This is a genomic window from bacterium (genome assembly GCA_016716565.1).
Lineage (GTDB): Bacteria > Bacteroidota > Ignavibacteria > Ignavibacteriales > Ignavibacteriaceae > IGN2.
On the sequence record JADJWC010000002.1, the window covers coordinates 1 to 57,671 of the forward strand.

Annotated in this window: 54 protein-coding genes, 1 tRNA gene and 3 pseudogenes (1 of these 58 running past the window's edge); 16 read left to right on the top strand and 42 right to left on the bottom strand. The window is 35.6% G+C overall.

Annotated elements, in window-relative coordinates:
* The 12 genes from IPM14_06655 to IPM14_06710 form a co-directional block, all read right to left on the bottom strand.
* Positions 1-365, bottom strand: a 365-nt coding sequence (locus tag IPM14_06655) for a hypothetical protein (protein MBK9097802.1), incomplete at its 3' end; no start/stop codon positions are given.
* Positions 358-540, bottom strand: coding sequence for a hypothetical protein (locus tag IPM14_06660; GenBank protein MBK9097803.1), 183 nt, complete (start codon positions 538-540; stop codon positions 358-360). The genes IPM14_06655 and IPM14_06660, both read right to left, overlap by 8 nt.
* Complete coding sequence (locus IPM14_06665) at positions 524-841, bottom strand: hypothetical protein (protein ID MBK9097804.1); 318 nt, start codon at positions 839-841, stop codon at positions 524-526. The genes IPM14_06660 and IPM14_06665 overlap by 17 nt, the downstream gene beginning before the upstream one ends.
* A 371-nt stretch (positions 842-1,212) precedes the next feature.
* The gene (locus IPM14_06670) at positions 1,213-3,918 is read right to left on the bottom strand and encodes a toprim domain-containing protein (GenBank protein ID MBK9097805.1); all 2,706 of its coding nucleotides are present in this window, start codon (positions 3,916-3,918) and stop codon (positions 1,213-1,215) included.
* A complete protein-coding gene (locus IPM14_06675; GenBank protein MBK9097806.1) occupies positions 3,884-4,174 on the bottom strand; it encodes a hypothetical protein in 291 nt (96 codons plus the stop codon). The genes IPM14_06670 and IPM14_06675 overlap by 35 nt, the downstream gene beginning before the upstream one ends.
* 165 nt (positions 4,175-4,339) lie before the next feature.
* On the bottom strand, positions 4,340-4,687 hold the full coding sequence (locus IPM14_06680) for a hypothetical protein (protein MBK9097807.1): 348 nt from the start codon (positions 4,685-4,687) through the stop codon (positions 4,340-4,342).
* A gap of 546 nt (positions 4,688-5,233) precedes the next feature.
* Positions 5,234-5,629 (bottom strand): hypothetical protein, encoded by a 396-nt coding sequence (locus IPM14_06685; GenBank protein ID MBK9097808.1) that lies wholly within the window; start codon positions 5,627-5,629, stop codon positions 5,234-5,236.
* Positions 5,630-5,655: 26 nt separating this feature from the next.
* Positions 5,656-6,660: a hypothetical protein gene (locus IPM14_06690; GenBank protein ID MBK9097809.1), complete on the bottom strand. Its 1,005-nt coding sequence runs from the start codon at positions 6,658-6,660 to the stop codon at positions 5,656-5,658.
* Between the two features lie 122 nt (positions 6,661-6,782).
* A complete protein-coding gene (locus IPM14_06695; GenBank protein ID MBK9097810.1) occupies positions 6,783-7,184 on the bottom strand; it encodes a hypothetical protein in 402 nt (133 codons plus the stop codon).
* A gap of 276 nt (positions 7,185-7,460) precedes the next feature.
* The gene (locus tag IPM14_06700) at positions 7,461-7,745 is read right to left on the bottom strand and encodes a hypothetical protein (GenBank protein MBK9097811.1); all 285 of its coding nucleotides are present in this window, start codon (positions 7,743-7,745) and stop codon (positions 7,461-7,463) included.
* Positions 7,746-7,799: 54 nt separating this feature from the next.
* The gene (locus tag IPM14_06705) at positions 7,800-8,141 is read right to left on the bottom strand and encodes a hypothetical protein (protein ID MBK9097812.1); all 342 of its coding nucleotides are present in this window, start codon (positions 8,139-8,141) and stop codon (positions 7,800-7,802) included.
* A 71-nt stretch (positions 8,142-8,212) separates the two neighbouring features.
* Entirely contained in the window at positions 8,213-9,661 is a 1,449-nt protein-coding gene (locus IPM14_06710) for a hypothetical protein (protein MBK9097813.1), read from the bottom strand.
* 1,236 nt (positions 9,662-10,897) lie between these two features.
* On the opposite strand from IPM14_06710, the gene IPM14_06715 reads away from it, so the two are divergent.
* Complete coding sequence (locus IPM14_06715) at positions 10,898-11,200, top strand: helix-turn-helix domain-containing protein (protein ID MBK9097814.1); 303 nt, start codon at positions 10,898-10,900, stop codon at positions 11,198-11,200.
* Positions 11,193-12,233, top strand: a complete 1,041-nt coding sequence (locus tag IPM14_06720) for a site-specific integrase (GenBank protein ID MBK9097815.1) — start codon at positions 11,193-11,195, stop codon at positions 12,231-12,233. The genes IPM14_06715 and IPM14_06720 overlap by 8 nt, the downstream gene beginning before the upstream one ends.
* A gap of 86 nt (positions 12,234-12,319) precedes the next feature.
* Here IPM14_06720 and IPM14_06725 read toward each other — a convergent pair.
* The 3 genes from IPM14_06725 to rnhC all read right to left on the bottom strand — a co-directional run bounded on the left by IPM14_06725 (position 12,320) and on the right by rnhC (position 14,543).
* Positions 12,320-12,397: transfer RNA gene (locus IPM14_06725), tRNA-Asp, on the bottom strand.
* 119 nt (positions 12,398-12,516) lie between these two features.
* Positions 12,517-13,617, bottom strand: a complete 1,101-nt coding sequence (locus tag IPM14_06730; GenBank protein MBK9097816.1) for an ATP-dependent 6-phosphofructokinase — start codon at positions 13,615-13,617, stop codon at positions 12,517-12,519.
* A gap of 8 nt (positions 13,618-13,625) precedes the next feature.
* Positions 13,626-14,543 (bottom strand): ribonuclease HIII, encoded by a 918-nt coding sequence (rnhC, locus tag IPM14_06735; GenBank protein ID MBK9097817.1) that lies wholly within the window; start codon positions 14,541-14,543, stop codon positions 13,626-13,628.
* A 173-nt stretch (positions 14,544-14,716) separates the two neighbouring features.
* Between rnhC and IPM14_06740 the strand changes: the two genes are divergently transcribed.
* Positions 14,717-15,076 (top strand): hypothetical protein, encoded by a 360-nt coding sequence (locus tag IPM14_06740; GenBank protein ID MBK9097818.1) that lies wholly within the window; start codon positions 14,717-14,719, stop codon positions 15,074-15,076.
* 213 nt (positions 15,077-15,289) lie between these two features.
* Here IPM14_06740 and IPM14_06745 read toward each other — a convergent pair whose 3' ends face one another.
* The 13 genes and pseudogenes from IPM14_06745 to IPM14_06805 all read right to left on the bottom strand — a co-directional run bounded on the left by IPM14_06745 (position 15,290) and on the right by IPM14_06805 (position 27,944).
* Complete coding sequence (locus tag IPM14_06745; protein ID MBK9097819.1) at positions 15,290-15,982, bottom strand: 16S rRNA (uracil(1498)-N(3))-methyltransferase; 693 nt, start codon at positions 15,980-15,982, stop codon at positions 15,290-15,292.
* Positions 15,966-17,375: a BamA/TamA family outer membrane protein gene (locus tag IPM14_06750; GenBank protein MBK9097820.1), complete on the bottom strand. Its 1,410-nt coding sequence runs from the start codon at positions 17,373-17,375 to the stop codon at positions 15,966-15,968. Before IPM14_06750 ends, IPM14_06745 begins: the two co-directional genes overlap by 17 nt.
* A 41-nt stretch (positions 17,376-17,416) precedes the next feature.
* Positions 17,417-20,317, bottom strand: a complete 2,901-nt coding sequence (gene gcvP, locus IPM14_06755) for an aminomethyl-transferring glycine dehydrogenase (protein MBK9097821.1) — start codon at positions 20,315-20,317, stop codon at positions 17,417-17,419.
* A 122-nt stretch (positions 20,318-20,439) separates the two neighbouring features.
* Positions 20,440-21,207: a ribonuclease III gene (gene rnc, locus IPM14_06760; protein MBK9097822.1), complete on the bottom strand. Its 768-nt coding sequence runs from the start codon at positions 21,205-21,207 to the stop codon at positions 20,440-20,442.
* A gap of 2 nt (positions 21,208-21,209) precedes the next feature.
* Entirely contained in the window at positions 21,210-22,460 is a 1,251-nt protein-coding gene (gene fabF / locus IPM14_06765) for a beta-ketoacyl-ACP synthase II (protein ID MBK9097823.1), read from the bottom strand.
* A gap of 75 nt (positions 22,461-22,535) precedes the next feature.
* Entirely contained in the window at positions 22,536-22,769 is a 234-nt protein-coding gene (locus IPM14_06770) for an acyl carrier protein (protein MBK9097824.1), read from the bottom strand.
* Positions 22,770-22,884: 115 nt separating this feature from the next.
* Positions 22,885-23,643: a 3-oxoacyl-[acyl-carrier-protein] reductase gene (fabG, locus tag IPM14_06775; GenBank protein ID MBK9097825.1), complete on the bottom strand. Its 759-nt coding sequence runs from the start codon at positions 23,641-23,643 to the stop codon at positions 22,885-22,887.
* Positions 23,630-24,250, bottom strand: a complete 621-nt coding sequence (locus tag IPM14_06780) for a DUF3109 family protein (GenBank protein MBK9097826.1) — start codon at positions 24,248-24,250, stop codon at positions 23,630-23,632. Before IPM14_06780 ends, fabG begins: the two co-directional genes overlap by 14 nt.
* Positions 24,250-25,164, bottom strand: coding sequence for an ACP S-malonyltransferase (fabD, locus tag IPM14_06785; protein MBK9097827.1), 915 nt, complete (start codon positions 25,162-25,164; stop codon positions 24,250-24,252). The genes IPM14_06780 and fabD overlap by 1 nt, the downstream gene beginning before the upstream one ends.
* Positions 25,164-26,168 carry a ketoacyl-ACP synthase III gene (locus IPM14_06790; protein ID MBK9097828.1) on the bottom strand — a complete coding sequence of 335 codons (1,005 nt, stop codon included), beginning with the start codon at positions 26,166-26,168 and terminating at the stop codon, positions 25,164-25,166. The genes fabD and IPM14_06790 overlap by 1 nt, the downstream gene beginning before the upstream one ends.
* A 12-nt stretch (positions 26,169-26,180) precedes the next feature.
* A pseudogene (gene plsX / locus IPM14_06795) lies at positions 26,181-27,214 on the bottom strand (phosphate acyltransferase PlsX).
* Between the two features lie 20 nt (positions 27,215-27,234).
* The gene (gene rpmF, locus IPM14_06800; protein MBK9097829.1) at positions 27,235-27,414 is read right to left on the bottom strand and encodes a 50S ribosomal protein L32; all 180 of its coding nucleotides are present in this window, start codon (positions 27,412-27,414) and stop codon (positions 27,235-27,237) included.
* Positions 27,415-27,434: 20 nt separating this feature from the next.
* Positions 27,435-27,944: a DUF177 domain-containing protein gene (locus tag IPM14_06805; protein ID MBK9097830.1), complete on the bottom strand. Its 510-nt coding sequence runs from the start codon at positions 27,942-27,944 to the stop codon at positions 27,435-27,437.
* A gap of 251 nt (positions 27,945-28,195) precedes the next feature.
* Here IPM14_06805 and IPM14_06810 point away from each other — a divergent pair, with 251 nt between their 5' ends.
* From IPM14_06810 to IPM14_06860, 11 genes and pseudogenes are all read left to right on the top strand, one after another.
* On the top strand, positions 28,196-29,092 hold the full coding sequence (locus IPM14_06810; protein ID MBK9097831.1) for an ATP-binding cassette domain-containing protein: 897 nt from the start codon (positions 28,196-28,198) through the stop codon (positions 29,090-29,092).
* A complete protein-coding gene (locus tag IPM14_06815; GenBank protein MBK9097832.1) occupies positions 29,092-30,336 on the top strand; it encodes an ABC transporter permease in 1,245 nt (414 codons plus the stop codon). Before IPM14_06810 ends, IPM14_06815 begins: the two co-directional genes overlap by 1 nt.
* 27 nt (positions 30,337-30,363) lie before the next feature.
* Positions 30,364-31,065: a hypothetical protein gene (locus tag IPM14_06820; protein ID MBK9097833.1), complete on the top strand. Its 702-nt coding sequence runs from the start codon at positions 30,364-30,366 to the stop codon at positions 31,063-31,065.
* Positions 31,058-31,636 carry a nicotinate-nucleotide adenylyltransferase gene (locus IPM14_06825; protein MBK9097834.1) on the top strand — a complete coding sequence of 193 codons (579 nt, stop codon included), beginning with the start codon at positions 31,058-31,060 and terminating at the stop codon, positions 31,634-31,636. Before IPM14_06820 ends, IPM14_06825 begins: the two co-directional genes overlap by 8 nt.
* A pseudogene (locus IPM14_06830) lies at positions 31,637-32,556 on the top strand (NAD-dependent epimerase/dehydratase family protein).
* An 8-nt stretch (positions 32,557-32,564) separates the two neighbouring features.
* Complete coding sequence (meaB, locus tag IPM14_06835; GenBank protein ID MBK9097835.1) at positions 32,565-33,527, top strand: methylmalonyl Co-A mutase-associated GTPase MeaB; 963 nt, start codon at positions 32,565-32,567, stop codon at positions 33,525-33,527.
* A gap of 36 nt (positions 33,528-33,563) precedes the next feature.
* Positions 33,564-34,724 (top strand): acyl-CoA dehydrogenase family protein, encoded by a 1,161-nt coding sequence (locus tag IPM14_06840; GenBank protein MBK9097836.1) that lies wholly within the window; start codon positions 33,564-33,566, stop codon positions 34,722-34,724.
* Positions 34,721-36,388: an acyl-CoA carboxylase subunit beta gene (locus IPM14_06845; GenBank protein ID MBK9097837.1), complete on the top strand. Its 1,668-nt coding sequence runs from the start codon at positions 34,721-34,723 to the stop codon at positions 36,386-36,388. The genes IPM14_06840 and IPM14_06845 overlap by 4 nt, the downstream gene beginning before the upstream one ends.
* The gene (locus IPM14_06850) at positions 36,389-37,048 is read left to right on the top strand and encodes a hypothetical protein (GenBank protein MBK9097838.1); all 660 of its coding nucleotides are present in this window, start codon (positions 36,389-36,391) and stop codon (positions 37,046-37,048) included.
* Positions 37,045-38,400 (top strand): annotated as a pseudogene (locus tag IPM14_06855) (sigma-54-dependent Fis family transcriptional regulator). The gene IPM14_06850 and the pseudogene IPM14_06855 overlap by 4 nt, the downstream one beginning before the upstream one ends.
* Position 38,401: 1 nt before the next feature.
* Positions 38,402-38,746 carry a histidine triad nucleotide-binding protein gene (locus IPM14_06860; GenBank protein ID MBK9097839.1) on the top strand — a complete coding sequence of 115 codons (345 nt, stop codon included), beginning with the start codon at positions 38,402-38,404 and terminating at the stop codon, positions 38,744-38,746.
* A gap of 35 nt (positions 38,747-38,781) precedes the next feature.
* Here the strand turns inward: IPM14_06860 and dinB are convergent, their stop codons facing one another.
* The 10 genes from dinB to IPM14_06910 form a co-directional block, all read right to left on the bottom strand.
* Positions 38,782-39,975 (bottom strand): DNA polymerase IV, encoded by a 1,194-nt coding sequence (gene dinB, locus IPM14_06865; GenBank protein MBK9097840.1) that lies wholly within the window; start codon positions 39,973-39,975, stop codon positions 38,782-38,784.
* A gap of 63 nt (positions 39,976-40,038) precedes the next feature.
* A complete protein-coding gene (locus IPM14_06870; GenBank protein MBK9097841.1) occupies positions 40,039-40,923 on the bottom strand; it encodes a DUF72 domain-containing protein in 885 nt (294 codons plus the stop codon).
* A 57-nt stretch (positions 40,924-40,980) separates the two neighbouring features.
* Complete coding sequence (locus tag IPM14_06875) at positions 40,981-41,838, bottom strand: hypothetical protein (protein ID MBK9097842.1); 858 nt, start codon at positions 41,836-41,838, stop codon at positions 40,981-40,983.
* 77 nt (positions 41,839-41,915) lie between these two features.
* Positions 41,916-42,542, bottom strand: coding sequence for a transcriptional repressor LexA (gene lexA / locus IPM14_06880; protein MBK9097843.1), 627 nt, complete (start codon positions 42,540-42,542; stop codon positions 41,916-41,918).
* Between the two features lie 210 nt (positions 42,543-42,752).
* A complete protein-coding gene (locus tag IPM14_06885; protein ID MBK9097844.1) occupies positions 42,753-44,987 on the bottom strand; it encodes a PAS domain S-box protein in 2,235 nt (744 codons plus the stop codon).
* A 452-nt stretch (positions 44,988-45,439) separates the two neighbouring features.
* Positions 45,440-45,880 carry a response regulator gene (locus IPM14_06890; GenBank protein ID MBK9097845.1) on the bottom strand — a complete coding sequence of 147 codons (441 nt, stop codon included), beginning with the start codon at positions 45,878-45,880 and terminating at the stop codon, positions 45,440-45,442.
* Positions 45,840-46,466, bottom strand: a complete 627-nt coding sequence (locus IPM14_06895) for a sterol desaturase family protein (GenBank protein MBK9097846.1) — start codon at positions 46,464-46,466, stop codon at positions 45,840-45,842. Before IPM14_06895 ends, IPM14_06890 begins: the two co-directional genes overlap by 41 nt.
* A gap of 84 nt (positions 46,467-46,550) precedes the next feature.
* Positions 46,551-47,567 (bottom strand): dipeptide epimerase, encoded by a 1,017-nt coding sequence (locus tag IPM14_06900; protein ID MBK9097847.1) that lies wholly within the window; start codon positions 47,565-47,567, stop codon positions 46,551-46,553.
* A gap of 179 nt (positions 47,568-47,746) precedes the next feature.
* Positions 47,747-49,111 (bottom strand): 6-phosphofructokinase, encoded by a 1,365-nt coding sequence (locus IPM14_06905; protein ID MBK9097848.1) that lies wholly within the window; start codon positions 49,109-49,111, stop codon positions 47,747-47,749.
* 47 nt (positions 49,112-49,158) lie between these two features.
* Positions 49,159-51,342: a UvrD-helicase domain-containing protein gene (locus IPM14_06910; GenBank protein ID MBK9097849.1), complete on the bottom strand. Its 2,184-nt coding sequence runs from the start codon at positions 51,340-51,342 to the stop codon at positions 49,159-49,161.
* Between the two features lie 464 nt (positions 51,343-51,806).
* On the opposite strand from IPM14_06910, the gene IPM14_06915 reads away from it, so the two are divergent.
* The gene (locus IPM14_06915; GenBank protein MBK9097850.1) at positions 51,807-52,208 is read left to right on the top strand and encodes a GPI anchored serine-threonine rich family protein; all 402 of its coding nucleotides are present in this window, start codon (positions 51,807-51,809) and stop codon (positions 52,206-52,208) included.
* Between the two features lie 20 nt (positions 52,209-52,228).
* Positions 52,229-52,519 carry a hypothetical protein gene (locus IPM14_06920; GenBank protein ID MBK9097851.1) on the top strand — a complete coding sequence of 97 codons (291 nt, stop codon included), beginning with the start codon at positions 52,229-52,231 and terminating at the stop codon, positions 52,517-52,519.
* Between the two features lie 17 nt (positions 52,520-52,536).
* On the opposite strand, the gene IPM14_06925 is transcribed toward IPM14_06920, so the two are convergent.
* The 4 genes in view from IPM14_06925 to IPM14_06940 are tightly spaced (at most 49 nt apart) and all read right to left on the bottom strand, a layout consistent with a single transcriptional unit that may run on beyond the window.
* On the bottom strand, positions 52,537-55,791 hold the full coding sequence (locus IPM14_06925; protein ID MBK9097852.1) for a choice-of-anchor D domain-containing protein: 3,255 nt from the start codon (positions 55,789-55,791) through the stop codon (positions 52,537-52,539).
* A 45-nt stretch (positions 55,792-55,836) separates the two neighbouring features.
* A complete protein-coding gene (locus IPM14_06930; protein ID MBK9097853.1) occupies positions 55,837-56,247 on the bottom strand; it encodes a cobalamin B12-binding domain-containing protein in 411 nt (136 codons plus the stop codon).
* Positions 56,240-56,671 (bottom strand): HIT family protein, encoded by a 432-nt coding sequence (locus tag IPM14_06935; GenBank protein MBK9097854.1) that lies wholly within the window; start codon positions 56,669-56,671, stop codon positions 56,240-56,242. Before IPM14_06935 ends, IPM14_06930 begins: the two co-directional genes overlap by 8 nt.
* 49 nt (positions 56,672-56,720) lie before the next feature.
* On the bottom strand, positions 56,721-57,671 hold the 3' portion of the coding sequence (locus tag IPM14_06940) for a pyridoxal-phosphate dependent enzyme (protein MBK9097855.1). 15 nt of this gene lie beyond the right edge of the window; the window shows 951 of its 966 coding nt (coding positions 16-966); its start codon lies beyond the right edge, outside the window; it ends in the stop codon at positions 56,721-56,723.

The window sequence follows — 57,671 nt, forward strand, 5'->3', positions numbered from 1 at the left end:
TTGATCTCTTCCTTTTCACAAACTGAATCTGCATCAGTTTTAGTTTCCAATTCGATATATCTTTTCGTCAGCTTCATCGAAGTGAATTTAATATCGAAGAATTCAGGATATGATTCTTTGGAGATTACTGGAAGTTGAGATAGTTCATAAGCAAACTGCTCAAGAGTCAAATTCGTTTTATCATAAAGCTCATCTGGAATTTCAATCCCATATATCAATTCAAGCTCTGATAGTGATTTTATAAAATCTATCTCATCCAGGTTCTCGTCAAAAAGATCAGCTATTACAGTATCTGGGCTGTAGTGTTTTTGAATTGTTGATTTTGAATTCAGCAATGTGACTAATGTATAAAAATATTTAAGCATAATCTGGTCCTGGCTTGATTTCTTTTGTTGGATAAGTCTGTGATCTTACTTCGTCAAATGGATTAGCTTTTACTTTGTGCTTTGCTAACAATTTGTAGAATACTATCTCAGACTTTGCTCGATTCTTATGATCTAATTTTTCAGAAAATGGTTTATCATTATTTAATTGTTTCATTGGTTATTCCCTCCGGAAATATTAAATGTGGAAATTTTTCCGCTGATATTGTTCCTCTTTTTACTCCCACATAGATGGCTGATTTGGGATTCACAGGCCGAGTCCATCCGCAAACCTGGCTGAGGTAACGAATTGTTGAAAAACTTATATATTGATCCAGCATCTTGCTCAGCTCATCGGCTGCCTTGTAGCATCCATACTCAATCCAAAGCTTCTTGACTTCCTCGAGTCCTATCTTATTGGTTAAAGTATTAGTCATTGTGTTGTTTCTTTTTCCTACTTGACTGTTATCCCTAGTCATAATTGCCTCCTAAATTGTTGTCCCTACTGCCGTTTAATTTTTATTTTCTGGATTCTTTGCAGTAGACCTCATTATTTATTGCCACACTTCATTTACGATTGCCACACTTTGCGTCACACTTTATTTCCTAAGTACGGCAAATATTCATTTGATTTTAGCCTGAATTCGTACATTGCCACACTTGCCATAGATTGCCACACTTTTTTCAACAAGGTAGGTAGGGTATTACATTTTAAAAATATTTTTTGACCTGACCTGAGTTTAAAAAGTATGGCAAAGTATGACATCTATGGCAACCCCCTTATTTTAAAGAACTTACAGACTTCGCCTTCTCAAAAAAGTATGGCAGGAAGTGTGGCAATTGCCACACTTTAATCCCAGACATAATACCAATTATCATCCCCTGCCTTCCTTGATCTTTCGGATCGAATGTCATACAGCTTCAGGCTTCTGCCAAGCTGCATATTATTTACCTGTTGATTCGTGTAAATATGGTTGAATGCGAGGAGTGCCAGATCTTTCCTGATTCTGCCTTCCAGGTCACTTGCTGTCAATTTAATCCGATTAGCTTTACCTAAGAACTCCTGATCCTGCTCCCAACTGCTGTGTATAATATTCTCCTCGAACCATTCCACATCCTTGCCCTTTAACCTATTGGCAAACTCCTCAAACTTATTCAGAGCCACGGATACCATTGCACTCTTCTCTTCATTTTCAATGCAGGTCTTTGCTGCAATCGGATCATATTTCCAGTTCATCAGGAACTGAGCAAATTTAGGAACCTCTGGCTTCAGTGAATTAATAAATCCTTCAGGATCCTTCTTGAACCATTCGAATGAAGTCAGGTTGGGTCCTGTAGTAACTACATTCAATCTGCGATCTTTATTCTCTATGAACAAAGGCACCTTTTCATTACTGAAGAATAGACAATTCACATAGTTTGTGATAGAATAGTTACGGATATTCTTTTCATTTATCATAACATCTGGATCAGTAATGATCGCTTTAATCCTTGACTTGATATTATTTCTTGTGCTGTTATCGTGAGCCACTTCATTGAATGCAACAATAATAGTATTCTTAAGCCAGGGATTGAAATCACTCTGAAGATCAGAGTCTTCCACTTTGACTGTCTGCTTTCTTCCAAATAATTCCTTCAAGACCTTATCTAGAAAGATACCCTTCCCTGCTCCCTGCTCTCCCTTGAGGACCCACGCAGTAAGTTGTTTTTGTCTGGTCTGCAAAATACCTGCAAGCCAGTTCAAGAATCTTTTTCTTTCACTATACTTTGGAATAATATTCATTAACAACTTATAGATATGTGGAAAATCTATCTTCGGATAAAAAGTCTCCGCTGTATTTTTCAATAACATATATTGTGTTGGTATAAACAGATTAATTTTTTCCTGATCATAATTAATCCGATCATTAAAATTCACATCAAAATCTGCCTTCAGTATAGAAAACAAATCAGGCATTGGTTCTCCGCCTGATATCAGAATATTCTCAAGTATTTCTTTTGGAACCCCCATATATATCTCATCATCTTTTGTATCAAGGTAAGCATATGCGTTTGTGCTTCGCTCAATGAATGGGAAATATCTTTTCTTTCCATCAAGCCTTTCACTCTTAATTTTCTTATACCTTTCTATCCTCTCTTTTACTTTTCGCTCTTTAATTAATTCATTGACCAATGATTTATCCAGCTCAAGTTTATCTACCATCATATTCTTTATCTCAGCAATATCCTGAGCATCAGAGGTTAGGGTAGTTAGGTAGAGTAGTTCATCTCTGGCATTCTGCCGAGATAAGAAATCATCCTTTTCAAACCCATCCAACTCTCTTTCAGCCAACCAGATAATACCCTTCTTGACTTTCTTGTAAAGATCCTGCGTTGCTTTAAGTCCATTAGCCCGATAATATTCATCAGGATCTTTGTGAGGATCAAGCAATTTAGGATCAAGAACAAAAGGAGTAATATCAGATTCTTTCAGGATCAATTCTACTGCATCAATGGTATTCTCTAATCCTGATAATACTTCCTCTTTATCCTCATCTACTTTATCAGTTTGCTTCTTTTCCTTTGGTTTATCATTATCAAATGAAATAATAACATTTTTTGCTTTAGTTGCTCTCAAACCATCCAGATGTTTAGTACTCAACCTGCCCTGCCCAACAGCTGTAGCGTTTTTCATTCCTGCAGCAAAAAAGTATGTGGCATCAGGATAGCCTTCAAAGAGAATAATAGTTCCCTGATCTTTACACTTGCATAAATTAAAAACGTCATCCTTTTTCAATCCTGCTGATGAATCATATCTCTCCTCCACTGGATTTCCATCCTTATCAGCCTTGTATTTTACTGCACCTGGAGTGGCTCTTTTAATAAAGCCTGTTATTTTCCCTTTCAGATTTCTATACGGCAATGCTAACCTGTAAATATCTCTGGTTGAGCCAAACAAAGGAAGATTATTTATATCATCTTTCATATCAGGATGTTTCTCAAGCAAATATTTTTTTATTTCACTTGCCGGAGGGAAAAAACAGAACTCAGATTTTTTCAAAACTTCAGGATCATAACTTCTTGAATTAACGAGGTAATCAAGCACATTCTTTGCTTTGTCTGTAAATAATAATTGGTGCATCCACGTGTTCAAAGTCTCAAACAACTCTGCGTTTGAATTGAACTGTCTGATTCTTTCCTTCTCTTCATCTGTAATCTCTTTATCGAATGGATTATTGAAATCAACAGAATGATTGATCCCGAACTCTTTTGCCGCCCATTTCAGGGCATCGATGAATTCACACTTTAGAACAATCTTTATCAGTTCAATATTATCGCCGCCTCTACCGCAAGTCTTGTGAAAACAATTCCAATACTTTTCTTCAGTTTTAATTGAAAAACATTTACCACCTTCTGATGGATGTCCCGTAGGGCATTCACCCTGATAACTGTTTCCGTTTTTTGTAAGATTCAATCCAAGTCTTTCTGCAACTTTTTCTGTTTGCAATTCGTTTATCTGATTTTTCAGTTTTACATAACTTTTATCTCCTTCCTTCTTTGTGTAATTGGTATTCATTTCTGTTACCTCGGTTTGATGTAGATGTAGAATAAGAGTGGATAATACTCTTTAGACTGCGAATTGAGTTTCCATATTTCATTGGTTCTACTTTAGCATTCATTGAATAATATTCATTGACAGCATTTTCAATGTTATCTGTTGATTCAAATACAAATGTTGTAAGTCCTCTTGTTCTGGTGTGCTCAATTAGTCTGAAATTCTGGGTAAGCAAATATGCGGAGAGGTAAAAATCCTCGTTTGAATAAGTTCGCATTTGATCACTCCTGTTTTTTTCTGTTCAGGGTGGAATGCCCTCTCTACTGAAAGAGCATTCCTATATAGTTTAAATTGTCTGGGTTTTAGTTTACAGGTAGTAAGTTTCGAAGGGTTTTCAGTTGCCTACAATTAAATATACTGTCCGCTTGCATCCTTGTCAAGCTCAAAGTTTCTTTGATTTCAGCATTACTGCTTCTGGTTCACCACAGCATTTGCAATATCCAACACCTTTTACTTTTATCTGCTTCATAGGGTAAAAAATGTATACAAATGGTGCCGAATGATCAGGATGACGACCTATAAATTCAACTCTTCCAGTAAACACTGTGTGTAATTTACTCTCTTCAAAATCCTTATAAAATATATATGCACAAAGCTCACCATCTTCAAATTCTCTAATTGTATTATAAATTAATTCCTCACCATCGTTCATATCTTTTGCTAACTGCTCGTAGCATTTGCATTCCGATATATCAGACCAACCTAAAACAGGAATGGTATTACTTTTCAATTCAATTTTCATATTCATAAATTGATTTTAATTTTAGTAAGTCTGAGAGACTTTAATGATTAAATTAGTTTCTGGTTGTGAAGTTTTTAGGTTGGCAAATTCAAATTTTCAGTCTTAAACAGGGCAAATCAGAGCTACTGCCCTATCTTTAATATAGTACTTTTCCACTTTAAGTACAAGTCCACCTGCGACTTTTTTTACTGTTATGCAAAAACATGATATTTAAGCTAAAAACGCATGCCTGATTTACTCGAAAAGTAAAGGATCCCTAACCAGACATTCATTTAATTGGAAAGATGCAGATCACTTGGATAACTTGAATAGAAGCCCATAGCCATGAATTTTAATTTTAGATATATCAACCATAGGTTCAAGTAAAAAAGTGGTCTAAAACACGAGTATGGAGCTCTGAGCATGTGATTTTGGGGTGTGCTTAAATAATTTTACAATAACTATTCTATACCTCTCTCCTGTTAAATAGATGGGAACTTTTAATATCTACTCCACTTTAAATCCAACCCGCCAACAGCATTCCGCAGGTCATAATTAAAGTTTTTTATGCTTAAAGACAATTACACCATCTTTATTAAATTCTGTTTTATCCTTATCAACCAAGCCAATAATCTCATAAGTATTTGGACCATCATACATAAAACGACAATGAACTAACTTATCAACGATAAAATCCTTCCCTTTCGATTTACCCACAATTGCAATGGTTTCGGTTGCCTGCATTGGAAAAGTATTTGAAGCAATAAATTTAACACTGTGTTTTCCAACATTTACATCAATAAATGAATCGTCAAAATCTGCCCATTCACGCTCAGAGTCTGAAACATCTGGATTGTTGTAATGCTTCTTAATCCATTTGTAGTCAGGATGATTGGTATCGATAAATAAATTTTCTTTGTTTGTTTCGAAAGATTTTATTTTATGTTTCATTTTTATCTTCTCTTACTTTTAGTCGATTAAACAATATATCCCCAGTCTATCTTATTTAATTGACTGTAACCACAATTTATTTTTTCCAGCCTAGTTAATGTCAACCTTTCTTCAAGCATACTGATTGCAGTCCAGGCTTTATGATTCGGCATAAGAATATTAACCGTGTCGGTCTTACCATTATTTAGATATGGTTCACCGCTAAGAATATTTAGGGAACTGTCAATTGGCGTATCTTTTCTGTTTCCTGATTGCAGAAGTTTTCCATCAAGCAGATCCTGCCCTGTCAGATTCATTACATCCTGCCAATTGTAATAGTTTAAACCTTTATTTTTCAAAGCCTTTGCTCCACGATTAAAGGTCTCTTGTTTGAGCTGAAGTAAATCATTCTTATCTCCGAAAAATGGCATTGCCATAACTCTAACAAATATTTCTTCATTGGATAATTTTTCAATTGTATCCAAGCGTTTTTTTATGGAAGGAGTATATAGTTCTAAGTTACGCAATTGATTTTCATATGGAGTGGAGAAGCTAATTTCAACTTGAACCATCTCTTTCATTTCTTTCAGCTTGTCCAGGTGATTTAATATCAAATGACTTTTGGTAAGAATGTGAAGCATCCATTTATTTCCATTGTTCCAATGCTTTTGAAAAATATTTAATATCTCCAGTAAGGTATCAGTTTGATTTTGTTTTCTGATTTCTGTGAACAACTGAGGGAGATAATAATCGCTATGTTCGTTGATCTGCACTCTCTTTAAGTGCTGAGGTAGTATTGAATATTTTGTTAACTCTTTGTCTAGTTGTTCTGGAACACCCAAGCGAACCGTAACCTCCTCAAAAAAACTATCACGTTTATATTTAATTAATTTGCAAAGGCAAATTGGAGAGTAGCAAAACTTGCAGCAGAAAAAACATCCCATAGTAGGATTAAGAGTAAAAGGAAATCCATAAGGATAGATTCCACTGCCTTGAGCACTAAGTGCTGAACTTGCACCGGGTTTGAAAGTAACTTTTATATTTCTTGTCATTTTTAATCTCCTAATTAAATTAAGGCGGGTTTTCCCCGCCCCTGATTTAAACTTGAATGTAATAATTAAAATAAATATTGTGTGGAACCACTAATAATATTAACTCAATCCTTCTCATCTACCTAGATTATTTTTTTCCAACCACTTAAATGAATAGCCGGAAAAGTTTCTTCATCTACAACTTGAAGTCCATTATAGAATTCAATCCAAACACTGTCATCCTTAACTTTATCTAAATCAGCTTTTCCTAGTAATTTTAATTTATGAACATATGGTTCAAAAGGATCAGAACTAATTGCTTTTTTATCATATTCGGTTCTCACTATTAAATAGTGCTTTGGAATTTGAAGTAATGAATTAGGTTTTCTTGAATATGCTTCAAATGCAATAATATCATAATCAATTTTTAGATCGTATTGTAGCGTACTCTCCTTATTGATCATTAACTGCCTGTATAATTTTGTCCTTGTGCTTATTTCATTCCAAACTGGAATGATTATGGGGGGTATAACTGAAATTTTCACCTGAGTGTCCTTATTATAATTGATTGTATTTATTAAATGTGTAATACAGATAATGTTCATCTGCAAAATCATCTTGGGTCTCGACTCCAAAGTCATTTACACTATATCGTGGAATAAAACGTTATCACCTTCTTGAACTCGAAGGGGTCCAGAGTATACTGGAATTGTAAGAAGAAGTTTATAAACCATCTTCTTATAATTTCGTGTAATTGTTGAAAGTGTAGTACAAATATTCTTCATCTGTCATCATATCTGCGATTTCAATAAAAAAAGATTTTACCTCAAATCTTGGTGTAAAGCGAAAATAATTTGTGGTAAAATTTCCATTAGACACAGATTTCCAAAGTTGCCATTGCCCAATAATTTTTTTATAGCCTGTTTATCATTCCAGATAATCACAGCACCTTCAGGGGTATCAGTGCCTGCAATGAAATGTTGAATGGATGTAATAGATTTTCCATTCATAATTCTATCTGCAAGCTTTTTTTCGTCAGGTTGAGTAATATCCAACTCCATTACCAATTGGGCTTTGTGTAATCCTGTCCCAAAAACAATTTTCATTTGTTATTCCTATTAAGTTTGGGTCAATCGTCAATCCCGGTTATTATACTTCTATTAGTTATCTTGATCATTTTCACGATCTATTTTCTCTCCTGTATGCAAATCATAAAAAAGTTCCCAAACACAAAAGTCTTCATCCATTCCTGGAATTCTAACCTTTTCACCTTGCAATAGCTGCTTACATATTCCTAGCTTTGCGTTTTCATCAAGCATATTAATAACGCACTCTTCTGCAGCCCGAGCTGCATAAAATGGAGATCCATCACCATCCGCATACAATCCTGTAATACCTGCCATAACTGCTACTGCGACATTTTCTTCTTCGTCTGAAATTTTCCAATCGAACAACGCATTGTTAAGGTCAATTACCTCTTGTCTTAATTCCTGATCTATCATTGTATTATTCCTTAAATAGTTAATTTTAATGCAGCCCTACCTGAGCAGAGCTGCTATGAATTAATTTGCCCTTATAATTTTGAGCTGTTGTTTTTCTTTTGATCGTCACCATACTGATACACAACACCAGAGTGTATATCGGTTTTGTCCAAGCCTAAATCATCCCATAGTTCTGGATTCTCTGAACCTAATCCCAGTTTAACAGAAGGAACAGACTTTAACTCATCTTGAATAACCTGGTATATTTTTAAGCGTTCGTCCTTGCTGTAACGCCATCTCTTATCCCCGGGTTGTGGTGCAACTAGTTGTTGGTTGCGGGAAATTAAACCAGATTTTGGATGAACGTTTTTGATGTAGTTCTTCAATCTAGTTTTATAGCGAACTGTGCCGACTTTGATTTTACCTATTGCTGATAAATTGACTTCCTTCTTTAACCTCATTATCAATACACGGTAATCATCCTCGTAACCATCGTATTTAATGATGGGCTCTATAGCAATGAGTATCTGGTATCCACCCTTCTGAATGAGAGCGTTTATAGCTGCAATCATTTGACCCAGTGGTGACGAATCTAATTCATATTTCTGAGTAACATAATCTGTGTTGAGACTGAAAGTCACTTGCACCTGATTCCTCCCATCATATTTCAGAAGGTTGTGAATGTTTGCAGTCTTTGTTCTGAACTTGAAATTAAATTGAGGATCTCTTTGAACTATCTGCATCAATTCATCAATCTGATTAGTGATCGGATCTAATCCCAGCACATCAGAATATTCGCTGATATTAATCCATAAAGGATTCTTTGAATTCTCAGCATAGTAACTCGGGATTTCTTTTTTCAATTGCACAGACAGTTTTTGAGTTATAGGAATTCCCATCTTCAGGAAGAACTCTCTCAAATGCTTCTTCAAGAATTTTATTGCATCTTTATCTGTGGTTACTGCTGAATGCTTTTTAAGTACTTCCCTTCTGATAGTATTATCACAGATATCTTTAAACTTTTCCGGGACCTTATCCAGCGGAGTTTTCAGATAAAAAGAAATTGCACTCCATAGGGTAAGTGTCATCCTGTATACTAATCGCTCAGAAACAGCCTGAGCATAAAAGTTTTCTGTGTCCACATATACTCTGGTCCACGGAGTTCCTCTGCCTGAAACATCAAGATAGCAGAACAAGCATCGCAACGGACAGTGTGAAAGTATTTTACCCATTACCCCAAGATTTTCTGATATCCGTCCTGGAGAAGCAAAAACCTCCATAAATGGAGCTGAACGGGTACAGATAACTATGGTTTCTTTGAGGTAATTCTGCAGTGCTTTACCCTTTAAATTAGGACGCGGTGGTGTGTTGGTTGGGATGAAACTGATGATAACCTTGCGATAAAGTTTTTTAATACGGTTGATCATCTGTTGAGTACGCGGATATGGGAGAGCAGATTTGGAAACATATACTCTCTTGGGGGTGTATGTTTTAATGCGCATACCTAAAAAGCGCGCTATATAATTAATAATCTTTTTCATTTTATATCATATTTTTGTTTTAAATAATAATTTGAAAGAAATTTGAAGGGCAAAGGTGGTGATCTGCAATTTTGTGGTGAAACCATGCATAAATCTTGTCTACCGCATTCGATTGTCTTTATGCCATTGATTAACAATTTTCCAGTAAGACATTTTTCACTATCGACGAGTTGAAATCCCAGATTAGTTTGGGTTACTGAAAATAATTGATGTATATATTTAGAGTAATCAGAAAATGATTTTGTGGAAAGTAAAAAGGTGAGTTTAAAATAGAAAACACTTATACAGCTCAGATTTAATCCGCTGTTGTAAGTGTTGTAAATTATCTTACCGATCAACTTCAATATTTTATTCAAGATATGCATCGCACGCCTTCAACTTGTTCTGAACCCTACTCCTATTTTGTGGGTTCAGGAAGGATTAGCATTTAGCCTGAATAAATCAGAAATGATTTATCGGTAAAAATTAGAATGAACTAAGTATTGTGCTATTTTTCCAGCAAAAAATATACCGATAGAATTATTTTAATTTTAGCCAAGAAGGGAATGATCGAAAATGTAAAAAATGCGACAAGTAATAATTATTTGTCATTTTGACACAAACTATAATAAGATATGCCTTAGAGCGGTACAATTTGACTGTTAATTTAATCCAGTCCCTCGGCAGTATTTCTCTAGTCATCACTTCTCAAGTGTGCAAAGATCTTCATAGTTTTGATATCAGCGTGATCGAGCAGTTTACTCACTTCATAGATTGAAACTCCTTTCTGCACAAGCCAGGAAGCGAAAGTAAATCAAAGCGAAAACATTATTAACTATGATCTGATAAAATTGTTAAATTTAAAATGATAATTATACTTCATAGTTTACTATATGCCTTATAAACTCAATAAAATAATCCTCCAGCGTGATTGGGACTGGGGGTATGAGTCATATACTTATGATCTCAACACTGAAATCGATTTCCCCCTATTTGCATTTAGCCTACAAGCAAATTAAGGTTTTTGCTAATTACAAGAAATTTAATCTTTTCTAAATATTTCTGTTCATCCCTCTTGACTTCATGCCACTTGGCATCTATATTAAATAAAGGGGACAACCTTTCAAAATTGCCCTTTAATTTAAAATCGGTATAAGAAATATGGGTAGTGGTTTAGTTTTAAATGCTTTATGCCTACTAAAATGAAACTAGGTTCTCTATTCGTATAAGCTCAATTCAATAATCAATTATTAATAAATGGAAAGACAGTCTAACTATGATGACGTAGCACTTTTGAGTCTTACTAAAGCTGCTCAGATTATGCGCATTGGAAAGTCTCGTATTTATGATTTAATAAACACAAATAAAATAAAAATTGTCGACTTAAATGGAGTAATCCGAATACCTTACTTTGAAATAAGAAGGTGCCTGGAAGATCTAAGTGGATATACATATTATTCACAAAAATCTGTTGATCAAACTGCAACAAGTAAAAAAATTATTACTAATCCAAAGGATATAATGAATAAGATAAAGAAATCAGGGAATGGAAATGAATAATAAAAAAACAAAACATTTATATAAAAAGAATGGATTTTGGTTTGTTAGGTATAAACATCCAGCAGATAAAAGTTGGAAAGGAATAACGACAGGATTGCGAGATCTTGAAAAGAACTATGAGAAAGCTAAAATCTACAGAGATGAGTTTTTAGAAAATCTGAAGAAAATCGAAACACTTGAATTTAAAGAGGGAACTATTGAACAAGCTTTTGACAGGTTTAAAGAACTCAATTCCAATAAATCAAAATCAACACAAGCGACCTATGAGTATTTTTTCGATTATCTCAAAGAATACATTGATGTTTCCCAACCTTGCCTGGTAATTACTAAGCTGAAAAGTGAAGGATTTATATCATGGTTATTCAAAAAAGATGCTCTTGAACAGAATACTAAATATGGAATTCAAAAGAATTTCGTAAAGTTTCTGAACTTTTTATTTGAGTATGAGTACATACCTAAATTCTTCAAGCTTAATAAGGACGTTAGAATAAAACCGGCTGTCAAGGAACCAATCATATTTTCTAACAAGGATAGGAAGAAAATAATTTCAGAATTAGTCCCGCAAGAAAAAAATGAAAATTTCCAGTTAATGATTTACCTGCTAATGTATTCAGGTTTAAGACCGAGTGACATTATCAACCTTAAGGTTGACCAGATAGATTTGGAAAAAATGGAGATGCGATTTTATTCCTCGAAGACAGGTAATTGGTTTGTAAGGCCGATTCACAACAACATAAAAGAAATACTCTCTAAGAGCATAGAAGGTAAAAAATCAGAACGACTTTTTGACTATGCCGAAGTTAAAAATATGGGTAAAGCATTCCAGCGTTATTTATCTGATATTGGCCTCTCAGGTAAGGATTATGATTTAAGGACATTCAGAAAGGATTTTATTTCCAGAAGCCAGGAAGCAGGAGTTCCTATTAATGTTACAGCATCTTTAGTGGGCCATAGCAATATAAAAACCACAATGACTTACTATACAAAACTCTCATCAAATCACCTTAAAAAAGAACTAAAAAAACTAAAGTAGCAGACATTTTTGCTACCATTTTTGCTACCTACAAAATTCTTTAAAAAGTAAAAACCCTGTAAGTGTTTTACTTACAGGGCTTTATCTGGCGGGGCCGACGAGACTCGAACTCGCGACCTCCTGCGTGACAGGCAGGCGTTCTAACCAAGCTGAACTACGACCCCGTGGATAAAATCTCAAATAACAAAAGAAAAATTTCAAACCATATTGTTTGAAAAAAGCAGCCCAAATATATAGGCTGTTATCTCTAAAATCAATAAGAAATTTTTATTGAATCACTCAATTATTCATCACCGAAACTGATCCCGATTGCTCGCGCTGCAAGCACTGCCTGGTTATCGGGCTTGACTAATTTTTGCCTCGAAATTGCAGCTGCAATCTCGACTTCAACTATCTCATTTCCTCTTAGTGCAGCCATCTTTCCGTACTTTTTCTTTGCAGCAAGACCAATTGCGAATGCACCAAATTTTGTTGATAGAATTCTGTCAAATGGTGTTGGACTACCTCCTCGCTGCAAATGACCTAAAACAGTCACGCGAGTTTCCCTGCCGGTATTTTTCTCAATATTGTCAGCGACTACTTTTCCAATTCCGCCAAGCTGAATCGGATCTGTCCTTTTTACATCAGTTCCTTTTGTAACAAGCTGACCGCCAATTGGCTTTGCACCTTCAGCTACGCAGACGAGACTAAACCTTTTTCCCTGCAATTCTCTTTTATGAATTTTATCATAAACACTTTCCCATGAAAATGGGAATTCAGGAATAAGGATTAAATCAGCTCCTCCTGCTAATCCACCATGAAGAGCGATCCATCCGGCATATCTTCCCATTACTTCGACAACGATAACCCGATGATGTGATGATGCAGTTGTGTGTAAACGGTCCAATGCCTCGGAGACAACAAACACCGCAGAATCATGACCGAATGTCATATCGGTAGCATCCAGATCATTATCTATTGTCTTAGGAACTCCAACAATGTTAATTCCCATATCCATTAATTTTTTACAGATGTGCATCGTACCATCACCGCCAATCGCAATTACTGCATCCAGATCAAGTGCTTTGTAATTTCTCAATACGTTCTGTGATTTATCAAGAATCTCAATCTTTCCTTCCTTTTCAACGGGCCAATGAAACGGATCACCTTTATTTGAGGAACCGAGAATTGTTCCGCCACGTGACAATATTCCTGACACATCTTCATTTCTAAGCTCAATAGTTTTTCCTTCGACAAACCCTTCGAAACCATCGAGTATTCCATATACCGTCATACCATGATCCTGAGCTGGCTTTGTAACGCCGCGAATGACTGCATTTAAACCCGGACAATCACCGCCGCCGGTCAAAATTCCAATCTTCCTGACCTCTAAATTTTTACCCATTTTTTTCCTTATTGATTAAACACTTTGCGGGAAGTTTTGAAGTGCAACTTAACTAGTTTCTTTACGACTTCATCCCCATATTTTTCAACTAGCTTTCTGGATGCCAATTCAACATCAACAGAAGCTCCTTTAGGTATTTCAAATTTAAGCTTTTTGCTTTGATTCTTAAACCATTTAATTATTACCTCACGAGCCAGGATTGAAGCAGCTGCAACTGCCATAAATCTTTCACCTTTTGTAACCTGATTAAGATTTATTGACCTGCCTTTTTGCTGTAATGAATCTATAATGATTTTCTCATTCCCGAATTTATCGCTGATTACGTATTCAGCATTACATTTATGCAATAGATTTTCTATAACTTTTGCATGTGCCCAACCCATCATCAGATTCAGATTTCCCATTTTCTCATAAAGCTCGTTGTACTTTTCAGGATTAATGATAATCAAATCATAAATTAGGTCAGGAAGCTTTACTAATTCAGAGGCAAGCTGACTTGTTTGGGTATCACTAAGTTCTTTGCTGTCTTTTATTCCAATTTGCTTTAGGTAAGCAGAGAGATTTGGATTAATATAAACTCCCGCGATTACAAGCGGACCAAAAAAATCACCTTTGCCGGATTCATCTGTACCTATGTATGGATATGATGGTTCGCATTCAGTTTTCTCTTCTACTATTAATCGTTCGCCAAAAATCAAATCACTCACTTTCTTATAAATTTTCAAGTCTTTGTTGCCCTGAAGAACAATTTTGTTCCCTTTCTTTCCAAAGAAAACATGCAATGAAATTTTTTCATTACCGGTGCTTATAAATACCTGGTATGAATATTCATTCTTTATTGGCTCAGTAACTGTAAATTTTTCTTTTATGAGATGACGACTATAACGTGATATTATATTCAGTGCGGTATTTTCTTGTGAGTTCACTTCGAGTTAGTTTATTAACGATTACTTGATAATAATAAATTATTGTGTGCGAATATCCACAAATTAGTTTTCTTTTCAAATTTAAGTGACTGATGCATTGACAAATGGCTTTGCATATTGTAGCTTAAGCCAGTAAGAATTTTTGATTATTAATCAACAAACTCTGAAAGAAAATGAAATCGATAACAATAATTAGTATAATATGTTTTATAGGCGTTGCAATGTTCGCACAGACAAATTTGAATTCAAATTTGACAGATGAAGAAATAAATGAGCTTACATCAAAACTCGCTATGAAACTTTTACTTAACGATTCGCAAAAATCTGCGATTTCGGGATTGCTAAAAACTTATGGAACTGAACTTCAAAAAATAACTGCAGGTTCCGGGGAAATCAGATTCAAGGATAAGCAAGATCTTATTTCTTCAATTAATTCTCAGGTTGAATCTCTTCTTGATTCGAAGCAAAAAATGAAATTCGACGTCCTGGAAAAAGATTGGTGGAGTTCTGTAAATGCAGAGGAAAGCGATTAAAAATTAATTGGGGGGAAATATTATCTATTAGTCTTTAATAAATATTTACATTACTATTGACAGGGGTCTGCATTCCAGGTATTTAATCCCTTAAACTTAACTTTTGGCCCTTTCAAAGGGTTCTCCCCTGCCCTTTGAAGCAAAAGGGTCGCGCCCAGTGTTTCCCCAACACTGGGTCGTTTTTTTTAAAATGGTTTATTGATAAAATTCAGATTAGAATTTAAGCAGTGAAGCACATTTAATTATTGCGGTTTCACTTCTTAGCCGGTTTGAAGATAATGAGAAATGGTTTTCGAGATTTACTTTTTCCATTTCGAGTTTATCGAAGCCGCCTTCAGGACCAAATAAAAAGTATACTGCTTCATTCGGATCCACATCACCTTCAAAAATTTTTGTTGATTTCTGATCGAACAAAATTTTCCGTCCTTCGTAACTAACAATGTCATTAAATGTAGCTGTGATTAGTTTTGGAAAAAATGCTCTTAACGATTGCTTCATTGCTGCAAGCGTAGTCTTTTGAAGTTTTTCCGGATTAACCTTTTTTGAAATTGTATATCTCGAAGTGAATAGTATAAAATTAGTAATCCCAAGTTCGACACATTTTTCAATTGCAAACTTAAGACGATCAACATTTTTTAATGAAGGGATACAAAACCAGATATTTTTATAATGATTATTAAACTGCTGGATATCTATAATTTTTGCAGATAATTCTGATTTAGTGATTCGGATTATTTCTGATCTGAATACGGTCCCTTCTCCATTCGTGACATACAAAGAATCATCCACAGAATGACGCATTACATTTACCGCGTGATGAAATTCTTCACCGGAAAGAGTTAATTCTCCAGTTTGAATTAATTCAGGTGGAGTAAAATATAATTCTATATCAGAAAGAAGCTCCAAGATCAAATATCCATTCAGTTTGTCCGTTATCGTTTATCGCAAACTCAAGTCTGCATATGAAATAAGGAAGAAGCAAAAATGAAAGACCAGTTCCATATCCAGTATTAAAATCCTTAATCTTCAAAGGATCACCGGAATTTCTTGTTATACCTGTATCACCAAACAATCCGGCAATAATCGCCACACGATATGATAAAAGAGAATTTGGAAGCAACGGAATCCAATAAAGATTTATTCTTGTTTCTTCAATGATTGGATAGTTAATCTCAACTGAGCCTAAAAATCTATCGTTGCCTTCGCTCTCACCATTTTGAAAATATCCGCGAACCCGGTCAGAATATCCAAGATAAGAATAATCGTAATAAGGTACGTTCTCACCGGCAGTATGCCTTAAAGAAATACGCCACTTTGCTGTAAACTTTTCAATAATTTTTCTGTACTCTCTGAAATCAAGATCAGCGACCCGATAATTAATTCCGTTTATTCCTAAACCTTTAAACTCTAAACCAATGAGAGTGTAAATTCCATTAGAGGCATACAAAGTCAGATCACGTGTGTCATATACATAGCTCGCACCAAGCACAACAGTTCTATCAATATTGCTTTCTGAAGCATTGACTCCTTCAAGATAAAATGGAGTTTCAACATAATCAAATCCTGATCTCAAATAAGTCCAATGATAATTTCCAAACCGCTTGCCAAGCTGAACTCGTGAAGTAAAAATTTTTTGTTCGAATTGAGCACCATAGAGTTGTTCAGCCTGACTGCTTTTATTTGTGGCTGTACTATATCCTAAGCGTATTTGAAAATTCAGATTCTGATCGTAAGATATGTTCGGATTGAAATATGAAAATCCAAAAGAGGGATCATACCCGAGTGAAAAAAAACCACTCAATGTTTCATTCCTTCCTCTGAAATTAAGAAGCGAAACGGATAGTCCATAAGATACTTTTTCCCAGTCCTTATCTTTTAATGTAACAAAAGGCAGCGGATAAATGTACCAGCTTTCTTCGATTAGAATTTCAAGTACGTTTATATCATTCAACCTAAATGGAATAAGTTTAACTTCGTTGAATATTCTTAAACTGTAAATTCGTTCGCGGTTATAAGTCGCTAAATGATGATCAAGAGTATCGCCGACTCCGAAGGTCAATTCTCTTAGGATAATAAAATCTTCAGTAATATCATTGCCAGTAATGAATATTGAATCGACGACAATGTCATATTCACCTTCATAGAAAAGAGTATCTGATTGGGCTTGTAAAAAGAATGGGAACAAAGTAAGGAAGATGATTCCCTTTATTGAGGATGATTTCATCTTCCTGTAAAGAAAATATTTCAGAATATTTTTAATCGACGGTTTCAGCTTAAACTTTTTTAATTTTGAGTGCACAAGTTAATCATCAAGCTGAAACAATCAAGTAAAATAATATTCTACTGACTTACTGTTTCCTGAACGTATTCTTCAATTGGGAGACAGCTGCAAACAAGGTTTCTGTCGCCGTATGCATTATCTACTCTTCTAACAGTCGGCCAGAATTTGCCGTCACGAGTGAAAGGAAGTGGATAAGCAGCTTTTTCTCTGCTGTAAGAATATTTCCATCCATCAGATATAACAGATCCCATTGTATGAGGAGAATTCTTCAGCACATTTTCTTCCTTACTGAATTTTCCTTGTTCAATCTCTCTTATCTCTTCTCTGATAGATATCAGTGCTTCACAGTATCTGTCAAGTTCGGCTTTTGATTCACTTTCTGTCGGTTCAACCATTAAAGTTCCGTGGACTGGAAATGAAACTGTTGGTGCGTGGAATCCATAATCCATTAATCGTTTTGAAATATCTTCAACTTCAATATTGCAGGAATGTTTAAACTCGTGCATATCAAAAATTAATTCGTGACCTACCCTGCCGTTCAATCCGGTGTAAAGAACTTTGTAAGTCTCTTTCAATCTTGCCATCATATAATTTGCATTGAGAATTGCAGCTTTGGAAGCTAAAGTTAATCCTTCTCCTCCCATCATTTTGATGTAAGCATAGGATATAATAGAAATAAGCGCACTTCCCCAAGGTCCGGATGAAACTGCAGTGATTGATTTATTCCGATTGATATTAACAACAGAATGTCCTGGTAAAAATTGGACTAAATGTTTTGCAACAGCGATTGGGCCAGCTCCCGGACCACCGCCGCCGTGAGGAATACAGAATGTTTTGTGCAGATTAAGATGACAAACATCCGCACCGATAATTCCCGGATTTGTTAATCCGAGCTGAGCATTCAGGTTTGCACCATCCATATAAACCTGACCGCCATTGTCGTGAATTATTTTACAAATCTCTGTCACACTTTCCTCAAAAACTCCGTGAGTTGAAGGGTACGTAATCATCAATGCTGAAAGATTTTGCTTGTGCTCTTCAGCTCTTGCTTTCAAATCTGCAACATCGATATTTCCGTGAACATCACACTTAACGACAACTACTTTCATTCCTGCCATAACTGCGCTTGCAGGATTTGTTCCGTGAGCAGATGAAGGAATGAGAACAACATTTCTGTTTGATTGGCCTTTATCTTTCTGATATGCTCTGATTACCATTAAGCCTGTGTATTCACCTTGTGCACCTGAATTCGGCTGAAGTGAAACAGCTTCGAATCCGGTGATCTCAGCAAGATCTTTTTCTAGTTCACTAAATATTTCAAGGTAACCTTCTGCCTGATCTTTAGGGACAAAAGGATGGATATGTGCAAACTCGTCCCATGTAAGTGCGATCATTTCTGTTGTTGCGTTCAATTTCATTGTGCAGGACCCGAGCGGGATCATTGAATGCGCAAGAGATAAATCTTTATTCTCTAATCTTTTCATATACCGAAGCATTTCAGTTTCAGTTCTGTACATACTGAAAACAGGATGTGTCAAATACGATGATGCTCTTGGCAACAGAATATCAAAATTCTTATCAGCTTTGGATGAAAGTTCTCTGATCATTTTATCGTCGACTGATTTACCAGTAACTGCTGCAAATATTTCAAGCAGCTTTCTGATATCTCTTTCCTCAACAGTCTCAGCAAAAGCAATTCCGATGTGAGTATCATCAATGTATCTGAAATTTACCCATCGCTTCAAAGCTTCTGTTCTAATTTTTTCAAGAGTTGCTTTGTCTGTTTCAACTAGAAGAGTATCGAAGTAATGCTTGTTCAATTGTTTAAATCCGAATTGAGCTAAAGCAAGATCGAGCATTTTCGCAAACTTATTTATTCTCAGAGCGATTGATTTCAATCCTTCTGCGCCATGATAAACGGCATAGAAACCAGCCATAACAGCAAGAAGAACTTGTGCAGTACAAATATTGCTTGTCGCTCTTTCACGTTTAATGTGCTGTTCTCGTGTCTGCAGAGCCATTCTTAAAGCTCTGTTGCCATCAGCATCGACGGAAACACCGATAATTCTTCCAGGAAGACTGCGTTTGTATTCTTCTTTTGTCGCAAAGTATGCTGCGTGCGGACCACCAAGTCCCATAGGAATTCCAAATCTTTGCGAACTTCCGACAACACAATCAGCACCAAATTCTCCCGGTGGTTTTAACAAAGTTAAACTCAACAAATCAGCAGCTACAACTTTGAATATTTTCTTATCACTTGCTTGTTTAAAGAGTGAAGTATAATCTCTTACTTCGCCATAACCGGCAGGATACTGGACTAAAATTCCAAAAATATCATCTGTCAATTGTGCATCCCTTGCCCGACCAATTCGTATCTCAATACCTAGTGGATTTGATCTGGTTTTAAGTACATCCAGCGTTTGAGGATAAACTTCTTCCGAGACAAAAAATACATTCGCATTCTTTTTTTCCTTTGGACGGAGAGAATAAAACATACTCATTGCTTCTGCTGCGGCTGTTCCTTCATCAAGCAAGGAAGCGTTTGCAATTTCCATTGCAGTTAAATCTGAAATTACCGTCTGGAAATTCAATAATGCTTCGAGTCTGCCTTGCGCGATTTCTGCCTGGTATGGAGTGTACTGCGTGTACCATCCGGGATTTTCAAGAATATTTCTTTGAATTACTGTAGGAAGGATTGATGGATAATATCCCATTCCTATATATGATTTATAGACTTTATTCTTGAGTGAAATATTTTTCAAGTCCTCGAGGAAGATATGTTCATTTACAGGAGGAGTTAATGCTAAAGGTTCTTTAAGTCTGATATTTTTAGGTACCGTTTGATCAATTAAGTCATCTACTGAATTGGCACCGCAGGCTTTTGCCATTTCGTTTCTTTCATCTTGATTTGGACCGATATGCCTGTTAACAAATTTATCGGGGTGATCGAATTCTTTCATTGGTTGCTCTCTTTGAATAATATATGAGTGTTAAGAACAGAAAAATTTTGTATAACAAATTTAAGTAAATAAGGGAAATTATTTCAGGGAGAAATTGTTGGATTTAGAATAAGAAATTTGATTCAAACCTTTTTTAATGCAACCTGTGCAGCATTCTGCTCAGCTTCTTTTTTGCTTTTACCTTTACCTTCGCCAAGAACTTTTTCACCGATTATAACTTCGGCGGTGAATGTTTTATCGTGATGAGGTCCATCTTCACTTATAATCTGGTAAATAGGTATTGCAAGCTTGTTTGCCTGTGCATATTCAAGAAGCTGGCTTTTATAATTTTCATCAACCAGATGCTCGCCGTTCTTTAATGCGGGCTCGAGAATTTTCTTTTGAATAAATTGCTTGCAAGTCTCAATTCCTTTGTCAAGATAGATTGCACCAATTAATGCTTCAAGCGCGTCTGAGAGCATTGACTTGGAATTATGGGTAATTGATTTCGGAAGGTTGCTTCCTAAAATTAGAAATTCTGCAAGGTTCATTTCTTCAGCAACAAGACTTAACGCATTTCTGTTAACAAGTTTTGCTCTTACTTTAGTAAGAAAGCCTTCTTCTTCTTTCGGGAATTTGTTGAAAAGATATTCACCAATTACCAGATTCAAAACAGAATCACCCAAAAACTCAAGCCGTTCATTTGAAAAAGAGAATTGTTCATTCTCTTCAAGGAAAGATCTATGAATTAATGCTTCAACGTAAATATTTTTATCACCAATAGTTGCGCCGATTATTTTTTCGAGCTGTGTGAATTTTTCCGGGGGAAATGAGGATTGAATTTCCTTAGATATGAAATCCTTTTTTTGCGGCTTAAAAAAATCTAGGAGCCGCGAGAAGCCAGAAGCCAAATTTAGTTCTCAAACTTTTTGAACAACAGAGAAGCATTATGCCCTCCGAATCCAAATGTGTTGCTTATTGCGTACTTAATTTCTTTTTTAGTTGCTTTTAACGGACTATAATTTAAATCGCATTCAGGATCAGGATTAGTAAGATTTATTGTCGGCGGAACCAGACTATTTTCAATCGCCATTACTGTTGCGATTGCTTCAATTCCTCCGGCAGCGCCAAGTAAATGTCCCGTCATCGACTTGGTTGAATCAACAATCAACTTATAAGCATGATCACCAAATAAATTCTTTATCGCTTTGGTTTCATTCATATCGTTCAGTTCGGTCGAAGTTCCGTGAGCATTTATGAAATCAATATCTTCTTTTGAAATATCAGCATCCCTGATTGCTTCTCTCATCGATCTGAAAGCACCTTCACCTTCAGGAGCCGGTGCAGTTATATGGTGTGCATCTCCTGTCAATCCAACACCAACGATTTCACCGTGAATTTTTGCACCTCTTTTTACAGCGTGTTCATAGTCTTCCAATACAAGTGTACCTGCTCCTTCACCCATTACAAAACCGTTTCTATCTTTATCGAAAGGACGGGATGCTTCTTTGTAACGATCATTCCATTCCGACAATGCTTTCATAGAATTGAAGCCGCCAATTGAAATTTCGGTGATCGCAGCTTCTGAACCGCCGCACATCATTAAATCAACACTGCCCCGTTGAATCAGAAAGAAAGCATCTGCAATTGCATGTGATGCAGTAGCACAAGCTGAAGTCGTTGCATAGTTAGGACCTTTTAATCCAAACCGAATGGATATCTGTCCAGCAGCAATATCAGAAATCATCATCGGGACAAAAAATGGACTTATCTTGTGAGGATCAAGTCCATTAAAATAATTGAAATGCTGTTCCTGAAGAGTTCTCATTCCACCAATACCGCTTCCGTAAATCACACCAAAACGGTCTTTATCAATTTGCTCAAGATCAAGTCCGGAATCCTTCATTGCCATATCTGAAGTAGCAACTGCAAACTGGCAGAAACGGTCCATTCTTCTAGCTGATTTCTTATCAAAATAATCTTCAGGATTAAAGTTTTTTACCTCTGCAGCAAATTTTGTATCGAACTTCGTTGTATCGAAGTGTGTGATGAGATCAATTCCATTTCTTCCTTCAATTAATCCTTGCCAGTATTCCTGCAAACCAATTCCAATAGGTGAAACGACACCCATTCCGGTAATTAAAACCCGTCTTTTTTTATACATATAATTCTCCCGGGAAATGAATAGAGTTCATCTTAAATTGAAAGAAATGATAAATAAGTAAAATATTACTTTAGATTAGCTAAGTTTTTCAGTTAAATATTTAACAGCATCGCCAACGGTTCCAATCTTCTCAGCGTCCTCATCCGGAATGGAAATAGAAAAAGCACTCTCAAAGCCCATAACGAGCTCAACGATATCCAATGAATCAGCACCTAAATCATTAATGAATGAAGCTGTTGGTGTGATCTGAGATTCCTCAACACCTAATTTGTCCATAATTATTTCGTGTACTTTAGCTTCGACGTCCATTTTAACTCTCCTAAATTAGTTTGTGATTAGAGTTTATTTTATCTAATAATTGTTAATTATTGTTCAAATTTAAGCAAAACAGCCTTTATTTAACAAACGACCACCTGAATTAAAGTTACATCGTCATTCCGCCATCAACGGCGATAACCTGTCCTGTGATATAATCTGCTTCAGGACTGCAAAGAAACCCAACAACTTTTGCGATATCTTCTGGCTTACCCATCCTTCCCATAGGAATCATATCAGTCAATTTTTTTCTTTGCTCTTCTGCTAGCTTTGCTGTCATATCTGTTTCAATGTATCCGGGAGCTACAGCATTCACAGTAATATTTCTTGATGCAAGCTCTCGCGCCATCGACTTGGTAAAGCCAATTACTCCAGCTTTTGACGCAGCGTAATTTGCCTGGCCGGGATTACCTATTATTCCAACGACAGAAGAAATATTTACTATTCTTCCATACTTCTGCTTAATCATATGTCTGATTACAGCTTTGGTATAATTGAAAACACTTTTCAGATTTGCATTAATTACATCATCGAAATCTTTTTCAGTCATTCTCAGCAGAAGGTTGTCACGGGTTATTCCAGCATTGTTGATCAGGATATCAACACCACCCAGTTTATCAACTGCTTCCTGAACAGTTGCTTCAGCTTGCTCAAGCGAAGTTGCATCGGCTTTAAACGCTAAAATTTTTGTTGCAGGATTATGGATTTCAGCCTGCAGTTCTTCCGCACATTCATCGCAGCTATTGTAAATGAAAGCTACATCTGAAAAAAGAACTCCGCAACAGCTTTTTGATGCAAGCTCCTTTACGATTGCTCTTCCAATTCCTCGGGTACCTCCTGTAACGATAGCTCTCTTATTTGGCAACATTTTCTTTTTCTCCGATATTAATTTCGTTCAGATATTCTTCACGATAATTTTTTAGTTCTTCAAATCCTTCCTCACCGAGAAAATGCCTTAATTCTTGCTGACATGCTTCAAACATCGTCAAATTGTTATTTGAATTGACATTACAATATGGTAGTCTTTCAATATGCTCGGTATCGATTGTCAATGCACCTTCAAAAGTAGTAAGCGGAAACAGGACGCAGTAAACAGGCTTATACTTCCATTTGTATTCACCTTCCTGCATAGCAATTTTTTGAAGCGTACACAGACCGTTTTTATCAAGAAATGTACATTTACCATTTATTACTTCTGTTCCAACCGCAATACCTGATTCGAAATCCTCATCCTTTTCAGGAGGTTCGAACCAAGTGTTTATATCTTTTGATTGAGTCTCATCCATATTCTCAATTATTTTATCTTTCATTGAAAGAATAGTTTCGTATTCTTTATAATCGGAATAAACACCGTAATAGCAGCATTCTCCGGGGCAATTACACGTGAATTTATATGTAAAAATCTGTGGATCAATGAACCAGCCATTAATTTTTTTTGTGAAACCTGAATTGGAATTAGCTTGAATCTCGCTCATTAAATATACTTCTCCACATCTTCAAATTTATCTATGCCAAATCTTTTGACATCCGGATTTATTCTCTTTACCAAACCTTGAAGAACATTCCCCGGACCGATTTCATAAAATTCTTCAATTCCATCATCTATCATATTTCTGATTGTTTCTTCCCACCGAACAGGTGCGGTTATTTGTTCATACAATTTGTTTTTTATTTCAGTGACTCCTTTAACAGCTTTTGCTGTAACATTTGTATACACGGGGAATTTTGAATTGTAAAAATTAGTTATACTGAGAGCTGTGTTTAATTTCTCCTTAGCAGATAACATAAGCGGTGAATGAAATGCTGCACTAACGACAAGTTCTTTCACCATTTTTGCACCGGCAGATTTACAAAGTTCCATCGCTTTCTGCACACCGGCAACTGAGCCTGAAATCACAATCTGTCCTGGAGAATTAAAATTAGCACATTGTACTACACCATTAGCAGACGCTTCAGTGCAAAGATTTTCTACTTTATCTGGTTCCATTCCGATTATTGCTGCCATCGTACCTTTATTTTCATCGCCGGCTTCCTGCATAGCAAGTCCTCTGGCACGAACAAGTTTAATAGCTTCGTGAAACTGAATTGTTCCTGAAGCTACATAAGCTGAGTATTCACCAAGAGAATGACCAGCGGCTGCATTGGCATCGATTGTTCTAATTATGCTCGCTAAAATTACACTATGAAGAAAAATTGCTGGTTGTGTGTATTGAGTTTGTTTCAGTTCATCTTCTGGACCGTTGAACATAATGTATGATAGATTGATTCCGAGGATGTCGTCGGCAGTTCTGATCATTTCTTTAGCTTCAACAGATTTATCAAAGAGATCTTTTGCCATACCAACGTATTGAGATCCCTGTCCTGGAAATATGAAAGCTCTTTTGCTCATCAATCAATTGCCCAAACAATATAACATGCACCCCAGGTATAGCCCGCCCCGAAGGCTGATAAAATCAATTTATCACCTTTCTTTATTTTACCATTTCTGTAATATTCGACTAAACAAGATGGAATCGTTGCAGCAGTAGTGTTGCCATATCTGTCGATATTGATCATAACTTTCTCTTTACTCAATCCCATTCGCTCAGCGGTTGCATCGATAATTCTTAAGTTAGCCTGATGTGGCACTAGGTAAGCTATGTCTTCTGCTTTAAGATTATTTTTTTGCATTAATTCATATGACACATCTGCCATTCCTTTTACTGCAACTTTAAAAACAGCTTTACCATCCTGAAAAAGATAATGCATCTTTTTATCAACTGTTTCGTGAGTTGGTGGATTAAGACTTCCTCCACCTTTCATATGAAGGGCAGATTCTCCGGAACCATCAACACGTAGGATTGAATCCCGTAAACCGAGAGTTTTATCTTCACCGGGTTCAATGAGAACTGCAGCGCCACCGTCGCCAAAAAGGATACAATTATTTCGATCTGTATAATCTACGATTGAGCTCATTTTATCGGCACCAATAACCATAACTTTTTTATACTGTCCACTTTCAATCAGGGAACAGCCGGTTTGAAAAGCGAATAAGAACCCTGAACAAGCGGCTTCAAGATCAAATCCCCATGCATTGGTGGCTCCAATTTTTCTCTGAACAATACAAGCCGTTGCCGGGAAAAACATATCAGGTGTTACAGTCGCAACTATAATACAGTCGATTTCTTCTGCATTTACTTTATGCTTTTCTATTAAATCCAATGCAGCATTTGTAGCCAGATCACTCGTTGCACCTTTTTCAAGAATTCTTCTCTCCTTAATTCCTGTTCTTGTTAAAATCCAATCTTCATTTGTTTCAACAATTGATTCGAAAAATTTATTGTCGTATACTTTTTCGGGAAAGTACATCCCAACCGCTGTTATAATTGCATTAAACTTTTTATCCTGAGGCATTTTATTCCGTAATTATTTTGAAAGTGAATAATCTGAAATTGCTTCGGTCATTTTTCTTACTAATTTTTTCTGGTGCATTTCGTTTGCTCGAAGGACCATATTCTTAATTGCTTTGACACTGCTTGAGCCGTGACCGATTATACTAATTCCGTTTACACCAAGTAAAGGCACTCCGCCGTACTCCTGATAATCAAGACTTTTCAAAGATTTTTCAAAACTCCCTTTGAGAGTCCAATTAAGATTTTATCAAAAAAACTCTTTTCGGCTGTTTTCATTAACAAATGTTTTAAAAGTTTTGGAACTGATTCACCAAACTTTAAAATAATGTTGCCAACATACCCATCACAAACAACAACATCAACATTTCCTGCGAGTATATCCCTTCCTTCAACATTACCGATAAAATTTAATTTTGATTCCCTCAACAATTTTGCAGCAGCCTCAGTAACTTCGTTTCCTTTTCCTTCTTCTTCACCCATGCTGAGAACACCTACTCTTGGATTATGAAGACCACCCATTTCTCTCGCAAAGATAGTTCCCATCACAGCATATTCAAAAAGATGGATTGGCTTTGAATCCTTGCTTGCACCGACATCATACAAATAACAAATACCGTTTACGTTCGGCATTTCAGCACCAATAGTTGGTCTGCCAAGCCCAGGAATTCTTCCGATTATCAATGTGGAAGCTGCCATCATTGCACCGGTGTTTCCTGCACTAACAAATGCATCAGCTTTTTTATCTCGTACCATTTGTGCCCCAATAACAATTGACGAATTTGGTTTGGATTTCAGCGAAGCGGCAGGACTATCGCCCATCTCAATCACTTCATCAGCATTTAAAATAAATTCATCCGGAAATGAAATGTTATTGGAGGAAAAGACTTCATTAATTTTTTTCTTTTGACCGACAAGGTAAAGATCATAGCTTTTCTTTTCAGAATATGCTTCAATAGCTCCAAGCACAGCATTTGCGGGAGCAAAATCTCCACCCATTGCATCAACTACAATTCTGCAACGTGAAGAATTGTCGCTGGAATTAATCATCTATGTAATTAAATAAAGAATCAGCTTTTCGGTATGAACATCGAGCGACCGCTATAATATCCACACGAAGGGCAAGCACGATGTGTTAGTTTTATTTCACCGCAATTTGAGCAAACACCCATCGATGGCGCTGATGCTTTGTAATGAGTTCTTCTTTTGTCTCGTCTGCTCTTAGACATTTTACGTTTTGGATTTGGCATTTTATCTCAGACCTTAGTTTTTAATTATTATTTGATTTCAATTTTTTCAATGGTTCCCATCTCGAATCAACTTTTTCTTCTACGCAATTACAGGGACCATCATTTAGATTTTTACCACATTTTGAACAAAGCCCTTTACAATCTTCCGAACACAATTTTTTCATAGGAACAGCTAACAAAGCATAATCTCTTACATCCTTATCAAGTTCAATTTTATCCGTATCGGGATGAAGAATTACCACTTCTTCTTTTTCATTATCGGAATCATCTGAGCTCACACGAAAAAGATAGACCATTCTGAAATTGCTGATAATTTCCGTTTGAAATTCCTTAGCACATCTGTCACAGATAAAATTACCCGTTATTCCTGTTTTTGAATCCAGAATAATTTGATTATCAAACTTTGTAAGAGCAACTTTTACTTGGTAATTGCCTACGTATGGCTCAAAAATATCAATATCACTCGCCTTACCTTCAAAATCATAGTCATATGTGCCATTAGAGAGGCTAGAAACCTTAATTTTAATCATTTTCGTATGAAATCGAGTGAAAAATGGCTACAAATATATTCATTGAATAAAAGATATACAAGCAAAAGAATGCTGTATAAATTCGTGTTGATTTTACAATTCTCACCTTTTATGGATAAGATTAACAAGCGATAATCCTTCTTTAAGTAGTGACAATTATTCCTAAAATTACTTATCGTTTATAAGATCAATTTTTTCTTTATTTACTATCTTAAGACCTGAGATTTCTAACATTATTTTTCCCGTTACTAATGCTGATTGTTAACAATCTGGTAAAAAATTATAACACTGTGCATGCGGTTGATGAACTTTCTTTTCAGGTCCGTCCAGGATGTATATTTGGCTTACTCGGACCAAATGGTGCTGGAAAAACTACAACGTTAAGAACAATCCTCAATATCATCAAACCAACATCCGGTGAAATACTTTTTGATAATAAGCCGATAACTTACGAGTATTATAATCTAATCGGTTATCTGCCTGAAGAAAGAGGATTGTATAGAAGAAGCAAGGTAATCGATGTCTTGATATATTTTGCCGGATTAAAAAATGTAGAAAAGAATGATGCAGTAAAACTTGCTGATGTTTGGTTGAAGAAATTGCACATCTATGAACAGAGAGATAAAAAAATTGAGCAGCTTTCAAAAGGTAATCAGCAGAAAGTTCAATTAATTGCTGCTGTACTTCATAATCCGAGACTTTTGATTCTTGACGAGCCATTCACGGGTTTTGATCCTATCAATCAACAGGAAGTAAAAAATATAATCTTATCATTCGTATCTGAAGGAAAAACAATTATTCTTTCTACGCATTTAATGGATCTTGCGGAAAAATTATGTGAGGACATTTTACTAATCAATAATGGAAGAGCAATCAGTTTGGGGAATCTTTCTGTCATTAAGAAGAATTTCGGTGGGAATAACATTAGAATCAGTGTACAAAAAGACTACAGTACGTTTAAATCTTTTCCCGAAATTATAAAAATGGAAATATTTAATAACTATGCGGAAATTCAATTGAAAGATGAGATTAAACCTTCTCATTTTCTTAAAAAAATAATCGAGTTTACAGAAGTAAATCATTTTTCAATAATTGAACCTTCGCTGAATAAAATTTTTATTGATTTGATAAAACAGAAACAGGACTAATGATCAAGAAAATAATAACAATTGCAAAATGGGAATATCTGGAAAAGGTAAAGACAAAAGCATTTATTATTTCGTTGATCATTACTCCAATAATTATTGTTTCAATAACGATTCTTCCAACGCTTATTTTTCGAGATGAAAGCCCAAATACAGAAATGATAGGTATATTGGATACTTCCGGGAAGTATTTTGATTTTCTTCGTGAAGAGCTGGAGAAATATGAATTGCCTGATGGTCAGAAAAATTACGTGATTCTGAATTTTTATCAACCCGGAAATTCTTTTGAAGAGATGACCGGAGATGCCGATAAAAGTGTTTTCGATAAAATAATAAACGGTTATTTAGTAATCGGATCAAATGAGGGAGATTCAATTACCGCAGAGTTCAGAAGCAATCAGATAGGAAATTTTAAAATCGTTGGAAGGTTGGAAGAAGCATTACACAATTTCAGAATGAACCAAATATTCGAACAAGCTGGTATAAGAACAAATATACTAGATCAAATTCAGGAAAAAATATTTGTACAACAGAAAAAAATTTCTAAGGACGGAAAGATTTCAGATATGGATTTCTTCACAACATTTTTTCTATCGATTGTTTTTGTCCTTTTACTTATGATGATGGTAGTTTATTCAGGACAAATGTTAGTTAGAAGTCTGATTGAAGAAAAGTCAAGCCGACTAATCGAAATGCTTATTTCCAGCAGCACTCCCGATGAACTTCTTACTGGGAAAATTTTAGGTCTGAGCATGTTAGGACTTACACAAATGATGATCTGGATTTTGATTGGAATCAGTTTCACTGCCAGCTCATTAATTCCTGTTAGTGCATTCAAGAATTTAATACCTATTCTAATCTTCTTCATTCTTGGTTTTCTGTTTTACTCGAGTTTGTTTGTTGGAATTGGTTCCACCGTGAACACCGAACAAGAAGCACAACATATAACAACTTACCTTAGTTTGATTTTGATGCTACCGATTGTGATTGCGATGCCGGCAATTCAGAATCCGGATTTTTTGCTGACTAAAATATTTTCATACATACCGCTCACTATTCCAACCGTTATGATACTCCGACTAAATGTTGAAGATATATCGACCATAGAAATATTAGTCACTCTTGGAATTCTTATTATTTCGACTTTTATTGTTACGAAAATCAGCGCAAAAGTTTTCAGGATAGGTATTTTATCTTATGGAAACAGACCAACCTTAAAAGAATTAATCAACTGGATTAAGGAATAGATTTATTTTGGCAATAAATTTTTTCAGATGGCAAAAGACACAATTTTAATTTTCGTAAACTCACCTATTCTTAATCCAAGGGAAATAATTCCATATCCAAATTTATCTACTAATTATTCTGTGTATTTAAACACGCTGCTCTTCTCAAATTGGTTTGATATATTATCCGAAACTCAAAACAAATTTGATATTTCCATCTTTATGAATGAATTAGACAAAGAATATCTTCCCAGATACATATTACCAAATGAAGCGAATCCGGTTTTTTATAAGAATGAACTGATTGGTGAAGAATTCCAGAATACTTTTATTAGCCGGTCTTCAAATGCAGAGTCAAAAACTTTGGTTTTATTTTTTAATTCAATCGGCCTTAAAATGGATGAGATATTCAGGCTATTTAGTCTCATTCAAATTGATGAACAAACGTTTGCAATTGGGAAATCTGACACTCAAAAGATAAATTGTGTTTGTATGAAACAATCAGATGTAGAAATTCCTGGGTTATTTATTAAGGCAGAAAGGAATTATCAAACATTCCTCAAACTGATGAGCGATAAAGATTATTTTGTTCACACAATAAAAAACTTTTTATCTATCGATGACTTCGAAGACATTAAAAAACTTTATATTGAACTATCAAAAAAAGAAAGTCTATCATATTGCAGTCAGAAAATGCATGAGAGTTTTAACGATTTATTTATCGAATACAAAGAGCTTTTAAATGTCTAAAATCGGAATTTTCGGAGGAACATTTGATCCAATTCATCTCGGACATTTAATTACAGCACAGTCTGTAAAAGAAATCCGTGATCTTGATAAAATTATTTTTATACCGGCATATATTTCTCCGCACAAAACCGATGCGAAACCAAGTTCACCGGATGATCGCCTGAATATGATAAAAATTGCTGTTGAAGAAATTCCATTTTTTGATTACTCGGATATTGAAATAAAAAAAGGTGGAATTTCATATACTGTCGATACTCTCAGAGAACTAAAAAAATGTTATGATAAAATTGAATTTATAATCGGTTATGACAATATTTTCACATTCCATACCTGGAAGGAACCGGATCAAATATTCAAACTCGCAGATGTAATTGTGCTGAAACGAAAGTCATCACACCCTCCGCAGTTTGAAGATAAGTATTATCGGCAAGCTGTATTTGTTCAGACAAGAGGAATAGAAATTAGTGCAACGGATATCCGCGAGAGAGTCAATAAAGGATTGCCCATTAATTTTCTTGTTCCACCAAAAGTAATGGAATATATTTTCAATCATAAATTATACATCGAATAAATGAAAATTCTTATTACAGGCGGGGCAGGTTTTATTGCTTCGCAAATTGCAGATGCATATTTAAGAGAAGGACACGAAGTTTATATATTAGATAATCTTTCCACCGGATTCTTAAAGAATGTAAATCCTTCTGCTCATTTCGTTAAAGCTGATATATCTTCTCCATCAGTGCTGGATTTATTTGATAAAGTAAAATTTGATGTTGTAAACCATCATGCAGCTCAGATCGATGTAAGAAAATCAGTAAATGATCCGGTCTTCGATGCAAATACGAATATTCTTGGAACAATCAACCTGTTACAGGCATGTATCAAAACCGGAGTGAAAAAATTTATGTTTGCATCGACCGGCGGAGCTGTTTACGGCGAACAGGAATACTTCCCTGCCGATGAAAAGCATCCAACCAATCCGGTTTCACCTTATGGAATAACTAAGCTTTCGATAGAAAAATATTTATACTTTTATAAGAATGAGTATGGTTTGAAGTATACAATTCTGCGATATGCAAATGTTTATGGACCGAGGCAAAATCCATTTGGCGAAGCAGGTGTTGTTGCAATCTTTACTAACAAGCTGTTAAGAAAAGAAAATCCAATTATAAATGGAGATGGAAAACAAACACGCGATTATGTTTTTGTTGAAGATGTCGTTAAAGCTAATGTAACGACTCTAACTGATGATTCATCGGAAATATATAATGTCGGGACAGGAATTGAAACCAGCGTGAAGGATTTATTTAAAAAGTTGAATCACATTGCAGGAATAAAGCTGAAGAGAAACACGGGCCGGCACCAAAAGGTGAACAGGCAAGAAGTGTAATCTCATCAGAAAAACTGTATAATACTTTTAACTGGAAACCCTCAGTAACAATTGATGAGGGACTTAGAAAGACTTTCGAATTTTTTAAATCAAATATTTGACAGCGAATTTGTCATACAAAAAATTAACAGAAAAAGTTTTCATCAATGACAGAAGAAAAGTTGCAAGAGCAATTTCGATAGTTGAAGACTATACTTCAGATGCTGCACAGCTTTTAAAAGAAATTTACTCAAGAGTTGGTACAGCTTATAGAATTGGAATAACAGGTCCTCCCGGCGCAGGGAAAAGCACTATAACAAACCAATTGACAAAATTATTTCGTAAAGCTGATAAAAAAGTTGGAATAATTGCAGTAGATCCGACCAGCCCATTTACCGGTGGTGCTTTGCTCGGCGATAGAATAAGAATGAACGAAGTCGGAAACGATGAAGGTGTATTCATCAGAAGTATGGCGACGAGAGGAAGTCTCGGTGGATTAAGTAAAAAAGCAATTGATGCAGCCGATGTCCTCGACGCAGCAGGCTATGAATACATTTTACTTGAAACAGTTGGTGTTGGTCAGTCAGAGCTTGATATTGTTCAGGCTGCTGATACAACTATTGTTGTTCTTGTACCTGAATCAGGAGATTCTGTGCAGGCAATGAAAGCCGGATTGATGGAAATCGCTGATTTCTTTGTGTTGAATAAAAGTGACAGACCCGGAGCCGATCAGGCTGTTGCTTCACTTCAAACTACTTTGATGATGAAGGATCATGATGAAAAATCATGGATGCCGGGTATTATCAAAACAGTTGCTGCCGAAAATAAAGGAATGGATGAAGTCCTTGCAGAGATTGAAAGACATCGGAAATTTATGGAGGTTCAAAATCTTTTTTTAAAGAAAAGAGAGAAGCAGGCTAAAAACAGGATCAAAGAAATTGTTGAGAATAAAATCAGAGAAGAATTGTGGAGCGAAAGTGGTGAAAAATCTTTAAATTCAACAGTAGAAAAAGTTATTCTTGGCAATTTATCACCATATCATATTGCGGAAGAAATAATTGAGAATTTTATCGGCAAAAAAGCAATTAAGTAACTCAGCAACCTTAAGAATATTTTGAGGGGTAACGTTATGGAATCTACAGCCCAATCATTTCTAATCGAACTCACTGAAAATCAAATACTAATTCGAGATACCATTCGTGATTTTGCTCAGAAAAAAATAAAACCAAAAGTGATGGAATGGGATGAAGCACAACATTTTCCATTGGAGATCTTCAAGGAACTTGGTGAACTTGGATTCATGGGAATAATTTTCCCTGAGGAGTATGGCGGTGCTGGTTTAGGTTACCAGGAGTTTGTAATAATTATCGAAGAACTTGGAATTGTTGATCCGTCAATTTCTTTATCAGTGGCAGCTCATAATGGACTCTGTACAAATCATATTTACAGATTCGGCAACGAACAGCAGAAAAGAAAATATTTACCGGACTTAGTTTCCGGCAAAACTATCGGTGCGTGGGGATTAACTGAATCTTCGTCCGGCAGCGATGCCGCAGGATTAAAATCGGTAGCTGAAAAGAAAGGCAACAAGTACATTCTTAACGGAAACAAAACATTTACAACTCATGGTGCTTCTGCAAAGACTCTGGTAGTGATCGCAATTACGAATAAAGACGCAGGCAAAAAAGGAATATCGGCTTTCATACTTGAACAAGGAATGCCCGGACTTATTATTGGTAAAAAAGAAAACAAACTAGGAATGAGAGCGAGCGAAACTGTACAGCTTACATTTGAAAATCTTGAAGTGCCCGAAGAAAATTTACTTGGTGAAGAAGGGATGGGTTTTATAAATGCGATGCAGGTTCTGGAAGGTGGAAGAATTTCTATTGCTGCAGTTAGTCTTGGTTTAGCACAGGGATGTCTGAACGAATCATTAAAATATTCTCAGGAAAGATTTCAGTTTGGAAAACCTTTATCTGCATTCCAGGCAACTCAATTCAAACTAGCGGATATGAAAACTAATATTGAGGCTGCACGAATGTTAACAATGCGCGCAGCAAAAATGAAAGATGATGGTCTGCCGAATATCAAGGAAGCTGCAATGGCAAAACTATTTGCGAGTGAAATTGCTGAAAAAGCTGCAAGTGAAGCTGTGCAGATTCACGGAGGCTACGGCTTTACTAAAGATTATCCCGTTGAAAAATATTTTAGAGATGTAAAGCTGTTAACAATCGGCGAAGGAACTTCCGAAATTCAGAGAATTGTTATTGCGAAAGAAATATTAAAATGAAACCAATCGGCACACAAATAAAAGAAGACGAAGCTTACTTAAAAAGAGCTGATTATCAGAAAGAACTTCTGAGGAAGCTTAACGCTGAGAAAGAAAAAATTAAGCTCGGCGGCGGGTTAAAAGCGATCGAAAAGCAAAAAGAAAAGGGTAAGCTGCCAGCAAGGGAAAGAATTAATCTTTTAATCGATGACCCAAAAGAATTTTACGAGTTAAGCGCTTTTGCTGCTTACGATATGTACAAAGAGTATGGTGGTGCGCCTTGTTCAGGAACTATCTATGGCATCGGGGAAATAAGCGGGAGACAATGTGTTATTGTCGCAAATGATGCTACCGTAAAAGCTGGTGCGTGGTTTCCTATTACTGCAAAGAAAAATCTTCGTGCACAGGAAATTGCGATGGAAAATCATCTGCCAATAATTTATTTGGTTGATAGTGCCGGAGTCTTTTTGCCACTTCAGGATGAAATATTTCCTGATAAAGAACACTTCGGAAGAATATTTCGTAATAATGCCGTAATGTCATCAAAAGGAATTCCACAGATTGCGGCAATTATGGGTCCCTGCGTTGCTGGTGGTGCTTATCTACCGATAATGAGCGATGAGGCTTTAATTGTTGAAGGAGAAGGCTCTGTATTTTTAGCTGGAGCTCATCTTGTTCGTGCAGCAATCGGCGAAAAAATTGATAACGAAAGTCTTGGCGGAGCACGTGTCCAATCAAACATTTCAGGTGTTACAGATTATGTGATGAAAAATGATCAGGAATGTATTGCACAAATTAGAAGTCTCGTTGATAAATTCGGTAGAAGAGAGACAGCAGGGTTTGATCGAATCGAATCTAAACCTCCAAAATTCTCTCCAAAAGAACTCTATGGAATTCTTCCTGAAGACACAATTAAACAATATGATACGTATGAAGTAATTGCACGAATTGTTGATGAATCATTAATCGATGAATACAAAGCTGGTTACGGAAAAACAGTTATCACTGCATATGCACGAATTGATGGCTGGGCTGTTGGTATCGTAGCCAACCAGAGAAGCGTTGTAAAAACAGAATCTGATAAAGGTACCAGCGAGATGCAGGTTGGCGGAGTCATTTATTCCGATAGCGCAGACAAAGCAACTCGTTTTATTATGAACTGCAATCAGAAAAAAATACCCCTCGTGTTTTTACAGGATGTTACCGGATTTATGGTCGGGAGCCGTGCCGAGCACGGTGGAATAATTAAAGACGGTGCAAAAATGGTAAACGCGGTTGCAAACTCTGTCGTTCCTAAAATCACAATCATTATGGGCAATAGTTTTGGCGCTGGGAACTATGCAATGTGCGGCAAAGCTTACGATCCAAGATTCATCTACGCTTACCCAAATGCAAAGATTGCTGTGATGGGCGGCTCGCAGGCAAACAGCGTTTTACTCGACATAAAATTGAAGCAAGCAGAAAAAGAAGGAAAGCATTTCAGTGATACAGAAAAACAAAAATTACTGGATGAAATAACCGCAGCTTACGATGAAAAGAATAATCCGCACTACGCAGCAGCACGGTTATGGATTGACGAAATAATTGATCCTGTAGAAACAAGGAAATATATCTCAATGGGAATTGAGGCTGCTAACCACAATCCAGAAATTCCGAGGTTTAATCCGGGGGTTATTCAAACATAAATGAGAGTTAATCAGTTAACACTTTATATCCTGATTTTAACTTTAATGTCAACGCCATTCTCCTTTCCTCAACAGAGTTCATTGTCAAAAGGTGTCAACTATATCTCTGATTTTATTGCTTCGGATTATTTCATCGAATTAAAAAAATCTAACTCAGATTTATCACTAGTTGATTCAATGTACTTGCGAGCGGTTAAATTTTATGATTATGACTATCAGGAAGCATTGCTCTCCTTAACATTTGCAACAATTCCTTTTAGAAAAGTTCCTCTGGTTATTCCATTAATTAATACAAGAATTTATTACCCATTAATCTCGGCAAATGATTCCATATCAACTTTGAAAAATGAAAATCTACCAAGCAGACTATTCTTTGATACGCCAAATGATAAAGGAGGAGATAAAGATAAGCTAGCTCATTTTTTTGGTAATGCTTTTATCGGTTATGCTGAAAACGTATTGAAATTAGCCGATGTATTTGGTTATTTTGTGGAAGCATTTGAAGAAGATTTTAAAGCTCAATCCGAAGTCGATTTCAGAGATGTTGATGTCAACTGGTACGGAGTTTTATTCGGTGATATGCTTGAGATAAATAAGAATATTTTACCATCCCAAATGATGATTAATCGATCACTCAGATATTTAGTTATAACTTTATGAATACAATATTTATAATAGACGACGAAAAAGAGATTTGTGCGAGTATAAAAATGATCCTCGAATATGAGGGTTATTCTGTTGATTACTCGACTTCTGCTATCAAAGGATTAAGTATCATAGAGGAAAAGCAAATTTCCTGTTTACTTTTAGATATTCAAATGCCGGAAATGAGCGGCTTTGAACTTTTGAAAAGACTAAAATAATTTATTCCATCATTATCAGTGATTATAATTTCAGCACACGGCAGCATTGAAAACGCAATCAAAGCTACAAGATTAGGTGCTTTCGATTTCATTGAAAAACCGATTGATCGTGATAAGCTTTTAATAAGTGTTCGTAATGCAGTTGAACAAGTAAAGCTCCTGACTGAAAATATCGAAATTAAAAAAACTATTGAAGGCTCAGGAGAAATACTTGGACAGAGTAAACAAATTAAATCAATACTCGATTTGATCGATAAAGTAGCACCATTAGATACAAGAGTTCTGATCACTGGCGAAAATGGAACCGGAAAAGAATTAGTCGCTCGAGCAATTCATAAAAGAAGTCAGAGAAAAGATAAACCGTTTATCGAAGTTAACTGTGCTGCAATTCCAAATGAATTGATTGAGTCAGAATTGTTCGGACATGAAAAAGGTTCATTTACCGGAGCAGTATCACAGCGTATTGGAAAATTTGAATTAGCAAATAAAGGGACGATCTTTCTCGATGAAGTTGGTGATATGAGTCCGCAAGCTCAGGCGAAAGTTCTCAGAGCAATTGAAGACGGGAAAATTGAACGCGTTGGCGGCGGTAAAAAAATTGATGTTGATGTAAGAATTATTTCCGCAACAAATAAAGAGTTAACCGAAGAAATTGGGAAAGAGAAATTCAGAGAAGATTTATATCATAGATTGAATGTAATCCCTATAAACGTTCCTCCGCTTCGTGAAAGGAAAGATGATATTCCAATTTTAGCAGAGGCTTTTGCTAAAGAAATTATAACTCGTCACAAAAAACCACCAGTTAAATTTCTTGCTGATGCGATTAAGCTTCTGCAGGAAATGACCTGGAGCGGAAACGTTCGTGAGTTAAAAAATATCATCGAAAGAATTATCATTATTATTGATAAAAGAGAAATTTCCAGAGGCGATATTGAATTTTTATTGAAACCCGGACAGGCAACAATGGATGACATTATTGATGAATCAAATTCTTTCCAGGAGTTCAAGGAAAAAGCTGAACGTGCTTTTATTCTTAAACAACTAAATGAAAACGGATGGAATATCAGCAAGACTGCGGAGTTGCTTGATATACAACGCAGTCATCTATATAACAAAATGAAAAAATATGGAATAGAAAAAGGAGAGTAATATGCCAACTATCTTTTCCAAAATCATTAGTAAAGAAATTCCAGCTGAAATTGTTTACGAAACTGACAATGTCCTGGCGTTTAAAGACATTAAACCGCAGGCACCTGTTCATATTCTCATCATACCAAAAATTGAAATTCCTAAAGTCAGTGATATTAAAGGAACTGAACACTCAACTTTACTCGGAGAAATGTTCGATGCTGCAAATAAACTTGCTAAAGATCTGGGAATTGACAAAAATGGTTTTAGGCTAGTTTTTAATTGCGGCAACGATGGTGGCCAGGAAGTTTATCACATACATATGCATCTGCTCGGTGGACGGCATATGCAATGGCCTCCGGGTTAAAGATCTCCCCCTTTTCCAATAGCAAATACGAATTATTATTTCACTCGGAATGGATTTACCATTGTTTGCGATTTTTTATTACTCTCTATACTTCCGAACAAAACTGATTCATATCCGTACTTATCCCGAATTTTTGTAACTGCTCTCAGCATTTTTTTTCTCTTCACTTCTTCCCATTCAAACAATTCCTGCTGTTCAGAAAATTTAGAGAATTTACTCAACCCAATTCCGATTAATCGTACTGCAACTCTTATTGTGAGAGCTTTCATCAGCATATTCCAGGCAGCATCAAAAATGATTTTATCATCATCGCTTGGTTTGATCATTCTTGAACGTGTCAATGTATTAAAATCCGAGTAACGCAATTTTATGTGAACGTTAGAAGCAAGCCAATCCATATCTCTCAACTCCTGACAGACTTTTCCTGTAAGCTTAAATAATTTTTCTTTGAGAAACTGTTTGCTTGTAACATCTGCAAAAGTTCTTTCGTGTGAAATACTTTTTTGCTCATAGTTATCAACAATTAAATACTCATTTCCTTCACCACAGGCTTTCCTGTAAATATCAATTCCATACTTGCCAAATGCTGCAGCAAAATAATCCTGCGGGAGTTTAGTGATATCACCAATTCTGTAAATTCCTTTTAAGTGAAAATCCTGAAGCGTGACTTTTCCAACACCTGGAATTGCTTCTACAGGCATTGGAGCAAGAAATTCTTTCTCCATTCCTGGAAGTATGTAAGTGATTCCATTCGGCTTCATACAATCGGAGCCGATCTTCGCAATTGTTTTATTGCTGCCAATCCCGATTGAACAAGGAAGTGATAATCTTTCCCAAATTTCTTTTTGAAGAAAGGAAGAAAATGCGAAGAAGGAACCGTAAATGTTTCTGCATCCGGTAAAGTCCATATAAAATTCATCAATAGATGCCTGCTGAACAATAGGTGCGTACTGCAGAAGAATATTTTTTACAGCCTTTGAGAAGCGTGAATATTCACCATGACTTCCGTGAATGTAAATTCCGTGAGGACAAAGTTTGTACGCGGTTCTAATCGGCATAGCTGAGTGAAGTCCGTAAACTCTTGCTTCGTACGAACAGGCTGCAACTACTCCCCTTCCGTACTTCGGATCACCGCCAACAATTACAGGTTTTCCTCTCAGCGAAGGGTCAAGTATCCTTTCAACCGAAACGAAGAATGCATCGAGATCTAAGTGAAAAATTGTTCGCATTGTTAGTCACTGGTCAATCGTCATTTGTCATTTATTCTCATTCATAGCTATTTAATCTATGTTTTAGTTAACCAAAATCTCTTCCAACCTCGGATAAGCTTTAACTATCGTTCCCGGCATTTCAACTTTATCTCTTTCTTCAAGCAGATGAATAAGCTCAAATGCATTTGCAACTGCATCTCCCTGTGGATGATTGTTCATAATAACGTGGACTTCTTTTACTTGTGATTGTATTGATTTTATCTTCTGCTCAATTTCAACAAGCTCACCGGGAGAATAAAGATATTTGTATCGTTCACTTCGTTCTTCATAAGTCTGTTCTTTGCCAAAACTATTGATTGATTTCTTCCACGCATCAACATTCCGTCCGTGAAAACGAATGTATGCTCTTTCATTTGTAATGATTGGCTCAAACGGAATTGCCTGTCCAATCTGCGGCTGATCTATTGTGCAAAAAGTAAGATCATTTTCTTTAAAAAACTCAAATGACTTTTCATTCTGCCAGGATAAATGTCTTACTTCCACAAAGATTTTATAGTTAGGGAAAAGATCTTTCAACTCCTGAATATATTGTGTTGCCGAGTTATTAAATGGGAATGAATACGGAAACTGGATGAGCAATCCCCCAAGTCTTTCTGCATTTGCAAGAATATCCAGATTGTATCTGACAGCTTTTATACTTTGCTCATCAAATTTTCTTTTGTGTGTAAAATCTTGGTGAAGCTTGATATGGAAAATAAACTCATCGCTGTCAGCTACTTTTTTAATCCACCCTTCAACTATTTTGGGACTGAGATAAGCATAGTAAGTTGAGTTCACTTCAACACAATTAAAGTAGTGAGAATAGAATTGCAGCCAGTCAAATTTGCTGGTTTGCTGTTTTGGATAAAACGATGGCACCCAGTCTTTATAAGACCAGCCTGCCGTTCCTATGTAATATTTTGGCATCACTAAACATACTTAGTTAACACTTTTGTTAATTATATGTATTTAATAGCTCTTAAATCAATAAATTGAAAATGTTACTCCAACAGAAGCACTGAAAACTCGTTTTAGTCCATCAACATTTGTTTCCTGTGACAGAAACGGAATTGCAAAATCTCCTACAAGAGTAAAGTAATCATCAATTTTATATTTAAGAATTGTCAAGAAATTCAGCTGAGGCTGATCACTTTTATCAACTTCAACAAATGATTCTTCAGCAGAAGTTGTATCCAGAATACTAGATTTTGCCAATGGTTGAATATATAAAAGCTGCGGTGTGATATTGAACTGTTCAAACGATAAATCATACGAAGTTCTTAATAACAGATCATCACCTTTCTCAAGTCGAGTAATATTATTATTTCTTCCTCCTGAAAGTTGATAACCAGCACCAAAACTTATTTTGTCAAAAGTATAATTGAGTGCAATTAAAACATCGTTCGTCCCAAGTCCGCTTTGGTAAACTTGTGGAAGGTTATCTTTGTTATCATCACCAGTTGCTAACTTAATCCCTATTGAACCATTTAATGAAGATTTCCCATCAGTCAATAAATTTTGATTCAAGCTTAATATCAAATCTCCTACTCCATTTACTTTACTATCAGGACCGGATTGAAAATTATAAGGCACTAAAAGCTGTATTGAACTGCTTCCGAATGCATTGTAGCTTGTGCTCAACTGAAAAGAATTAAACTGAACGTCATCTTCTTTGCCGCTGTAACCATATTTATAGAATCCGGAAATAGTGAATAGCACTTCGTCTTCCATCGAATGTCCGCCAAGCTGGCAAATTCCAGCATCGGAACATTGGGCAAAGGTTTCCGATAAATAAAAATTAACTGTTATCAGAAATATTATAGAGATCAACAATGTTTTCATTTTTAACCTTTGAATTAATTTTTGAATTATAAATTAAAGTTAACCGGATAATTGCAAACTTCAATCACTAAAAATTTTTACCCGGCTTTCTTCTTCTCCATACTCCTATAAACACCGACCACAATCCCAACCAGTTTAAATGAAGAAGATTTCTTTTCAATAACTATAGGCTTAAACTCAGGGTTTTCTGAAACAAGTTCTATTTCATTTTTCTTTTTATAGAATCTTTTTACAACTGCTGCATCATCAAGAACAGCTGCTACTATCTGTCCGTTTTTAGGTTCGAGGTTCGGATTTACAATTACTATATCACCGTTAAAAATATATGCATCCTTCAAGCTGTCTCCTTTTACACGAAGTAGAAATGAATCCTTCGGCATCTTTGCTATTGTCGGCAGTTCAATTGTATCAATCGCATCCGGATAAATTGTAAGTGGATTGCCGGCTGCCACTTCTCCAAGTACAGGTTTCGGGACAAAGAATTTATCTTCAAGAGTAAGTTCAATACCACGGGAAAGTTTTGGATTTTTTTTGATGAATCCTTTTCTCTCAATCGCTCCAATATGCTGCTGTACTGTTGCCCTGTTCCTGTAACCAAATTGATTTGCAACTTCTGCCAAAGTCGGAGGTATACCTTTCCCTTTTATCTGATCAATTAAAAAATCTAGAATATCTTTCTGGATTTTGGTTAATTCTTTTTTCATAGTGTTCCTTATAGAGGAGTAAGAATATGAGAAAGATTAAGATAAAGACAGAGATTCTTTGAGATTTTATCTTCTTTGTCTTTTTCTTATTCTTAAGCTATTTTATAAAAAAATACCATACATTTGTATGGTAATTTAATTTATCAAAGTGAATAAGTCAATAGGTAAGAATTGAGCGGATTCTATGTCCAGATTGGCAACTAACGCAGTCTAATTTACGAAAATCTTATTTAGAGATTCAACCAGCTTATCGCGAAATATTGGCTTGGAGATAAAATCAGTGAAGCCTGTTGCAATAAACTTTTCTTTATCACCGGGCAATACATAAGCAGTGACTGCAATGACTGGGATATTCTTGAATTTAGGGATCTGATGAATAACTTTGAGCGCATCGAGACCGTTGTATTCACCCTGAAGGTTTATGTCCATAATAATAAAATCAAATTCCGTTGAATCAAGCAAAGGTAAAGCTTCTTCAAAACTTGCAGCAAACTGAATGTTCTTTAAGTCCTTCATCTGAACTTTAAAGAGAATCTGTGAATCTACCTGGTCTTCGATGTAAAGGCATCTTAAAGAGGAAAGTCCATTTTTATTCTGCTGAGGGATTGGTTGTTCTTTTACGATTTCACTTTTTTCTTCCATAACAATTTCTTCAGCTTTTTCTTCTACTGCAACTTCTGCTTTGCTCTCAACCATCTCTTCAATTTTATTCACTTGTTCATTCAATGCGGGAACATTGTCATTTGATACCGCTTTTTTCTTATTCCCCTTTTTAACATCAGAAATTTCTATTTCTTCAATTATTAATTCTTCACCAAGATTTAATAATTGCGATTCCGATTCTTCTACATTTAATTGAGGTTCGGTTTCAAACTTCTCCGCTCCCTCAGTTTTACTTTTAGTTTGAGTTTTATTTTCAGAAGATGAAAAAACAAACTTTTCAGGTTCCTTCTGTACCGGTGCTTCGACTTTTGGAGTAAAGTTGATCGGGAAATTAAATGCAACATCTCTTTTATCTGTGTTCTCATTAACAATGACCAATTTGCCATGCAGCTTTTCTAAAAGCGTATTAACAATCTGCACAGTCAATTTAGATAAGTTAAAAGACTTTGGATCCTGCTTTTCTAAAAATAAGGACTTCAGAGTATCGACTAACTGAGGTGTAGATTTTCCAAATCCATCCGAGATTGAAATATTGAATGTATTGTTATCAACAGGATAAGCTGAGAAATACAATTTCTTTTGTGAGGAAATTCGTCCAATAAGCCGGAAAATAATATTAAAAAGATTCATAAGCTTCTTTTTATCAACTCCGAACCGTAGTGAGGATGAAATCTTCCCATACGCAAACTCGATATCTCTTATCCCGGTAATTTCATTCAAATTTTTCTCATAATTTTCAATCACTTCAGTAACAGGAATTTCAGTAATCTCAGCTTCCATTTTGTTGTATTGAATATCCGCGAATTCTATAATTGTGTTCATTAATCCAAGTATCGATGCCCTGTTTTGATTAATTATATCAAGTGCTTCTTTCTGTTCAGGTGAAGGATTATCAATACTTTCAACAAGTTCCTGTGTAAATCCCAGTATAACATTCATCGGTGTGAGGATTTCGTGAAAAAGCCCTGACAGGAACGTACTGTCAATATAGTTTTTATCGGAATCTGGTTTTTCAGTTTTAATCGAATTTTCGCCAACTGGTAATTCAGTATTATCAACTTTGGCTTTGGTGGAATTTGATTTCAATTCAACAGTAGGTCTGGCAATTAATACAAAAGATTCAACATTGTTATTGATATCGAAAACCGGAGTTGAAACAACTTCACTTTCAAGAAGTCTTCCCTCTGAAGTAATTAACTCGATTGTGAAATTGACTGTTTCCTTAATATGTGAATGGAACACGGAGTCATTAATGAATACTTTATCTTCTTCACCGCAATTAAGAGTAATATCAGTATTTAAAATTTCATTTGATGTAACACCAAGTAACTTTAACACCGATTCATTCGCATAAGTGATTATGCCCTGCGGATCAGTTACGAAAATCATATCGCTTGTATTATCGAAAGCGGCTTTGAAAATTTGTTTTTTCTGTTCATGCTCAGTCAGGTTAGAAACGTCTTGAAGAACATTCAAATAAGAATCAATTCCTTCGTACTGATACTCGATACGGCTCATCCTCACAGTTAGATAATTCCCATCTTTTTTCCTGTGTTTAAATGGCTTGCTGAATTGACCATCTCTGAAAATTTCATGAGAAGCTTCCAGCAAGTGTTGAATATCTTCCGATGTGTATAAATCTGTTAAATCCAGCTGAAGAAATTCTTCTGTCGAATATCCATAAAGCTCAAGTGCTGCATCATTTGCTGCAAGAAATCGTAGACTTTCTTTATCATATATGTAGATTGGCTGAGGATTATTTTTGATGAACTGTTCTGACATTTTTCAAATTAAATTAATATTCAATTATAAAAGTTGTTTCTAACCTCGGAATATTTCAACAATTATGCCATTTAGCATTTAATTCAAACTATCGGTCTGAACTCAATAACCGGTTATTCCTAAATATCGATACGGCAATTTCAACCAATTTTAATCCATATATCGAATAATTTTCCACAATCCTCAATTTCATCTAAACAATTTCAGAAACGTTATTAGACTATTCAGAAATTAATGCTTATCCACATAAAACAAATTTTCAATTAATCGGTATTAAATAAAACGTCCGGTAGTAAAATTATCCGAACTATATAATTTCTTTACCATTGCTGAACGTGATGATTTGTGAAAATGAAACCGAAGTTGACTTGAAAAACGGAACTGTAAAGATTTCGAATTGATCTGAATATGTATCTTAACTTTATTTTGAAATGGACAAGGAAGTTATTTATCTATGAAATTTTGAGCAGGTTTTCTACTGTTTGTAATAATAACTTTTTATTTATTGGTTTTGCAAGAAATCCATTTGCATTCTTTTGAAAGAATTCTTCTTCTCCCGGTTTAACATCGTAAGCTGTAGTAATGATGACTGGAATATTCTTAATTTGCTCATCATTTCTAATTTGTAAAAGTAAAGTCTTGCCATTGCCCCCTGTGTTGAGGTTAAGATCGAGTAATATTAGATCGAAGTGCTTGCTGGATATTTGATAAACCGCATCCGAAACTGTCTCAGCAAAACTCGTTTTGTACTTGTTTCGAAAAATCGCTTTAAGTATAAGTTGAGTTTCGCGGTTATCTTCTACAATTAGAAGTGAATGATTCTCCCCTGCCATAAAAATTATTGTAAATGCTTCAACTTTTCTTCTTACCGAAAGTCGTTCCGAAAATAACATCCCAGAATGGAGAGCTTACACCATAACCTTTATATTCATCCTGATAATGATGCAGCATATGATGATTTTTTATATCAAGCCAAAACTTGCTGTGCATATTGAAATGATGAATTGCATAGTGGGTTATATCATAAAAAAGATATCCGAGAATAAAACCTGAAAAGAATGGCATCATTAAATAAGGTCCAAAAATCCATCTAAAAAGGAAAAAGAATAACAATGCCAATGGAATGCTTACTGATGGGGGCATCACAAGTCTCTTGGAATCACTTGGATAATCGTGGTGAACTCCATGAAAAATGAAATGTATTTTTTTCCCAAATTCACTTTTAGCTTTGTAATGAAAAACGAATCTGTGCAGCAAATATTCAGCTAATGTCCACGCTGCGATTCCACCAATAAAAAGACCGACAATATTTAAAATTGAGATACCGTATGTAAAGATTGACAAAAACATTAAAACCAAAATAACAGGTACATACACATATAGAGGAACAGTGTAATGCACCCTGGAAAAGAATTCCATAAAATCACTTTCAAACATTCTTACAGTTTCATCTTTATTGGAAACATAATTCTTGGCCATTGTTTTTCCTTAATTGTTAATTTTTAGCAACCGAAATTTAATCATATTCCGTTAATTGTAAATACCACTTTTTCGACACTACAGTCAGTTTTTTTTCTCAATCCCTAATCCGGGAGTATCCGGGACAACGATTTCACCTGATACAATCTTCAATCCGCTAAACAAATCATTTGAGATTAATTCCGAACCATCAAGATCAATCCAATCTGCAAGAGGAGCTAAGTGCGAAGCTGCTGATATTGCACAGGAGGTTTCCGTCATACATCCGATCATGACTTTAAGTTTCAGATCTCGCGCCAACTTAATCATCCGATCTGCATTCCTGATTCCGCCGGCCTTCATTAACTTAATATTAATTCCTGTATAACAATCTTTAATTTTTTCAATATCAGAAATATCCTGAACTGCTTCATCAGCGATAATGGGAATAGGCGATTTTTCAAGTAACCATTTTGCATCTTCTAAATTCTCTTTTGGGATTGGTTGTTCAACCAGAAGAACCTTTTTTTCACTTAACCAGTTCATCATATCGAGAGCAAAATATTTATCTTTCCAACCCTGGTTCACATCTACAAATAATGGTTTATCTGTATACATCCTTATAGATGATATTATTTCTTTATCCCTGTTACTGCCTAATTTCACTTTTAAAAATTTATAGCCACTTGCTGATTCAATTTTTCTTTCAAGCTCCTCAGCATTGGAGATTCCTATCGTAAAGGATGTAAATAAATTTTTCTTTATCTGAACGCCAAGCATTTTATATAAAGGCAGACTGTTTAATTTTCCCCAAAGATCATAAAGAGCAATATCCAAAGAAGCTTTAGCAGCACTGTTTCCAGTAACTGAGTTATCAACAAAATCAAGAAGAAGATTTATATTTGAAATATCAGCATATTTATCTAAATGAATATTATTTAAAAAATTTATTACGCTATCCTGGTTCTCTTCCAGATATGGAGGTAAAGAAGCTTCTCCATACCCAACTAGTCCATTATGTTCAACTTCAACCATAACGGCAGGTGTTGTGTTTCTTGAACCTGATGCTATAGAAAATGTATCTTTTAGCTTAATAGTATAAGGATAGTAACTGAGCTTTATTCTTGACATTTACATTTGATTCTTTTTAGTTATTTATAAATTTATGATCAGTTGAATGATGTACAATTTATAAAGGATTTTAAGAATTGGATACACAACAATAAATTCTGAGGTAAATAATTTGTATACAATCGAAGATCAGCAATATTACCAATACGAAATAACAGATTAACAAATCATTAATCTATATCATCCCCGTTTTCTCTTGGATTGGATAGTATCCTGTGTGCGACATTGCTGTCAGAAGTATAAAACGAAATGTTACCGTTTTCCAAATGTTTATACATCAGATCATTTTCAATCAGGTAATAAAATCTCTGTTTGAATTCGTCAATGGATAAATGGGCAGTTGCTGCAAGCTTTGCTAGTTCGTGCGGATCATCAAAATCTGTCTTGTTCAATCTAAGCATATATTTTCTTGCTATATAAAATGATTCAGAACTTGGATCAACCATCCTGACTCTGGTTCTTTTAGTCACAGGATCAAGTATGTCATTGAAGTACAATGGTACGAATCTGCCATTCTGAATAGATATCATTGCACCGCTTCCACCATCAAGTATGAACTGTGAAGCAGAGAAGCCAAGATCTCTTGTGTATTCCATATCAAATGGAATCGGATCAGCGCAACGAAGTTCATAACCAATATTTTTTGCTACGATGGTTATTTTGATTCCGTATTCTTTCAGTTTTTGTTGGACTTTTGATTTAAGGATTTCTCCAAAATTAATTTCCGCTATTCTGATGTTGTCGTGAGCATCGCGTTCTATATCAACCAACTGTTCGAGATCATCTATGTTTAATCTTTCAACAATGCCTTCAGCCAGAATCGCAACTCCATCTGATCTTCCATAGCTCATTCGCTTAATAATTGAGCCAACAAGTACGTCGACGACATGGTTTAAACCAATTTTTTCTCCGGGAAATTCTTCCGGGATGAGTGTTATAGTAGATCCTGTAGCTTTACCAATACCGAGAGCAAGGTGGCCAGCTTTTCTTCCCATTGTCACAATAAAATACCAGCGCGAAGTTGTTTGGGCATCCACCATAATGCTTTTTACAATTTCGACTCCAATATGTCGCGCAGTCTGAAAACCAAACGTTGGTATTCCATGCGGTAGGTCCAGGTCATTATCAATTGTCTTTGGAACATGTACAACCTTAATTCTTCCTGCAGCCATCTCATTAACTTTCAATGCACTAAATGCCGTATCATCACCGCCGATGGTAATAAGTTTATCAACATCAAGTCTTAGTAATGATGTTACAGCATTCTCAAGATGCTGCTTATTTTTTGTAGGATTTGCACGTGAAATTCCAATATAAGATCCTCCCCGAAAATGGATGCGGCTCACATTATGAATCGTGAGTTCTTTTACATGGTTCGTATCACCTTCCATTATCCACTGGAATCCATCTTTAATTCCAAGAACCTGAATTCCTTCGACTTCGGCTCTGATAGTTGCCGCACCGATCACGCTGTTAATCCCAGGTGCAGGTCCTCCACTTACGAGTATTGCTAATTTCTTTGGTGCAATTGACATTTATATGGTCTATCCTTTAATAAGTTGCTAAAAATATTTATCAGGCACTAATGCAAAATCTTAAGACGTGCAAATTTGAGCATAAGCTGACGAACATTATTTCCTTCGAATGTAACCGTTGCTTTCACCATATCACCGGCGCCTGTAACATCGATTACTTTTCCGAGACCAAATTTTTCATGCATCACTCTGCTGCCAATTCGTACGACTTTATTTTCCTGATCAAAATCTCCATAATCAACCGAGTTGAAGTATTCGTAGAAAATTTCTTTCTTGGTTTTTCTGTTTGCTTTTCTGCCAATTCCCCCATTAATTTCTTGAACAGTTGAAGGTTCGATTTCATCTATAAACCTTGACCTGCTTTGGTAAGCAACCTCGCCGAAACGATAACGACTTCTTGCATGAGAAAGGTATACTTTTTCCTGGGCTCTTGTTACAGCTACATAAAACAACCGACGCTCTTCTTCAACCGAAGAATCCTCACTGAATCTGTTTGCTAATGGAAAGATTTCTTCTTCTAAACCAGAAATGAAGACAATCGGGAATTCCAATCCCTTCGCACTGTGAACGGTAAGAAAAGTAACTGCATTCTTTGTTTCATCTTTCATATCTATATCAGAAATGAGAGAAACATCCTCGAGGAACTGATCAAGTTTTGCATCCTTATTTTCTTTCGAGTACTCAGAAATTGCAGCCATTAACTGATTAATATTTTCAAGTCGCGATTGTGACTCGGGTGTATTTTCGGACTTGAACATTCTTACCAATCCGAGTTCATCAATTAATGCAAGTGAAAGCTCTCCTACAGACAATGTATCTTTTAGTTTAATATATTTCTCGAGCAGTACTCTGAAACCCTTTACATTTTTCTGGATTCGCTCTTTTATATCTATAACTTCAAACACCCTGTTCATAGTTTGAAAAAGTGTGAGATCATGCTTTCTGGCAAAAGCGATCATTCTGGTAACGGTCGTGTTGCCGATACCACGCTGCGGGAAATTCATAATTCTGAGCAGGCTTTCTTCATCATTAGTATTTGCAATAACACGCAGATATGCAATAACATCCTTCACTTCTTTTCTTCTGTAAAATTCTACTCCACCAATGATTACATAAGGGATTTTCTCTTTGTAGAAAATATCTTCGAGTACTCTGCTTTGAGCATTAGTCCTGTACAAAATAGAAAAATCTTTATAGGAAAGTTTCTTTTTACTGATTTCTTTCTTAATAAACTTTGCAAGTTGAAATGCTTCATCTTTTTCATCAGCACAGCGGATTAAAGTAAGCGGCTCGCCATCACTGTTTTCAGTCCACAGAGTTTTTGTCACCTGGTTCTTGTTATTCTTAATGACAGAATCTGCAGCAGCAAGAATAGTTTTTGTAGAGCGGTAATTTTGTTCAAGCTTGAATAGCTTTTGGTTCTTGAAATCTTTTTTGAAGTCTTGCATATTGCCAAGATTTGCACCGCGCCAGCTGTATATGCTTTGTGCATCATCCCCAACAACTGATATTTTACAAGATCTGGATACAAGCAGTTTTAATAATTCATACTGAGATTTATTCGTATCCTGAAATTCGTCCACAAGAATGTAGTGAAATCTGCTTTTGTATTTATGTAATATTTTATCATTAGAATTAAATAGTTGAATTGGTTTTAGAAGAAGATCCTCAAAATCCATTGCATTGTTTGCAACAAGTCTTTTCTGATACTCTTCATATATCTCTGCAATTTTTTCATCTTTAAAAGTTTTGACAAATCTCTTTTGATATTCCGCTGGCATAATCATATGATTCTTGAGAAAACTGATTCTATGCCTAACAGAATTTACGGTGAGTCCTTCAATCTCAATGTTAAAATTTGTCATAATATTACTTACTAAAGAATAGGAATCTTCAGTATCATATATTGAAAAGTTTGGATTGTAATCCAGGTACTTTGCTTCAATTCTCAATATGCGCGCAAATATTGAATGAAATGTTCCCATCCAGATAGATTCGGCTTTTTTACCAACAAGCTCAACAATTCTGGATTTCATTTCGTTTGCCGATTTATTAGTAAATGTTAACGCGAGGATTGATTCAGGAGTGTAACCTTGCTTTAATAAATAAGCAACTTTGTAAGTGAGAACTTTTGTCTTTCCGGAACCAGCTCCTGCAACTATCATTTGCGATGGTCCGGTGAATTCAACTGCTTTTTGCTGGTCAGGATTTAGTTTTTTGAGATCGATCATTTTTCCCGAAGATTTTTTGAAAAATTGGAAGCAAATATAACTAAACGAATCCCGATTGGAAAGGCTACAAATTGGATATGATTACTTTTTTACTGAAGAGATGACGTCGATAATCTTCAAAGTAATTTAGATTTTTTTAAATCTAAATTCCAATTTAATCGGAAGGTGCACTGATGAAGGTATAATAAATTTCAATCGATCAAAATAAAAAACCCCTCAACTACAAGTGAGTTGCAGGGGTTATAAGGAGAGAACATATGATGCAGTTTTAGTTAACCAACTTACGTGCCACTGATAAGTTTCGATTATCAACTAAAATCAGGATATTTTTTATGAATTTGAACAAAAAATGAATGAAAATGAGACCCTTAATTAAAATTTAAAACAAAATGAGCTGCATTAAAAGATTCCGGCGACACTTGATAATTAGAATTTATTTTGCTTTCTTTGCTGGCAGAGGGATTATGAAAACGGTAATATTTTTTTTGAGTATAATATTCTTTTCTTTATTAGCCGTAGTAGGTTGCAGGGATATTTTTGGAGACAGGACAGAACCAGAATCTATAGTTCAACCGCCGCAGGAAGGTTCTAATTTAGTAGTAACTGAGCCGGTTCATGGAAAAATTTGGAATCCTGGAGATACAATCCAAATAAAATGGATTGCACCAACTATTAAAAAAATTGATTTGGAACTCTATAGAAAAAGTGAATATAAATTTCTAATTGCGGGGGAAGTTTCTAATTATGGTAATTACTCCTGGATTATACCAATAGACCTTCCTCTATCAAATCATTACCTGATCAAAGTTAGCAATCATAATAACGCAGATGTTTATAAATTCAGTGGAAGATTTGGTGTGCAATAATTCGATTTGGAGAGATATAAATGACCGATATTGATCTTAAAGATTTCGAAGATTATTTGTCGGAGTTTGATTTGATTCCGAAATTTGATGCTGAGCATTGTCCAATCTGCGGAATTGTCCTTTCAGATAGCTTATCCGTTAATAAAGTGCCTCTTGTAGAACTACGGTTTGAAAATGAGATGGTTGCAGAAAGAGCTATTGATCTTCTAGAATCAGAAGGAATAAAGTCAAGAAAGTCTTCTTCAGGGAAAGAAAAAATTCTTATCCCTGAAGAGAAGCTTGAAGATGCTAAGATTATATTAAAATCATAACTGATTGAAATTATTAACTATTTCAGCAGAATCATTTTTTTGGTTGATAAAAAATTACCTGCTTTCAAAGTATAGAAATATATTCCACTTGATAGTGCTGAAGCATCAAATTTATATTGATAAGTACCTGCGCTCATTTCTTCGTTAATAAGTGTGGTAACTTCATTCCCAAGAATATCGAAGACTTTTAACGAAACAACTCCTGTCTCCTTCAATGAATATGAGATGGTTGTTGTGGGATTAAAAGGATTCGGATAGTTTTGTTCCAGCGAGTATTGACTTGGAGTATTTACCTCAATCTCAATAGTTTCAGAATATTCAAAGGAGCCATTGAAATCAATTTGTTTTAACCTGTAACTGTAAATTCCGTACTGGGCATTTTCATCAACAAAAGAATAAGTTCGGAAGTCGGTAGTCGTACCCGAACCAGCAACAAATCCGATTTTTTCCCATGTGTCAGAAATTTTCCTTTCTACTTCAAAGCCAGAATTATTCGTTTCAGTAGCAGTTGTCCAGATTAAATTTACATCATTATCAGATGCATGTCCGGTGAAAGAAGTAAGCTCAACAGGAACCGCAACAGTTCCACCAGAAAAACAAACAACTTTACCATCACGTGTACCTGCTAACAATTCATAACTGAAGTTCCCGTCTATTGACGGAATTTTATTCACCGAATACATCCAGTCACCTGGAAATGAATGAAGGTAAATTAGCGAATCTCCTATTCCACTGATGCAATAGAAATTACCGTACCGCGCAGCAGCGAGAACATCCTCAAAACCATCATCGTTGATATCAGGAATTGTGGCAACACCAAACTGATAATCCATCTGCCAAGACCATAGCTGTGCTCCATTCGCTCCACTCAGGCAATTCAATCCATTGTTAGCAAAAGAAGCAATTACAACATCAGGGATCTGATCACTATTTATATCATTGATCAAAGTAATTTGAATAACTCCGGCTGAAGCTCCCAATGGGTAAGTCCATAAAATGCTACCTGTGGCACCATCTAGCCGATGTATTCTATTAAAATATTCTGCAGCTATAATGTCTGAATTACCATTTGGTAGAGGAAGTTCTAATAATTCCTTTGGTTCATAAAGTAACATTGGTCTTGTCCATAATGTTTGACCATTTGTTCCATTCAATGCTCTTACGGCTAAATCAGTGGTTCCATTGTTACCATAAGCAATAACCACGTCCGGCTTATTATCTCCATTTAAATCATCAATTGAAATTATAGTTTTCCCAAATGAAGGATTTGGACCAGGGAAAGGATGTTCCCATAATATATTTCCTGTCCGTCCTTCGAATAAAAATGCTCGTTTATAACCTGTTCCCTGCTCGTTTCCATCAGCAATAGCAAGTATATCAACAATACCATCACCATTAAAATCTCTTTGAACATCTACAGCTTCAAAATCTCCAAGATCCCAATTTATATCATCACCATACTGCCAGATGATCTGGCCGGTTTTACCACTCAGAACATAAACGTGCTCATTACCGCCGCCAATGGCAAGAACAACATCATCATATCCATCACCGTTTAAATCGTTAGCAATTTGTATTGCATCCTGTACACCATACTCAAAGTTAGCACCAATTGATCCTGCATTACTGCTACTCATATAAGTAGTAAAAATCCAAATTGGATATGTTGCTCCGGAGGCTGCACCATCAAGGCACATAGTCCAATAATTTTCTGTTGAAATGATTACATCGGCTACTCCATCACCAGTAATATCATTTATGTATTTTAATCCTTCAATTCTCGGACTTGCACTTGGAGAACTTGGATGAGGTGGCACTTGAAACTGCCAGAACATATAACCATAATTGTAATCACTAAAATTTCCAGTTCCCTGCATTGGTATTTTTGCAACAGGATTTGTTAAATCATTATTTGATATTTTTAATGTATCAAGATAAGTTCCAACCTGTGTCGGGTAAAAATAAGCAGTTAATTCTAAAGTATCTGTTGAAGGAATTGAGAATGGAAGTGTAGGTGCACTATAAGTAAATTCTGGAAGATTAAAGTGAAGATCTGATATTTGCAATGTCTGATCTCCTACACTGATTATCTTAAATCTCCAAAAAGCGATTCCTTCTTCACCTACCCAAACATTTCCAAAATTATGTGATGTTGCTGATAGCCCGATTCGCGCACCACTTAATACGCCTTGCCCTCGGAGGTTAATATTATTGACAAGAGAAACCGGATCATTACAATAAATTTTGAGAAGACCCTGATAATATGAGTATTGCAATGGTGCAAAATTAACAACTAAATCGTACGAACTTCCAGCAGGAATATTTATTGGAAAAGTAAGAGGACTAAAAGAATAACCGATACCAGTAATTGTTATTGAATCAATGGTTAGTGTCGCAGTTCCAGTACTATAAATAGTAAGATAGTAGTTATATGAATTACCAACTGTAGTATTTGGAAAATTAATTGTTGAAACCGGTAATGTTATCTCTGGCGTTCCACTTCCCTCAAGATCATATTTAAACAACTGTCTTCCTGAAGTTGCACCAACAGGTTCAGCCATCAACCAGAAATACGTTCCATCCCACGCAAGTCCTCTTGGATTCTGTCTGACGCCTGGTGTTTCCGGAACATGAAATGAAAAAAGTTCCACTTCAGTATTCAGATCAATTGCATAAATTTTTTCATCATCTCCTTGAAAACCATCCATTACATAAAATAGGGTATCGCCTTTAACTGTAATTCCCTGAGGTTGCAATCCAATTACAGAGATTGTGTCAACAATTGCTCTCGCCGCAACGTTGACTTTATACAATGCAGCTCTTGCATCTGGTGAATAAACAGATATCCACAAACCATCACCATCCCAAGCCGCACCACCAAGATAGATACTTGTGGAGCCAAATAATTCTGCAGTTGGAATTGAATCTACAACGATTCCTGTGTTGCTGACTTTATATAAATCGCATCTGGCTGTTTTTCTTTCAACATACCAGAAATCTGTTCCGTCAAAAGCAAGACCTTGTGATTCGCGAATCCAGTTAAGATCAAAGTCCAGCATATCGACCTGAACACCTGCATTATTTACTGCATAGATAATCCCCTTGCCTGTGGTTGATGATCCGGAAGATATCCAGTATTTCCCACCGTTATAAACGAGGCCATATCCTTGCGTATAAAATGTACCTGCAGGTAAATTAACAGTTTCTAATAAAGTTTGGGAAAATGTTAGAGAGGAAATAAAAACCAAATAAAAAAGTAAAAACTTTTTCATAGCAAACCTCACGATTGTTATATGTGAAATTGATTAAAGAAAAAACTAATTTTGACGTGGATTAAGTTTTCTCCACTCTTTGATGTACTCGGCTATGTTTTTTGTGGATGCGCCGGGCGTGAATAATTCACCAACCCCAATATCTCTTAATTTCTTGATGTCTTCTTCCGGAATAATTCCACCTCCGGTCAGTAAAACATCATCGAGACCTTTTTCATTCATAAGTGTTTTTATTTTGGGAAGGATTGTCATATGAGCACCAGAAAGAATACTTATTCCAATTACATCAGCATCTTCCTGAATTGCTGCTTCAACAATCATCTCCGGCGTTTGCCGTAATCCGGTGTAAATAACTTCCATTCCTGCATCACGTAATGCTGCTGCAATTACTTTGGCACCACGATCGTGACCATCCAAACCTGCTTTTGCAACAAGCACTCTTATTTTTTTATCCATTATAGATATCCTTGTATTTACTTATGAACGAACGAATTTTATTACCATATTCCTGCATCGTTCCACTGCTATAAGATTTGACTACAGGTTTCAAGGTAAAATCTTGATTAAATCTCGGAATGATATGAAAATGAAAGTGAAAAACTGATTGTCCTGCAGAATTTCCATTATTCGAAATGACATTAAAACCATCCGCATTTAAACTCCTCTTAACTATTCCAGCAATGAACTGAGTTGCATGTATTAACCTATCAATTTCATCTTTTGGAACTGTTAGAAAATTGTCATAATGTTTTTTGGGAATTACCAGAGTATGACCAAAGTTGACAGGCTGAATATCGAGGAAGGCTAAAATGTTTTCATCTTCAAAAATAATTTCCGCTTCGGCTTTCCGCTCTTTAATATTACAAAAGATGCATTCCATACTTTCAAAAATACTGCTTATTAAATTTTAAGACAATAATAATTTCCTCTTAAGACTTGAATCTTAAGTATTCATTTCGCTTGACGAACGAACCGTAAATGCCTCCGGTATGTAGAAAAACAATCTTTTTACCATTATTCTTGTTCAGTACAAAATCATTGTATGCGTAGAAAGCTTTTCCGGTATAAGTCGGATCCAGTAAAATTCCTGTTGGCCGTGCAAAATCAGTTACGAGCTTTAGTTTACTTTCGCTAATACTTTTATAACCCTCTTCAGAGTACCCATCAATAATTTCCAGATGATCAACATTTATACTGCAGGAAAGTTTGAAATCCAGCACTGCACCCTCTGCAAGCTGATGTATTTTTTTTGTAATGGAATCTTTTTGATGAAGAACGTTAACAGCAAAGATTTTTAATTTTATTTTATTCAGTGCAGCTCCAACTAAAAGTCCTGCGGCAGTTCCACCTGACCCGCAAGCACAGAAAATGCCTTCAATATTTTTTAAATTGATTTGTTTTTTTAGTTCATTAATAAAATTTATGTAGCCCCAAATTCCCAATGTTGAAGAACCGCCGGCCGGAATTACGTAAACACGTTTCCCTTTTTTGACGAACTTTTTTCTTTCCTCAGTCATAATATCATCAACTTCTTCAAATTCTTTCTTGTTCAGATAGACAATATCAGCACCGTAAATTTTGTTGAGAAAAAGATTTCCATCAGGAATTTTCTTTTCTTTTCCCCAAAGAAATAATCTTGATTTAAGTCCGATTCTTGCCGCTGCAGAAGCAGTTGCTCTTGCGTGATTTGATTGATCACCGCCACAAGTGAAAATAATATCAGATTTGTAATGTTTAGCTTCATAAAGCAGATACTCAAGTTTCCTGATTTTATTCCCGAGAAAATCAGAACCTGTATAATCATCTCTCTTAATCAGAAAATTTTTATCTCTGAATTGAACTTGTTCCAATGGAGTTGGTAGATGAGCTAAATTAATTTT

Coding starts and splice junctions, on each gene's coding strand:
- IPM14_06710 (MBK9097813.1), bottom strand. CDS start 9,661: ATGAAAAAGATTATTAATTATATAGCGCGCTTTTTAGGTATGCGCATT.
- IPM14_06665 (MBK9097804.1), bottom strand. CDS start 841: ATGACTAGGGATAACAGTCAAGTAGGAAAAAGAAACAACACAATGACT.
- IPM14_06825 (MBK9097834.1), top strand. CDS start 31,058: ATGTCTAAAATCGGAATTTTCGGAGGAACATTTGATCCAATTCATCTC.
- fabD (MBK9097827.1), bottom strand. CDS start 25,164: ATGAGCAAAAGAGCTTTCATATTTCCAGGACAGGGATCTCAATACGTT.
- IPM14_06820 (MBK9097833.1), top strand. CDS start 30,364: ATGGCAAAAGACACAATTTTAATTTTCGTAAACTCACCTATTCTTAAT.
- IPM14_06890 (MBK9097845.1), bottom strand. CDS start 45,880: ATGTTATTTTCGGAACGACTTTCGGTAAGAAGAAAAGTTGAAGCATTT.
- IPM14_06930 (MBK9097853.1), bottom strand. CDS start 56,247: ATGGATAAAAAAATAAGAGTGCTTGTTGCAAAAGCAGGTTTGGATGGT.
- IPM14_06840 (MBK9097836.1), top strand. CDS start 33,564: ATGGAATCTACAGCCCAATCATTTCTAATCGAACTCACTGAAAATCAA.
- IPM14_06895 (MBK9097846.1), bottom strand. CDS start 46,466: ATGGCCAAGAATTATGTTTCCAATAAAGATGAAACTGTAAGAATGTTT.
- IPM14_06920 (MBK9097851.1), top strand. CDS start 52,229: ATGACCGATATTGATCTTAAAGATTTCGAAGATTATTTGTCGGAGTTT.
- IPM14_06915 (MBK9097850.1), top strand. CDS start 51,807: ATGAAAACGGTAATATTTTTTTTGAGTATAATATTCTTTTCTTTATTA.
- IPM14_06860 (MBK9097839.1), top strand. CDS start 38,402: ATGCCAACTATCTTTTCCAAAATCATTAGTAAAGAAATTCCAGCTGAA.
- IPM14_06730 (MBK9097816.1), bottom strand. CDS start 13,617: ATGGGTAAAAATTTAGAGGTCAGGAAGATTGGAATTTTGACCGGCGGC.
- IPM14_06700 (MBK9097811.1), bottom strand. CDS start 7,745: ATGAAAATTGTTTTTGGGACAGGATTACACAAAGCCCAATTGGTAATG.
- IPM14_06740 (MBK9097818.1), top strand. CDS start 14,717: ATGAAATCGATAACAATAATTAGTATAATATGTTTTATAGGCGTTGCA.
- IPM14_06660 (MBK9097803.1), bottom strand. CDS start 540: ATGAAACAATTAAATAATGATAAACCATTTTCTGAAAAATTAGATCAT.
- IPM14_06845 (MBK9097837.1), top strand. CDS start 34,721: ATGAAACCAATCGGCACACAAATAAAAGAAGACGAAGCTTACTTAAAA.
- rpmF (MBK9097829.1), bottom strand. CDS start 27,414: ATGCCAAATCCAAAACGTAAAATGTCTAAGAGCAGACGAGACAAAAGA.
- IPM14_06925 (MBK9097852.1), bottom strand. CDS start 55,791: ATGAAAAAGTTTTTACTTTTTTATTTGGTTTTTATTTCCTCTCTAACA.
- IPM14_06810 (MBK9097831.1), top strand. CDS start 28,196: ATGCTGATTGTTAACAATCTGGTAAAAAATTATAACACTGTGCATGCG.
- IPM14_06715 (MBK9097814.1), top strand. CDS start 10,898: ATGGAAAGACAGTCTAACTATGATGACGTAGCACTTTTGAGTCTTACT.
- IPM14_06870 (MBK9097841.1), bottom strand. CDS start 40,923: ATGCCAAAATATTACATAGGAACGGCAGGCTGGTCTTATAAAGACTGG.
- IPM14_06670 (MBK9097805.1), bottom strand. CDS start 3,918: ATGAATACCAATTACACAAAGAAGGAAGGAGATAAAAGTTATGTAAAA.
- dinB (MBK9097840.1), bottom strand. CDS start 39,975: ATGCGAACAATTTTTCACTTAGATCTCGATGCATTCTTCGTTTCGGTT.
- IPM14_06780 (MBK9097826.1), bottom strand. CDS start 24,250: ATGAGCGAGATTCAAGCTAATTCCAATTCAGGTTTCACAAAAAAAATT.
- IPM14_06675 (MBK9097806.1), bottom strand. CDS start 4,174: ATGCGAACTTATTCAAACGAGGATTTTTACCTCTCCGCATATTTGCTT.
- IPM14_06685 (MBK9097808.1), bottom strand. CDS start 5,629: ATGAAACATAAAATAAAATCTTTCGAAACAAACAAAGAAAATTTATTT.
- fabG (MBK9097825.1), bottom strand. CDS start 23,643: ATGTTGCCAAATAAGAGAGCTATCGTTACAGGAGGTACCCGAGGAATT.
- lexA (MBK9097843.1), bottom strand. CDS start 42,542: ATGAAAAAAGAATTAACCAAAATCCAGAAAGATATTCTAGATTTTTTA.
- IPM14_06935 (MBK9097854.1), bottom strand. CDS start 56,671: ATGGAATGCATCTTTTGTAATATTAAAGAGCGGAAAGCCGAAGCGGAA.
- IPM14_06910 (MBK9097849.1), bottom strand. CDS start 51,342: ATGATCGATCTCAAAAAACTAAATCCTGACCAGCAAAAAGCAGTTGAA.
- IPM14_06720 (MBK9097815.1), top strand. CDS start 11,193: ATGAATAATAAAAAAACAAAACATTTATATAAAAAGAATGGATTTTGG.
- IPM14_06875 (MBK9097842.1), bottom strand. CDS start 41,838: ATGAAAACATTGTTGATCTCTATAATATTTCTGATAACAGTTAATTTT.
- gcvP (MBK9097821.1), bottom strand. CDS start 20,317: ATGAAAGAATTCGATCACCCCGATAAATTTGTTAACAGGCATATCGGT.
- IPM14_06770 (MBK9097824.1), bottom strand. CDS start 22,769: ATGGACGTCGAAGCTAAAGTACACGAAATAATTATGGACAAATTAGGT.
- IPM14_06705 (MBK9097812.1), bottom strand. CDS start 8,141: ATGATAGATCAGGAATTAAGACAAGAGGTAATTGACCTTAACAATGCG.
- IPM14_06885 (MBK9097844.1), bottom strand. CDS start 44,987: ATGTCAGAACAGTTCATCAAAAATAATCCTCAGCCAATCTACATATAT.
- IPM14_06905 (MBK9097848.1), bottom strand. CDS start 49,111: ATGTCAATTGCACCAAAGAAATTAGCAATACTCGTAAGTGGAGGACCT.
- IPM14_06805 (MBK9097830.1), bottom strand. CDS start 27,944: ATGATTAAAATTAAGGTTTCTAGCCTCTCTAATGGCACATATGACTAT.
- fabF (MBK9097823.1), bottom strand. CDS start 22,460: ATGTATAAAAAAAGACGGGTTTTAATTACCGGAATGGGTGTCGTTTCA.
- IPM14_06690 (MBK9097809.1), bottom strand. CDS start 6,660: ATGACAAGAAATATAAAAGTTACTTTCAAACCCGGTGCAAGTTCAGCA.
- IPM14_06815 (MBK9097832.1), top strand. CDS start 29,092: ATGATCAAGAAAATAATAACAATTGCAAAATGGGAATATCTGGAAAAG.
- IPM14_06790 (MBK9097828.1), bottom strand. CDS start 26,168: ATGCCTCAGGATAAAAAGTTTAATGCAATTATAACAGCGGTTGGGATG.
- IPM14_06850 (MBK9097838.1), top strand. CDS start 36,389: ATGAGAGTTAATCAGTTAACACTTTATATCCTGATTTTAACTTTAATG.